This window comes from Rhizobium sp. CRRU65 (assembly GCF_048551595.1).
GTDB classification, from domain to species: Bacteria; Pseudomonadota; Alphaproteobacteria; order Rhizobiales; family Rhizobiaceae; genus Rhizobium; species Rhizobium leguminosarum_J.
The window spans coordinates 1-57185 of the sequence record NZ_JBLYZH010000017.1 but is presented as its reverse complement, the minus strand read 5'-3'; the positions used below and the strand labels follow the sequence as shown (position 1 = coordinate 57185).

Annotated in this window: 48 protein-coding genes and 2 pseudogenes; 27 read left to right on the top strand and 23 right to left on the bottom strand. The window is 61.5% G+C overall.

All coding sequences use genetic code 11. The features are described 5' to 3' along the window. Positions 1–374 precede the first annotated feature (374 nt). Positions 375–1265 (bottom strand): DMT family transporter, encoded by an 891-nt coding sequence (locus tag ACM5SV_RS28430; protein WP_222014206.1) that lies wholly within the window; start codon positions 1263–1265, stop codon positions 375–377. Between the two features lie 97 nt (positions 1266–1362). Here ACM5SV_RS28430 and ACM5SV_RS28425 point away from each other — a divergent pair, with 97 nt between their 5' ends. Beyond that, on the top strand, positions 1363–1833 hold the full coding sequence (locus ACM5SV_RS28425; protein ID WP_222014205.1) for a DUF3052 domain-containing protein: 471 nt from the start codon (positions 1363–1365) through the stop codon (positions 1831–1833). Positions 1834–1837: 4 nt separating this feature from the next. Here the strand turns inward: ACM5SV_RS28425 and ACM5SV_RS28420 are convergent, their stop codons facing one another. The 3 genes from ACM5SV_RS28420 to ACM5SV_RS28410 are packed head-to-tail and all read right to left on the bottom strand — an operon-like array spanning position 1838 to position 6178. Next, positions 1838–2980 (bottom strand): PQQ-dependent sugar dehydrogenase, encoded by a 1143-nt coding sequence (locus ACM5SV_RS28420; RefSeq protein ID WP_222014204.1) that lies wholly within the window; start codon positions 2978–2980, stop codon positions 1838–1840. A 59-nt stretch (positions 2981–3039) separates the two neighbouring features. After that, entirely contained in the window at positions 3040–3813 is a 774-nt protein-coding gene (locus ACM5SV_RS28415; RefSeq protein ID WP_222014203.1) for a class GN sortase, read from the bottom strand. Next, the gene (locus ACM5SV_RS28410; RefSeq protein ID WP_419425461.1) at positions 3803–6178 is read right to left on the bottom strand and encodes a marine proteobacterial sortase target protein; all 2376 of its coding nucleotides are present in this window, start codon (positions 6176–6178) and stop codon (positions 3803–3805) included. Before ACM5SV_RS28410 ends, ACM5SV_RS28415 begins: the two co-directional genes overlap by 11 nt. A gap of 384 nt (positions 6179–6562) precedes the next feature. On the opposite strand from ACM5SV_RS28410, the gene ACM5SV_RS28405 reads away from it, so the two are divergent. The 5 genes from ACM5SV_RS28405 to ACM5SV_RS28385 all read left to right on the top strand — a co-directional run bounded on the left by ACM5SV_RS28405 (position 6563) and on the right by ACM5SV_RS28385 (position 10516). Further along, entirely contained in the window at positions 6563–7765 is a 1203-nt protein-coding gene (locus ACM5SV_RS28405; RefSeq protein WP_012758419.1) for a pyridoxal phosphate-dependent aminotransferase, read from the top strand. Positions 7766–7865: 100 nt separating this feature from the next. Beyond that, a complete protein-coding gene (locus ACM5SV_RS28400) occupies positions 7866–8126 on the top strand; it encodes a type II toxin-antitoxin system Phd/YefM family antitoxin (RefSeq protein ID WP_011652922.1) in 261 nt (86 codons plus the stop codon). 2 nt (positions 8127–8128) lie between these two features. Next, on the top strand, positions 8129–8515 hold the full coding sequence (locus ACM5SV_RS28395; RefSeq protein ID WP_113545279.1) for a type II toxin-antitoxin system VapC family toxin: 387 nt from the start codon (positions 8129–8131) through the stop codon (positions 8513–8515). A gap of 182 nt (positions 8516–8697) precedes the next feature. Next, positions 8698–9600 carry a glycosyltransferase family 8 protein gene (locus ACM5SV_RS28390; RefSeq protein ID WP_017994792.1) on the top strand — a complete coding sequence of 301 codons (903 nt, stop codon included), beginning with the start codon at positions 8698–8700 and terminating at the stop codon, positions 9598–9600. Positions 9601–9646: 46 nt separating this feature from the next. After that, positions 9647–10516 carry a hypothetical protein gene (locus tag ACM5SV_RS28385; RefSeq protein WP_017994791.1) on the top strand — a complete coding sequence of 290 codons (870 nt, stop codon included), beginning with the start codon at positions 9647–9649 and terminating at the stop codon, positions 10514–10516. Positions 10517–10620: 104 nt separating this feature from the next. Here the strand turns inward: ACM5SV_RS28385 and ACM5SV_RS28380 are convergent, their stop codons facing one another. Beyond that, positions 10621–11718 (bottom strand): calcium:proton antiporter, encoded by a 1098-nt coding sequence (locus ACM5SV_RS28380; protein ID WP_222014201.1) that lies wholly within the window; start codon positions 11716–11718, stop codon positions 10621–10623. Positions 11719–11949: 231 nt separating this feature from the next. Between ACM5SV_RS28380 and ACM5SV_RS28375 the strand changes: the two genes are divergently transcribed. After that, a complete protein-coding gene (locus ACM5SV_RS28375; RefSeq protein WP_012758413.1) occupies positions 11950–12237 on the top strand; it encodes a DUF2188 domain-containing protein in 288 nt (95 codons plus the stop codon). Here ACM5SV_RS28375 and ACM5SV_RS28370 read toward each other — a convergent pair. Together ACM5SV_RS28370 and ACM5SV_RS28365 are read right to left on the bottom strand one after the other, a co-directional pair. Next, a complete protein-coding gene (locus ACM5SV_RS28370; protein ID WP_012758412.1) occupies positions 12234–12749 on the bottom strand; it encodes a GrpB family protein in 516 nt (171 codons plus the stop codon). The genes ACM5SV_RS28375 and ACM5SV_RS28370 overlap by 4 nt on opposite strands. Positions 12750–12857: 108 nt before the next feature. Beyond that, positions 12858–13757 carry a LysR family transcriptional regulator gene (locus tag ACM5SV_RS28365; protein WP_222014200.1) on the bottom strand — a complete coding sequence of 300 codons (900 nt, stop codon included), beginning with the start codon at positions 13755–13757 and terminating at the stop codon, positions 12858–12860. Positions 13758–13851: 94 nt separating this feature from the next. Between ACM5SV_RS28365 and ACM5SV_RS28360 the strand changes: the two genes are divergently transcribed. Then, positions 13852–14874 carry an NAD(P)H-binding protein gene (locus tag ACM5SV_RS28360; protein ID WP_012758410.1) on the top strand — a complete coding sequence of 341 codons (1023 nt, stop codon included), beginning with the start codon at positions 13852–13854 and terminating at the stop codon, positions 14872–14874. Here the strand turns inward: ACM5SV_RS28360 and ACM5SV_RS28355 are convergent. The 6 genes from ACM5SV_RS28355 to trxB form a co-directional block, all read right to left on the bottom strand. Beyond that, positions 14871–15671: an aminoglycoside phosphotransferase family protein gene (locus ACM5SV_RS28355; protein WP_113545274.1), complete on the bottom strand. Its 801-nt coding sequence runs from the start codon at positions 15669–15671 to the stop codon at positions 14871–14873. The genes ACM5SV_RS28360 and ACM5SV_RS28355 overlap by 4 nt on opposite strands. 71 nt (positions 15672–15742) lie before the next feature. Beyond that, positions 15743–16867 (bottom strand): alkene reductase, encoded by a 1125-nt coding sequence (locus tag ACM5SV_RS28350; protein WP_017994789.1) that lies wholly within the window; start codon positions 16865–16867, stop codon positions 15743–15745. Positions 16868–16892: 25 nt separating this feature from the next. Continuing rightward, a complete protein-coding gene (locus tag ACM5SV_RS28345) occupies positions 16893–18059 on the bottom strand; it encodes an MFS transporter (RefSeq protein ID WP_012758407.1) in 1167 nt (388 codons plus the stop codon). Position 18060: 1 nt separating this feature from the next. Continuing rightward, the gene (locus ACM5SV_RS28340) at positions 18061–18354 is read right to left on the bottom strand and encodes an ArsR/SmtB family transcription factor (protein WP_017994788.1); all 294 of its coding nucleotides are present in this window, start codon (positions 18352–18354) and stop codon (positions 18061–18063) included. A gap of 553 nt (positions 18355–18907) precedes the next feature. Then, positions 18908–19804, bottom strand: a complete 897-nt coding sequence (locus ACM5SV_RS28335) for a LysR family transcriptional regulator VtlR (protein WP_003561253.1) — start codon at positions 19802–19804, stop codon at positions 18908–18910. Between the two features lie 22 nt (positions 19805–19826). Then, positions 19827–20801: a thioredoxin-disulfide reductase gene (gene trxB / locus ACM5SV_RS28330; protein ID WP_017994787.1), complete on the bottom strand. Its 975-nt coding sequence runs from the start codon at positions 20799–20801 to the stop codon at positions 19827–19829. 230 nt (positions 20802–21031) lie between these two features. Between trxB and ACM5SV_RS28325 the strand changes: the two genes are divergently transcribed. Continuing rightward, a complete protein-coding gene (locus ACM5SV_RS28325) occupies positions 21032–21499 on the top strand; it encodes an Lrp/AsnC family transcriptional regulator (RefSeq protein ID WP_017994786.1) in 468 nt (155 codons plus the stop codon). Between the two features lie 32 nt (positions 21500–21531). On the opposite strand, the gene ACM5SV_RS28320 is transcribed toward ACM5SV_RS28325, so the two are convergent. Both ACM5SV_RS28320 and ACM5SV_RS28315 read right to left on the bottom strand, forming a co-directional pair. Then, positions 21532–22878: a sigma-54-dependent transcriptional regulator gene (locus ACM5SV_RS28320; RefSeq protein WP_017994785.1), complete on the bottom strand. Its 1347-nt coding sequence runs from the start codon at positions 22876–22878 to the stop codon at positions 21532–21534. Positions 22879–22882: 4 nt separating this feature from the next. Beyond that, complete coding sequence (locus tag ACM5SV_RS28315; RefSeq protein WP_017994784.1) at positions 22883–24751, bottom strand: sensor histidine kinase; 1869 nt, start codon at positions 24749–24751, stop codon at positions 22883–22885. Between the two features lie 224 nt (positions 24752–24975). On the opposite strand from ACM5SV_RS28315, the gene ACM5SV_RS28310 reads away from it, so the two are divergent. Further along, positions 24976–26310, top strand: coding sequence for a dicarboxylate/amino acid:cation symporter (locus tag ACM5SV_RS28310; protein ID WP_012758400.1), 1335 nt, complete (start codon positions 24976–24978; stop codon positions 26308–26310). Between the two features lie 73 nt (positions 26311–26383). Here ACM5SV_RS28310 and ACM5SV_RS28305 read toward each other — a convergent pair whose 3' ends face one another. Then, positions 26384–27442 carry a glycosyltransferase family 4 protein gene (locus tag ACM5SV_RS28305; RefSeq protein WP_222014199.1) on the bottom strand — a complete coding sequence of 353 codons (1059 nt, stop codon included), beginning with the start codon at positions 27440–27442 and terminating at the stop codon, positions 26384–26386. 27 nt (positions 27443–27469) lie between these two features. Continuing rightward, positions 27470–27946: a transcription elongation factor GreA gene (gene greA / locus ACM5SV_RS28300; RefSeq protein WP_012758398.1), complete on the bottom strand. Its 477-nt coding sequence runs from the start codon at positions 27944–27946 to the stop codon at positions 27470–27472. Positions 27947–28199: 253 nt separating this feature from the next. Between greA and ACM5SV_RS28295 the strand changes: the two genes are divergently transcribed. Together ACM5SV_RS28295 and ACM5SV_RS28290 are read left to right on the top strand one after the other, a co-directional pair. Beyond that, a complete protein-coding gene (locus ACM5SV_RS28295; protein WP_113545268.1) occupies positions 28200–29432 on the top strand; it encodes a putative DNA modification/repair radical SAM protein in 1233 nt (410 codons plus the stop codon). After that, positions 29432–30886: a UdgX family uracil-DNA binding protein gene (locus tag ACM5SV_RS28290; RefSeq protein ID WP_222004360.1), complete on the top strand. Its 1455-nt coding sequence runs from the start codon at positions 29432–29434 to the stop codon at positions 30884–30886. Before ACM5SV_RS28295 ends, ACM5SV_RS28290 begins: the two co-directional genes overlap by 1 nt. Positions 30887–30962: 76 nt before the next feature. On the opposite strand, the gene carB is transcribed toward ACM5SV_RS28290, so the two are convergent. Together carB and ACM5SV_RS28280 are read right to left on the bottom strand one after the other, a co-directional pair. Next, positions 30963–34451: a carbamoyl-phosphate synthase large subunit gene (gene carB / locus ACM5SV_RS28285; protein ID WP_012758395.1), complete on the bottom strand. Its 3489-nt coding sequence runs from the start codon at positions 34449–34451 to the stop codon at positions 30963–30965. Positions 34452–34720: 269 nt separating this feature from the next. Continuing rightward, positions 34721–35497 (bottom strand): LytTR family DNA-binding domain-containing protein, encoded by a 777-nt coding sequence (locus ACM5SV_RS28280; RefSeq protein WP_012758394.1) that lies wholly within the window; start codon positions 35495–35497, stop codon positions 34721–34723. Positions 35498–35544: 47 nt separating this feature from the next. On the opposite strand from ACM5SV_RS28280, the gene ACM5SV_RS28275 reads away from it, so the two are divergent. After that, entirely contained in the window at positions 35545–36075 is a 531-nt protein-coding gene (locus ACM5SV_RS28275) for a DUF2306 domain-containing protein (RefSeq protein ID WP_017994780.1), read from the top strand. Between the two features lie 76 nt (positions 36076–36151). Beyond that, positions 36152–37072: a neutral zinc metallopeptidase gene (locus tag ACM5SV_RS28270; protein ID WP_017994779.1), complete on the top strand. Its 921-nt coding sequence runs from the start codon at positions 36152–36154 to the stop codon at positions 37070–37072. A 57-nt stretch (positions 37073–37129) separates the two neighbouring features. On the opposite strand, the gene ACM5SV_RS28265 is transcribed toward ACM5SV_RS28270, so the two are convergent. Continuing rightward, complete coding sequence (locus ACM5SV_RS28265; RefSeq protein ID WP_026157431.1) at positions 37130–38125, bottom strand: aldo/keto reductase; 996 nt, start codon at positions 38123–38125, stop codon at positions 37130–37132. Positions 38126–38524: 399 nt separating this feature from the next. On the opposite strand from ACM5SV_RS28265, the gene ACM5SV_RS28260 reads away from it, so the two are divergent. Both ACM5SV_RS28260 and ACM5SV_RS28255 read left to right on the top strand, forming a co-directional pair. After that, entirely contained in the window at positions 38525–39769 is a 1245-nt protein-coding gene (locus tag ACM5SV_RS28260; protein WP_012758390.1) for a TCR/Tet family MFS transporter, read from the top strand. Between the two features lie 142 nt (positions 39770–39911). Then, positions 39912–41315 (top strand): MATE family efflux transporter, encoded by a 1404-nt coding sequence (locus ACM5SV_RS28255; protein ID WP_012758389.1) that lies wholly within the window; start codon positions 39912–39914, stop codon positions 41313–41315. A 17-nt stretch (positions 41316–41332) separates the two neighbouring features. Here the strand turns inward: ACM5SV_RS28255 and ACM5SV_RS28250 are convergent, their stop codons facing one another. Beyond that, the gene (locus tag ACM5SV_RS28250; RefSeq protein WP_012758388.1) at positions 41333–41653 is read right to left on the bottom strand and encodes an antibiotic biosynthesis monooxygenase family protein; all 321 of its coding nucleotides are present in this window, start codon (positions 41651–41653) and stop codon (positions 41333–41335) included. Between the two features lie 273 nt (positions 41654–41926). After that, positions 41927–43132, bottom strand: coding sequence for a glutamine-hydrolyzing carbamoyl-phosphate synthase small subunit (gene carA / locus ACM5SV_RS28245; RefSeq protein ID WP_032996682.1), 1206 nt, complete (start codon positions 43130–43132; stop codon positions 41927–41929). Between the two features lie 269 nt (positions 43133–43401). Between carA and ACM5SV_RS28240 the strand changes: the two genes are divergently transcribed. Further along, positions 43402–43857, top strand: coding sequence for a GatB/YqeY domain-containing protein (locus ACM5SV_RS28240; RefSeq protein WP_012758386.1), 456 nt, complete (start codon positions 43402–43404; stop codon positions 43855–43857). A gap of 3 nt (positions 43858–43860) precedes the next feature. On the opposite strand, the gene ACM5SV_RS28235 is transcribed toward ACM5SV_RS28240, so the two are convergent. After that, a complete protein-coding gene (locus ACM5SV_RS28235) occupies positions 43861–44751 on the bottom strand; it encodes a hypothetical protein (RefSeq protein ID WP_012758385.1) in 891 nt (296 codons plus the stop codon). Between the two features lie 670 nt (positions 44752–45421). Between ACM5SV_RS28235 and dnaG the strand changes: the two genes are divergently transcribed. The 10 genes and pseudogenes from dnaG to ACM5SV_RS28185 form a co-directional block, all read left to right on the top strand. After that, on the top strand, positions 45422–47431 hold the full coding sequence (gene dnaG, locus ACM5SV_RS28230) for a DNA primase (protein ID WP_012758384.1): 2010 nt from the start codon (positions 45422–45424) through the stop codon (positions 47429–47431). Then, on the top strand, positions 47431–49299 hold the full coding sequence (recQ, locus tag ACM5SV_RS28225) for a DNA helicase RecQ (RefSeq protein WP_012758383.1): 1869 nt from the start codon (positions 47431–47433) through the stop codon (positions 49297–49299). Before dnaG ends, recQ begins: the two co-directional genes overlap by 1 nt. Positions 49300–49370: 71 nt before the next feature. Further along, positions 49371–50099: a class I SAM-dependent methyltransferase gene (locus ACM5SV_RS28220; protein ID WP_221961813.1), complete on the top strand. Its 729-nt coding sequence runs from the start codon at positions 49371–49373 to the stop codon at positions 50097–50099. Between the two features lie 165 nt (positions 50100–50264). Further along, a complete protein-coding gene (locus ACM5SV_RS28215) occupies positions 50265–51452 on the top strand; it encodes a glycine C-acetyltransferase (protein WP_012758381.1) in 1188 nt (395 codons plus the stop codon). Positions 51453–51562: 110 nt separating this feature from the next. Continuing rightward, on the top strand, positions 51563–52600 hold the full coding sequence (tdh, locus tag ACM5SV_RS28210) for an L-threonine 3-dehydrogenase (protein ID WP_012758380.1): 1038 nt from the start codon (positions 51563–51565) through the stop codon (positions 52598–52600). 42 nt (positions 52601–52642) lie between these two features. After that, positions 52643–52780 (top strand): annotated as a pseudogene (locus ACM5SV_RS28205) (GFA family protein); the annotation flags it as partial. Positions 52781–53247: 467 nt separating this feature from the next. After that, positions 53248–55305 carry an RNA polymerase sigma factor RpoD gene (gene rpoD / locus ACM5SV_RS28200; protein ID WP_003561200.1) on the top strand — a complete coding sequence of 686 codons (2058 nt, stop codon included), beginning with the start codon at positions 53248–53250 and terminating at the stop codon, positions 55303–55305. Positions 55306–55627: 322 nt separating this feature from the next. Continuing rightward, on the top strand, positions 55628–55921 hold the full coding sequence (locus tag ACM5SV_RS28195) for a GYD domain-containing protein (RefSeq protein ID WP_012758379.1): 294 nt from the start codon (positions 55628–55630) through the stop codon (positions 55919–55921). Positions 55922–56096: 175 nt separating this feature from the next. After that, a complete protein-coding gene (locus tag ACM5SV_RS28190) occupies positions 56097–56834 on the top strand; it encodes a DUF930 domain-containing protein (protein ID WP_012758378.1) in 738 nt (245 codons plus the stop codon). A gap of 35 nt (positions 56835–56869) precedes the next feature. Then, positions 56870–57185 (top strand): annotated as a pseudogene (locus ACM5SV_RS28185) (hypothetical protein); the annotation flags it as partial.

The following is a 57185-nucleotide window of genomic DNA, read 5'->3' as shown; positions in this document are numbered from 1 at the left end:
CTACCTCGACCTGTTCCAGGCAGGACTTTCGCCCGCCATTTTCGGAACCGGCTGACCGGGATATTAGCGTTCCCGGCGCGCAAATACTTAAGGACTTCCCATGCTCGCAAAATGCCCGAACACGCTGAGAGTGCTGCGTTTAAAGGACTTTGGCAAGCAAAAGTTTTTTAACGTGTCGTTCCTGGCACATCCCTGCCGATATCCAATTTGCGCAAAAACGCAAAATTTCCTTCGCCGATAGGGAATGATTAACGTTTTATATTGTCTGCAATATAAATTCCGAGCAGATTTTCCCAAAAATGCAACGTGAACGCGTCTCCCGCATCCGATAATTTTTTTTCCGATGTGTGACTCACCCATATTTGGACGCGTGTTCACGTGGCTGGCAGGCGTCGGCGGGTCAATCCGGGCACGAGCTCGACCACAAGCATAGCGATAAACATTAGTGCGCAACCTGCATAACCTGTTACCGGCATCGTCTCGCCGAGCAGAAGTGCGGCAAGCGAGGCACCGAAGAGTGCTTCGGAAGAAAGAAAGATCGCGGCCTGCGAGGGCGTGGTGTAGCGCTGGGCGATCACCTGCAGCACGAAAGCCACGCCCGAGGAGAAGATGCCGACATAAAGGATCTCCGGCGCAGCGGCCCGTATCGCCGAAAGGCTAACAGGTTCGACGGCTGCGGCAACGGCCAGCGCACAGACTGCGGTGACGGCAAATTGCGTGGCGGAGAGCGCAAGCGGCCTTCCTGTCTCCGAAACGGTGGTGCCGGCAAGGGTGATCTGGATCGCCCAGAAGACGGCACAGACGACGGTCAGCAGATCGCCAGGTGTCAGCGCCGAGAGATGGCCGCCGGACAGGAGATAGATGCCGGTGACCGCCATCAGCGCGCCCGGCCAGATGATCCAATGCGGGGCGCGGCGCAGGAAGAGCACGGCGATAACAGGTACGAAGACGACATAGAGGCCGGTGATGAAGCTGGAATTCGTCACCGTCGTCGTCTGCAGGCCGACCTGTTGCGTGGCTGCGCCGCCGAAAAGGGCTAGGCCGATCAGGATATAGAGCTTGGCATGGCGTGCGCTGGTCTTTTCCTTTGCCTTGCGCGCTTCAAAAAGGACGAAGGGCAGTACTGCCAGCGTGGCAACGGCAAACCGCAGGCCGATGAACCAGAAGGGGCCGATCGCCTTCATCGCCGTCGACTGCGCGACGAAGCCGCCGCCCCAGATGGCGGCTGCAAGCAATAGGAGGAGGTTCGCCTGAACGCGCGTCATGTCGTCCTCGAGGGGAAGGGAGATGTGCCCAAGCGGTTAGCAGTTGCGTTTCCTTTCGGCAAGGGTGAAGACTTCGTGCCGGTTGACGGAGGTGAGCATGCGAGGCGAAGAGCGGAGGCCGCGCGGCGATGTGGTGGCGCCTAGGACGGCAGGCTATTCCGGCACGCCGCTCGCGAGGAAACTCGGCCTTGCAGAGGGGCAGGCAGCCGCACTTCTCGGCATTCCCGAAACGATCGGCGAGATCAATGGTTTCGACGGTTTTGCTTCGGTCGTCCACACGCTTCCCGAGACGCCTCAACCTGCATTCGACTATGTGCATCTGTTCACGATAGAACGGGCGGCGCTGGAGGCCATCGCGCCCGCGCTTTTTCTCGTGCTGAGACCGGACGGGATGGTCTGGATCTCCTGGCCGAAGAAGAGTTCACGGGTTTCGACCGATATCACCGAGGATGTGCTGCGGGAGGTTCTGCTTCCAACCGGTCTCGTCGACGTCAAGGTCTGCGCCGTCGACGAGGTGTGGTCCGGGTTGAAATTCGTCATTCGCAAGGAACTGCGCGGCTCGTTATGACCTCTCAGCCGTTGCGCGCTTGCGCTCTGGATATCCTGAGCAGCGCGCCGTTGTCCTCATCCGTCACCAGCAGCAGGGCGCCGTCGGGTGCGACGACGACGTCGCGGGTGCGGCCGTATTCGCCCTCGAACAGGCGCTCTTCGGTGACGAAGGCGCCGCCGTCGTCGCGCTGCATGCGCGAGAGCAGCTGGAACTTCAGTGCCGCGACGAGGAAATTGCCGTCCCACTCCGGAAACATGGCACCGCGATAGACGACGAGGGCGCCGGGCGCGATCGAAGGATCCCAATAATGCAGCGGCTGTTCCAGCCCTTCCTTGGCGGTGCCTTCGCCGATCTCGGCGCCCGAATAGTCTCGGCCATAGGTGATGATCGGCCAGCCGTAATTCTTGCCGGCCTCGGGCTGGTTGATCTCGTCGCCGCCGCGCGCACCGTGTTCGACGGTATAGAGCTTGCCATCCTTGGCGTCGAAGGTGATGCCCTGCGGGTTGCGGTGACCTTTCGACCAGATTTCCGGCAGCGCCTTGCCGCCTTCCTTGAATGGATTGTCGGCAGGAATGCTGCCATCGGCGTTGATGTGGATGATCGAGCCGGCATCGTCCTGCCAGTCTTGCGAGCGGTCGCGGTTGCCGCGGTCGCCGACGCTGATGAACAGCGAGCCGTCGGGAGCAATCGCAATGCGCGAGCCGTACTGGATATTGCCTGACGTGAAGCGCCGCATGCTGAAGATAGGCGTCACGGCGTCGAGTGTCTTCTCGTCAGTGGAAAGCGTGGCGCTGAAGGCTTCGGTGCCGGAGCCCTGGCTGTTGGCGATGGCGGCGGTGAAATAGAGCTTGCGAGATTTCGCAAAGTCCGGCGCGAGCGCCACGTCCATCAGGCCGCCCTGACCACGAGCGCTGACCTTGGGTACGCCGCCGATCGGCTCGGAAACCTTGCCGTCGCGGACGACGCGCATGCGGCCCGGCCGCTCGGTGACGAGATAGGCCCCGTCGGGCAACACTTCGACCGCCCAGGGATGTTGGAGGCCGTCGGCGAGCTTGTCGACACGGACCGCGAGATCCTGCGTGTTGACGATGTCGGCCGCATCCGCGGACATGGCGCCGAACAGGACCAGCGCTGAGGCGAAATGGAAGGCGGATATTCTCTTCATCTTGCTCCCCGTCGTTTCTCCATGTGGAACGTGGAGCGTGCAGGGAAGGGCTTCAACCCTCATTCGACCTGCAATAACGGCTTTGTGTTTACCGGTTGAACCGAGCCCGTCGCCTGGTCGTCGACCAATTCTGCCTCAAGGATGTAGCGTAGCGGCCCGCGTTCGGTGGCATTGAAGGGCCAGCAGGTGGTCAGCACCAGGCGGTGGCCATCGGAGGAGGGATCGATGCCGTTGGCATCCCACGGGGCGATGCGGCCCTCGCCGGCCTTGAAGGTCAATAGTTTGCCGTCGCGGCGGGTGACCTCGATCGTATCGCCGGGCTTTATGTATTGCAGCCAGCGGAAATGCGTGTCGCGATGGGCGGCAATGACGGAGGTGCCTTCCTCGCCGGGCTGCGGGGTGTTGACGAGCCAGGCCGGACCGAAGGCCAGAGCCTCGCCAGAGGCGCCGGAGAGCACGATCGCCTCCTTGCCGAGGCGCGGCGCGCGCACCTTGGCCTCCGTGGTGAAATCCGCCCAGGGCCAGGGTTTTGTCTCCTTCCCCTGCAACTCCGCGGCGAAGGCGCGTTTCAGTAGGATCTGGGAGAGCTCCGCTTTCGCCTTCAGCAGGAAACCGTCGCCGATCAGTGCCAAGCCATAAAAGGCAAGGCCGGCGATGGCAAAGGCGATCGCCTTTTCGATCGAGGAAAGACGCCAGAGGAAGAACCCCTTCCGCTTGCGAGGCTTCGGCCTGTCATAGGCCGTGGCGGCGGCCATGGCGAGTTCCAGATAGGTCGGAAGCGGCTCGAATTCGGCCGCCTCCTCGTTCTGGCTTGCAGAGAGCCTAGAGACCATCGCGCTTGGCTCCGACCGTGATAATGCGCTTGAGGCGCCGCCGCCAGACGGCCAGCCCGCTTGCCGCCGTCAGCGCCAGGAGCAGCATGGTAAGCCCGCGGATGATCTGCTCGTCGGCGCGCGTCGCCGTCTGCGGCAGGGTCACGGTCGAGCTCTTCTGCGCGATCATGGTGGCCGCCTTGGCAGTCGGGGCTGCGGCCATCATGTTTGCGATCTCAGGCGAGGCGACAAGTGCCTGTGTTTCGGCCTGCTCCGGTCCGGCGTTTCCTGCCGGCGTAGCCGAGCCATGGCGCTCCGCGCCGCCAAGAGGGGCAGGGTTTTCGCCGGAGACTTTATCGAAGTCCCAACCATCCGGCAGGTTGAGCGGCAGCTTGGCCGAGCCGAGCGGCTGATCGGCCGGGCGCGACGGAGTGACATCGACGGCGACCAGGCTGGTGACGCGGGAGACGAGGTGATGGGCGAGCGCCACCGTCTCGATATCCTTGTCGAGCGCGGCCGGATCCTGACGCTCATAGGCGCGGGCCTCGAAATCGTCGATCTTGCGGCGCGCCCAGAGCTTGGAAGTGCCGCTGCCGTCGGCGGCGTTGGCGATATCCATCTCGACGCGCCAGGGCTGGTCGCCTGTCTTGCCGATGATCTGCAGCTTGCCGGCATTGTTCTCGGGCAACTGCGCGGTCAGCACGACGGGCTCACCGCTATAGAGGTCCGGCATCGGGTTCGGCGTGATATCTTCGGCTTTGATGCCTTCGAAGGTGGCAGCGATATCGGTCATGGCTGGGTTCTGCAGCTTGGCGAAAAGCTCGCCCATGCGGCTTGCCACCTGATCGGTCGAGCCGATCGCCGTGAAGGTGCCGCGGCCCATCTCGGCGGCCTTGGTCATGAAATAGGTGTTCGGCGCCGAACCGATGCCGACGGTGAAGACCCGGGCATCGCCGCGATTTGCGGTGATTTCCTGGAAAAGCTGCTGTTCGTTGCCGATCGCGCCATCCGTCAGGAACACGACCTGGCGCAGCGCTCCGCTTGCGACCGGTCCCTGGTTGCGCAGCGCAGCCTGCAAGGCAGGCAGCATTTCCGTGCCGCCGTCGGCGGTCAGGCCTCTGACATAGCCGATCGCCTTTTCGCGATTGTCAGGGGTGGCAGTGACGAGACCCTTGAAATAGTCAGTCATCGTATCGTCGAAACGGATGACGTTGAAGCGGTCGTCGGGGTTCAGCTTGGAGATGGCAAGCGCCAGGCTCTGGCGGGCCTGCTCGATCGACGGGCCGGACATGGAGCCGGAATTGTCGATGACAAAGACCACCTCGCGTTTTGCCGGCGGCACTGCCGTGTCCGGGGCCGTGGGCGGGGTGACGAAGGCAAGCAGATAGGTCTTACCATCAATCACTTCGCGGAAGAGGCCGGCACTCGGCATCTTGCCGGCGGCGGCCTTCCAGGTGAGCTCGAAATCCTTGTCGGCGGGAACGGTGTCCGCCTTCAGGCTGATCGTCCTCGCCTGGTCGCCATCCTGGCTGATATCGACCGCATGGAAGGACGATTTGACATCGCCGAGCGGGAAACCAGCCCGGAGGTCGACGGTCAGCGAAACCGGATTGATCCTGGCGTTCTCACGCGGATCAAGCACGGGGGCAGCGATCTTGTCGCGGTTTTCCACCGGGTCGCGCGGCGTGGCAAAACCGGCGCCGTTGTTGAACTCGACAGTCTGGACGATCGGCGCCGGATTGTAGCGCGGGGCGACGACCATCGGGAAGCGCAGCGAGAACTCGCCACCCGACTGGTGGATGGTCTGCTGGTATTCGATCTGGACGACGATGGTTTCGCCGGGACCGATATTGGCGACCTGGTTGGTGAAGATGTTCGGCCGCTGCTGTTCGAGCAACGCCGTCTTCTTGCCCTCGGCCTTGGCCTGCTCGTAGATCTCGCGGGCCTCCTGGCGCGGCTTGATCTGGCCTTCGATGAAGCGTTCGCCGATCTGCATTTTCAGCGCGTCGACGGCGGAATTTTCGGGCAGCGGGAAGACGTAGGTGCCTTCGACCCAACCCTGGCTCGGATTCTGGAAGCGCTGCGTCACCTTCACCCTGGCGATCGGGCCGGAGACATCGATGGCGACATCACTCTTCAGCCGCGGCGCTTCGACATAGAAGCCAGGCTCCTTCGACGGAAAGAGCAGCGAGCCGCTATTGACGTCGTTCGGCCGGACAAGCGCTGCGAGCTGTGCGGATGCCTGCGGCTCGGCGGCGCGGGCGGCGGAGGCAAGCGCCAGCATCGCGGCGATGCAGGCTGCAAAGGCGGTGACGGCAACAAGGACTGAAACGGAAATTCGGCGCGCACGAATGCGCCCTATGATAAACTCATCTTCCAGAAACATTGGCATACCCTCAATAACCAATTTCGGATGCCGGATGATGCGGCTTCGATCTCGGCGCGCTCGCGACCGAATTGCGGCGTGGCGCGGCATTTGTTGCGGCTTATTCGTGGCAATGGCCGAATTCGACGATGCCACTGATTTCAGGGTATAAATCCGGATGGCTTCAGAGTTTGATTCAAGATCTTCGCATGGCGTTTCGACCGCGTGACGCAAGCCTCTCCGAAGCGGACGGCATGCCAGGCTGGTGGCGCGGCGAACCGATCAATAAGAATCATGCCATCATGACGCCTTTCCGCTTGAAATGCCGTCATACATTGGACATAGAGCTAACCGCAGAACTCCGGTCCCGGCTTTCTGCCCGTTTCAACCATTAGGACCGTTATCATGGCTTTCCTTGCCGATGCTCTTTCCCGTGTGAAGCCTTCAGCCACCATCGCCGTCTCCCAGAAAGCGCGCGAGCTGAAAGCAAAAGGACGTGACGTCATCGGCCTCGGCGCGGGTGAGCCGGATTTCGATACGCCGGATAATATCAAGACGGCCGCCATCGACGCGATCAACCGCGGCGAAACGAAGTATACCCCGGTTTCCGGCATTCCCGAGCTGCGCAAGGCGATCGCCGCCAAGTTCAAGCGCGAGAACGGCCTCGACTATTCCTGGGAGCAGACGATCGTCGGCACCGGCGGCAAGCAGATCCTTTTCAACGCCTTCATGGCAACGCTGAACCCCGGCGACGAAGTCGTCATCCCGGCGCCTTACTGGGTTTCCTATCCTGAGATGGTGGCGCTGTGCGGCGGCACGCCGGTTTTCGTTTCGGCCACCCAGGAGCATAACTTCAAGCTCCAGGCGGCCGATCTCGAAAAGGCGATCACGCCGAAGACCAAGTGGTTCATCTTCAACTCGCCGTCCAACCCGACGGGGGCGGCCTATACGCAGGCCGAGCTGAAAGCGCTGACGGACGTGCTGATGAAGCATCCGCAGGTCTGGGTGTTAACCGACGACATGTACGAGCACCTGACCTATGGCGACTTCAAGTTCGTCACGCCTGTGGAAGTCGAGCCGAAGCTCTACGACCGCACGCTGACGATGAATGGCGTCTCCAAGGCCTATGCGATGACCGGTTGGCGTATCGGCTATGCGGCCGGCCCGATCCAGCTCATCAAGGCCATGGACATGATCCAGGGGCAGCAGACCTCGGGTGCGACGTCGATCGCCCAGTGGGCGGCTGTCGAAGCGCTGAACGGCACGCAGGACTTCATACCTGCGAACAAGAAGATCTTCGAAGGCCGTCGCGATCTCGTCGTTTCGATGCTGAACCAGGCCAAGGGCATTGTCTGCCCGGTGCCGGAAGGCGCCTTCTATGTCTATCCGTCCTGCGCCGGCCTGATCGGCAAGACGGCTCCGTCGGGCAAGGTCATCGAGACGGACGAGGATTTCGTTTCCGAGCTTCTGGAAACGGAAGGCGTTGCCGTCGTTCACGGTTCGGCCTTCGGTCTCGGCCCGAATTTCCGCATCTCCTACGCGACTTCGGAAGAGCAGCTCGAGGAAGCCTGCCGCCGCATCCAGCGCTTCTGCGGCGCCTGCAAGTAAGCGGGTTTTCAAAAACACCAATCGAAGGCCTGCCGGCGACGGCGGGCCTTTTTTGTTGGCGGCGTTGACGATGTGGCTGCATGTAGCTACATTTTCCGTCATGAAGACCGTTTCGATCCGTGATGCGAAGAACCGCCTGACCGAACTCGCCCGTGAGGTCGAGGAAGGTGAAACCATTGTCGTGACACGCAACGGTCGGCCGGTGTTCGATCTCGTGCCGCATCAAAAACGCGGCGGTTTGAACCTGGAGGCCGGCGAAGCCTATCTTCGTTCCAAGGGTATCACGCGGACGGAGATGTATATCGCCGACGACTTCGACGATCCTTTGCCGGAAGATTTTCTTCTCAAACCGCTGCCGTGATCATGCGTGTGCTACTCGACACGCATATGATCATCGCAATCGTCCAACGAAAGTTGACCGACCGTTTTCCTGATGTCCAACGCGTGCTTTTGCACGCTACGACCAAAGGTTTCGTCAGCGTCGCGAGCCTTTGGGAAATCGCGATCAAGACACGACTTGGCAAGTTGCAGCCGGGACTAACCCTGGACGTTATTCCAGCCTACCTGCAGGGCACGGGGCTGACGATCCTGCCCATCGATATCGCGCACGTCATCACCGCCGCCGACCCCGAACCGGAGACGCGCGATCCCTTCGATCGCTTGCTGCTCGCTCAGTGCAAGGTCGAGGGACTGCAGCTTGCGACAGTCGACCGACTGCTCGTCGATCATCCATTGGCGCTGCGGCTCTAAGTTCACGTTCCGATTCAATATGCTCCTCATCTGAATCCGCTTTGCCTCGCAAGTCGTTGAATTCCGATTCAAAACGTGACGCAGAGTGACGGTCCGGCGGGTGATCTGCGGTTGCGGGTTGGCATCAAACCAACTAGATATCCGGCATTAAGTCTAAGTTGCCGCTTCGGGAGGCCGGGATTTTGCAGCAGAGTGCCGTCATCGTCTGTTCGGATGTCAACATGCTGCCGGCCGCCTGCTGCACCCTGCTTTCCGTCAAGCGCAATCTCTCAGGTCCTGCGGTGGAATTTCTGCTTCTCGGCATCGACCTCAAGCCGAACGAGATCGCCGAGGTCGGAAATTTCGCGCGCCTGCACGGCATGACAATCAAGGTGCTGCCCTACAATACGCCGGATACGCTGCAGGCGCGGGGCCGCTGGTCGGGCGCGACGCTGGCGCGGCTCTACATGGATCTGTACATTCCCGATCATGTCGAGCGGCTGCTCTATCTCGATGCCGATGTGCTTGCGGTTGCGCCGGTCGACGACCTCTTCGCCATGGATTTGCAGGGCAAGGCGCTTGCCGCCATAGACGATTATGTCATGGCCTTTCCCGAGAAGGCCGGTGCACGGCAGCGGAAGATCGGCATGCGCGAGGGTGGTCGTTATTTCAATGCCGGCGTGCTGCTGTTCGACTGGTCAGCCTGCCGGGCGAGGGGGCTTTTTGCCAGGACACGGGAGATTTTCGAGGAGCGGTCGTATCTTTTCGAGAATAACGACCAGGATGCGCTGAACGTCACTTTCGATGGCGACTGGCTGGTGCTCGACCCGCGCTGGAACACGCAGACCGGCCTCCTGCCTTTCGTCGGCCAGCCGGCGATCATCCATTTCACCGGCCGGAAAAAACCGTGGCAGGCGACTGTGCCGTGGGTGCATCGCCGGATGGCCAAGCGTTATGTCGAGGATCTCGCCAATACGCCGTGGGCTTCCTTCTGCAGGCAGCCGTCGATGACGGGCCGGATGGCGGGGTTCCTTTCGCATTTGGGAAAGCGGATCGGCGGGCTGGCGCGGCTGGCACGAACACGCGCTTATTTCAGCAACAGCTAGTCGGGCGGCAGAGCGCATCGTCCTTGGAAAGTGCATGTGAGCCGATATGGAAGCAATCCCCAGCGACACGCAGACCATGGCCGCCTCGGATAGCGGCTTCAATTCTCCGACGCCGGAGGCGTGGAAAGCGCTGTTGTCGCACTATTCCCACATTGTGCTGGTGGCCAACAGCGAGGCCGTCGATTTCAAACGGCTGCGAAGCGAATTGCCGGAGACGGCGCTCTACGTCTTCTTCAACAATGTCTATAAGGTGCTCGACGAGCCCTTCGCCGGCCATGCGGTGCTGTTTGCCCGCAGCGGCGTGATGGGCGCCAATATCGTCCACCGGCGCGAGGCGGCGGAAGTCCTACGCTTTTTTGCCGGCGACGATTTTTTGGGCGTCGTCAACATTCGAGTCTCTCCGGAGGAAAACTTCAGCGAGGAGGGCCGCTTCGAAGGCGCTGAAACCCGTCACCTTGATCTGACGAAAATGCTCGTCGATCTCTATCCGGTGGGCAAGATCGCGACGAGTGGTTTTGCGGTAGCGCTGTGGCTCGCCGAGTTGCAACTGCCGGGCAAGGTCCTGCTTGCCGGTTTTTCGGCGAAGAGGAGCGAGAAGTGGAAGGTCTTCGACGTGCACGACTGGACGTTCGAGCAGATCTTCCTGCGTCTCTTTGCACGGATGGGCACGATCTCGATGATGGGCGGCGTGGATGCCAGCCCCTATGCGGCAATTGCCAGACGGTTTCCACAGGTGCCGCCAATCGAGATCGCGATGACGGCGGCCGAAGTCCTGTCGGAGCGGCTCCACAACGCAAATAGCCAGATCGACAGGCTCATGTCCGTCACCAAATCCATCCGCGCCATCGAGGGTTTCTTCCGGCGCTTCAAGCCGAAAACCCGCAAGCAGCGTTTCCTCGAAAAGTCGAAGGAATGACTGTCGAAAGCTCTCCTCAAAAGGTGGGCTGTCAGGCTGCTCTGTGAGTTGACGTTACGCGTGCGGATAACTGCTCTCCGTCCCCTGTCGGGAAGACGAAGCCTTCAAAGCCCCAGCGCGGTCAGCATGACGAAGGTGGCGAAGAGGATGAAATGCGTCATGCCCTCGATGGCGTTGGTCTCGCCGTCGTTGAGGTTGATCGCCGCGGCAATCAGCGTGATAGCCACCATCACCGTCTGTACCGGGGTCATCGCCATGATGAAGGGCTGGCCGGTATAGAGCGCGATCACCTCCATGACGGGCACCGTCAGGATGACCGTCGACAGCGAGGCGCCCATGGCGATATTGACCGTCGCCTGCATGCGGTTCCTGAGTGCCGCCCTCAACGCGGTCAGGATTTCGGGGGCGGCCGAAATCGCTGCGACGACCACGGCGGTGACGGCGCTCGGCGCACCGCTGTCGCGCAGGCCTTCGGTCATGAAGGCGGCCATGAACTCTGCGAGCAGGCCGATGATGACGACGCCGACGAGAATGGTGGCGATCGAGATCGCGGCCGACTCGTCGGGGCCATGCTCGTCCGGACTTTCTTTCTTCCGTTCGGAGCGCGGATAGCTGTAACTGAAGAAATAGCTGTGCTGGCCGACCTGCATGCGCAGAAAGAGGCCATAAAGCGCGATCATTGCGACGATGGTGAAGGCGGAATAATAGTGCCATTTGTCGCTGGGCACGAATTCCGGCACGATCATCGAAATGCCCATGGCGGTGAGGATCATCACGCCATAGGTCTTGCCGGAATTGTCGTTATAGGGCTGTTCGCCGTGCTTGAGACCGCCGAGCAGGGCGGCCAGGCCGAGAATGCCGTTGATATCCAGCATCAAGGCCGAATAGATCGTGTCGCGCACCAGCGTCGGCGAGCTTTCGCCGCTCATCATGATGGCGAGGATGATGACTTCGACGGCGACGGCCGAGAGCGTCAGGATCATCGTGCCATAGGGATCGCCGACCTTGACGGCGATCAGCTCGGCATGATGGGCAACGCGGATCGAGGCGAGCACGATCGTGCCGACCAGGCCAGCGGCGGCAATCAGCGCGACGCCGCGCCCCATCCCGATCACCGCGTGTTCCAAGAGATAGGCGATCGCTGCAACGACAAGTGCGGCGACCAGAAACTTTTCCTCTTTAAAGCGTGACGCGATCCTCAAGCCTTAGCTCCTGTCCCGATTCATGCGTTCTATCTAAGTCACTGATTTCGCCTATCAAGCAAGTGCTGGTCGAGTGCCATTTGCAGTCTTCGGCGTTTAATGGAATACTGAACCTCATCGGGGCCGGAAAGCAGATCGCGGCGTCCTCGAATTCTCGTCAAGCGGCCGCGATGATCCGGATCTTTTCCGGAAGCGTGCGAATGCGCAACAAGAAGATGAGGAGACGGATGCATGATCAAGGTGGTCTACGAAGTCGTGCCGCATGACGGCGGCTGGGCCTACAGGCTGGGAGGTGTCTATTCCGAGGCATTCCCGACCCATGCCGACGCGCTTGAAGCTGCGCGCATCGTCGCGGCCGAACAGCAGGTCGGCGGCGATTCCGCCGAGATCAGTTGGCAGGACGAGAACGGCAAGTGGCATGAGGAATATGCCGAAGGCGGCGACAGGCCGGAAACCGAGGTGGTGGACGGCCAGTGGAAGGATCGCCCGGCCGAGGCCTCGCAAGGCATCGGCAGCTAACCATCTCCCGCCAATGCCCGTGCGACGATCGCATCGACGAATTCGCGCTTATGCGCAGTATAGCCGTCGCCGTCCATCCGGAATTCGGCCGCCAGCCTGCGTTTGAGAGCGGCATAATCGGCCGCCGCCAGTGGATGTGCGATGAGATAATCCCGGAAAGCCAGCCTGTTTCGATGCGTGCCGTTGCCGGAAGGGCAAAGGTAGACCCGTTCTGCCGGCACCGAACCTTTCGATAGAAACGCCCAGACCTCGTCGTCATAGCGATTGCCGCGTGGCTCGTAGCCTTCGGCCAGAAGCACGCCTGTGGCGTCCTCGATGTGCTCGAGGCCGGGAAGAACGATGTCGATATCGATGAGCGGCTTGGCGATCATGCCCGGTATGGATGTGCTGCCGATGTGATCGATGAAAAGCGCCTGCGGCAGCAAGGCCAGCAACCTGTTGCGGATTCGCCGGAAGGATTGCGGCCATTGCGGATCGTTGGGTACGAGTTCAACCGGATTGTGTATTCTCATTTCCCGTCCCGCTCGAGCGCCGCCCGTCCGATAGGATGCGCTCAGAACGCTCCGCTATTCTGTAGTTTGCGCATGATTCTTTCCGAAAATCGATTTCGATTTTCGCGGTCACGCACTGGTCGAATATCGATGATAGTCCTGCAGGCCCTTGACCAGCGCGTCGAAAGTGGCGCGGCAGCGCGGCGAAGTCTTCAAGCTCTCATGCATCGCCACCCACGTGCCGAGCGGAATGGCGAAGGCATCGGGCAGGACGTGCACCAGGTCAGGGTTCCCCCGGGCAAGTCCGATCTGGCAGAGACCGATGCCGACGCCGGCGCGGATCGCCGAGAGTTGGGCAAGATTGCTGTCGGTCCGGTAAGAGAATTTGATGTCAGGCACTGCATAGCGTTTCATCGCCATGCGGACATAGGCCGTCTGCCGGTCGAAGCCGATGAGCCGGTGGTTTGTGAGGTCAGCCAGGGTTTGCGGAATGCCGTGTCGTTCGAGATAGCGGCGATGAGCATGAAAGCCGAGGGGGATATCGCCGATGCGGCGCACGACGAGTGCAGCCTGCCGCGGTTCGGCCATGCGCACGGCAATATCGGCCTCGCGATTCATCAGGTCCTCGATCATATCGGATGCCGAGAGCTCGATCTGCAGTTCGGGATAGGTCTCCTGTAGCGGTCCGAGAATCGCCGGCAGCATTTCGACGGCGATGACCTCGCTGGCGCTGACCCTGACCGTTCCTGCCACGTGCTCGCGCTGGCCGGATGCGGTACGCAAAAGCGCGGCCGCGGTTGCAGCCAGCGTCTCGGCATAGGGCTTCAGCGCCAGTGCGGCGTCGGTCGGCAGCAGGCCGTTCGGTGAGCGGGTGAAGAGTTCGGCGCCGATCGCCAGTTCCAGTGCATCGACATGGCGGCCTATGGTCGGCTGCGTCAGCCCCAGTTCGCGGGCGGCGGCCGAAAGCGACCCCTGCTGAAGCACGGTCAGAAAACTGCGGTAGAAATCCCAGCTCGGTTCCACGCTCATATATTTTTGTATAGTAGATACATTTCTTTCGTCAATTTCGTTTATGCCATTCTGATGGCATGATCCTCTCATCCGATCGAAGGAGATGATTATCATGAGCAGCGAAATGAAGACGACCGCCCTCGTTCTCGGCGCGACCGGCGGTATCGGCAGCGCGGTTGCCCGCAAGCTGCTTGCGCGCGGCTGGAGCATCCGGGCGCTCAACCGTGACGTCGCCAAGGCGTCGAGGAGCGAGCCGGCGTTCGAATGGGTGCAGGGCGATGCGATGAATGCCGGTGACGTCCTGAGGGCGGCCGAAGGCGTCAGCCTGATCGTCCATGCCGTCAATCCGCCCGGCTACCGCGACTGGGAAACACTGGTGCTGCCGATGCTCGACAATACCATCGCGGCTGCTCGCGCTGTCGGCGTGCGCATCGTGCTGCCGGGCAACGTCTATAATTTCGGTCCCGACGCCCTGCCGGCGCCGACGGAAGAAAGCCCGCAGCATCCGGTAACGAAGAAGGGGGCGATCCGGGTCGAAATGGAGAAGCGGCTGAAGGCGGCGTCACAGTCCGGTGCCGGCGTCATCATTGTCAGGGCGGGGGATTTCTTCGGCCCAGGCACGACGGCCAATAGCTGGTTTTCGTCTGGCCTCGTGACCCCAGGCAAGCCGGTCGGCACGATCAGGAACCCAGGTCGGCGCGGTGTCGGTCATCAATGGACCTACCTGCCAGACATGGCGGAAACCATCGCCCAGCTCATCGAGCGGGCCGATCTGCTGCCGGACTTCGCCGTCTATCACATGGAGGGCTTCTGGGATGCGGATGGCATGCAGATGGCCGAAGCGATCAAGCGCATTGCCGGCGGCAAGGCGAAGATCGGTGGCTTTCCCTGGTGGATCGTGCCGTTTGCCGCTCCTTTCGTTCCTGTGATGCGGGAGATCAAGGAGATGCGCTATCTCTGGAAGGTGCCGCTGCGGATGCGGAACGCCAGGCTTACGGCTGAACTCGGCAGGGAACCGCAGACACCGATCGACGAGGCGGTTCGGGCCTCGCTCGTGGCGCTTGGCTGCCTGCCCGAACTGCATCGCGAGACGACCGCTGCCTTGATCAGGCAGTTGCCTGAGAGCGCGGGTTAGGTCTGAAGTTCGGCCAGGGCGATCCGGGCGACCGTCAACGCCGTCTCGGCCTGCTGAATGTTCGGATCGCCGAGGAACCAGGCAGCGGAAAGGCCAGAATAGGCGGCGATCCATTGCAAAAGCCGCTTCGGCTCCAGCTTCGCCTCCGCCGAGACGACGGCGAGCTGGCGGCGGAAACGGGCGGGATCGGTGATGGTCGGCAGTTCCTCGTTGGCGAAGATATTGGCGAAATCGAAGCCTCGCTCGCCGTGGAGCCGCTTGGGATCGATCGCCAGCCAGCCGCGCGCCTCGAAATCGAGGATATTGTCGTGGTGGATGTCGCCGTGGAGGATGGTGAGATCACGCTGATCGGCAAGGAGGACGTTGGCTATCGCCGAGCAATCGGCAAGCGTGCCGCCATGCTTGCCTGCTGCCGGCTCCAGATCACGGAACCAACGGGTAAGGGAGATGGGATCGGGAAGCGGTTTTTCTCGCGGCGCATGCAGCCGGGCCGCGGTGCGGCAGAGGATGCGGCTTGCCTCATCGTCCGCGCCGTTCATCGCCATGGCAAGCAGCGAGCGTTTTCCCGTCGCCCTTTCGAGCAGCACGGCATCGCCTTCATGGGCATAGACATAGGCTGCGCCGTCACCGTCCCACCACTGCATCAGAAGCGCGCCGTATCGTTCGTCGATATCGGCCGCCACTTTCAGCATGGCAGGTCTGTCCTGCCAGAGGACCGGCAGCAGGCGGCTGGAATGGGTGATGATGGGCTCGCCGTCTGATATCAGCGACCAGCGATCAAGATAGGGAGCAAACATGGCGGCACCCTACAAAAACGCGTCGAAGATGGAAATCCCGCCTTTCGGCGGGATTTGCGTTCGCGTGAAGGTCAGGCGACCTTTTCGAGAATGGGATAGTCGATATAGCCCTTGCCGGTGCCGCCATAGAAGGTCGACTGGTCGGGCGTGTTGAGCGGCAGATTGTGTACCAGGCGCTCGACGAGATCGGGATTGGCGATGAAGGGCTTGCCGAAGGCGACGAGATCGGCGCGACCGCTTTCGACGGCGTCGATCGCCAGATTGCGATCGTAGCCGTTGTTGACCATCCAGTCGGCCTTACCGCCGGCCTTTTCATAGGTCTGGCGCAGCGCTTTGTAATCGAAGGCGGGATTGTCGCCCTGCTTGTAGTCGCGGTCGCCGCCGGTCTGGCCTTCGATGACATGGATATAGGCGAGATCGTATTTGGCCAGTCCTTCGACGACATTTGCGAAGGTCGCTTGCGGATTGGAATCGTAGCTTTCGCCTGATGGCGTCACCGGCGAGATGCGGATTGCAGTGCGGCCGGCGCCGATTTCCTTGACCACGGCATCGACGACTTCGAAGGTCAGACGGGTACGATTTTCGATCGAGCCGCCATATTGGTCTGTGCGGTCGTTGATACCGTCGCGGATGAACTGGTCGAGCAGATAGCCGTTGGCGCCGTGGATCTCGACACCGTCGAAGCCGGCGTCGATCGCCGCCCGGGCAGCCTTGCGGTAATCCTCGATGATGCCGGGGATTTCGGCGGTTTCGAGCGCGCGCGGCTCGGAGGTGTCGGCAAAGCTGCCGGTGCCGTCGGCATTGACCAGATAGGTCTTGGCCTTGGCGATGCGGTTGGTCGAGGAAACCGGCTTGCCGTCGTTCGGCTGCAGCGTCGTGTGCGAGATACGGCCGACATGCCACATCTGGACGACGATCTTGCCGCCGGCTGCGTGAACGGCGTCGGTCACGCGCTTCCAGCCGTCGAGAGCCTCTTTGCTGTAGAGACCAGGCACGTTAGCATAACCCTGGCCCTGATGCGTGATCGCGGTTGCTTCGGTGATGATCAGGCCTGATGTGGCGCGCTGGCGGTAATATTCGACGTTGAGGTCGCTGGGGATTGCGCCCGGCGAGCGGTTACGGGTGAGTGGCGCCATGACGATGCGGTTCTTGACGGATATGTCGCCGACTTTCGTGGGTTCGAAAAGCTTGGCCATGATGGTCCTTTCTTTTGCGGGAGGATCACTCGGCAGGGGCGAGGGCAGCCCGGCCCCTGGCGGAGAGATAGGTGAGCGCCGTCGCCCCGAGGCCGATCAGGGCCATCAAGGCCGCGGCGAGCGGAACGCGGGTCAGATCGAAGCCGGCGTCGATGACCAAGCCACCCACCCATGCGCCGAGCGCATTGCCGGTGTTGAAGGCGCCGATGTTGATCGTCGAGACGAGGTTCGGGGCGTCCTTGCCGAAGCCGACGACGCCGACTTGCAGCGCCGGTACGGCGGCAAAGCTTGCCATCGCCCAGAGGAAGAGGGTGATTTCAGCCGGGATGAAGAAGCGGCTCGTATAGCTGAAGGCGATCGAAGTGATGGCGATCGCGGCAAAGACCCCGGCTAGCGTCGCGCCGAGCCGCCAATCGGCAAGCTTGCCGCCGACGAGGTTGCCGATGGTCAGCCCGAGGCCGATCAGGAACAGCGTCCAGGTGACGCCTTCCGGCGAAACGCCGGTGACGTCGCGCAGCAGCGGCGCGATATAGGTGAAGAGGGTGAACATAGAGGCGGCGAAGAAGACGGTGGTGGAGAGTGCTAGCCACAGACCGCCATTCCTGAGTGCCGCAATCTCGCGCAGGATGCTGCCGTTTTCTTGCTGCTTGTCCCTGGGCAGGATGGCGATCAGGCCTGATATGGTGAAGATACCGATGACGGTGACGACGCCGAAGGTGGCGCGCCAGCCATAGGCCTGACCGATCGCGGTGCCGAGCGGCACGCCGAGAACGTTGGCGAGCGTCAGGCCAGTGAACATCAGCGCGACGGCTCGGGCCTTGCGGTCTTCGGCGACGAGGCCGGCGGCGACCACCGAGCCGATGCCGAAGAAGGCGCCGTGGCAGAGTGCTGTCACGACACGGGCGATCATCAGCACCCAGTAGTCGCTCGCCAGAGCGCACAGCAGGTTGCCGGCGATGAAGAAGGCCATCAGCGCAATCAGGGCGGTACGGCGCTTCAACTTCGCGGTCGAAATCGCCATCACAGGGGCGCCGATCGCGACCGCCAGGGCATAACCGGTCACCAGCCATCCGGCCTGCGGGATGCTGACCGAGAGATCGGCGGCGACCTCCGGCAACAGACCCATGATGACGAATTCAGTGGTGCCTATCGCAAATGAGCTCAAGGCAAGAACGAGGAGGGCGAGGGGCATTCTAAAGATCCTGCGTCAGTTGCTTGAGGAAGGCGGCGATGGTTTCCTCGTTGCGCCTGTAAAAGATCCACTGGCCGACGCGTTTGGTGGTGACGAGGCCGGCGCGATGCAGCGTGCCGAGATGGGCCGAGACAGTCGACTGCGACAGGCCGCAGCGCTCGAACTGGCTGGCGCAGACGCCCATTTCGAAAGGATGCTCCTGCGAGGGGAAATGCTCCTCGGGATTTTTCAGCCAGTTGAGAATGTCCATCCGGGCGGGATGGGCGAGCGCCTTAATAATTTCGTCTTTGTCCATCGTCGTTCGCCGAACTATAAATCGTGTCTGACCGATATATCGATCGTCAGCCTTCGATATGCAAATCACGGAGGCGTGAGGCTGCGGTGTTTAGTGAGTGCGCAAATTTTAGGCAAAAAAAGAGGGCCACCGGAAAACCAGGGCCCTTGTAATTGTGAAGGTCAAAAACCTCCAGAGGGGAACAGCTAATGCGGTGGTACTGGGAGAGAAACCACAAGATGCATCAGCTGAGAGAGATATGGTGCTTCCTTGAGCAGGTTTCAATGCTTTTTTGTGCATGTCTGCTATGCGTCGCACAATTTTTTTGCGGTGCGGCATTTATCGAGGGAGCAAGGGCAAAAAAAGAGGGCCACTGGAAAACCAGGGCCCTTATAAGTGTGAAGGTCAAAAACCTCCAGAGGGGAACAGCTAATGCGGTGGAACTGGGAGGAAAAGCCACCATGTGCATCAGCTATGTGCGATATGGTGGTTTAATGGGCAAACGGCAACCCTCATTTGTGCATGCCAGTCATGCGTGTTCTGCATAGTCGGCAATTCATCAATAAAACCAGGCTTAAAAGTTCCAGTTTCTGGCCTTGCTGACGATAAAATCGCGGAAGGCTTTCAGCTTGGCGGCGTTCTTGATCTCGTCGGGATAGCAGAAATAGGTGTCGAAGGAGGGTACGTCGGCATTGATCGCCAGCTGAATCAGGCCGGGGTCGCGGCCGACGATGTAATCCGGCAGGCAGGCGACGCCGATGCCGAGCAGGGCGGCGCGCTTGATCGAGGTCTGGCTGTTGATCTGCAGATGCGGAATACGCTTGTTGTCGGACGAGCGGCCGGCGACCTCAAGCCAGTTGACATCGAGCAGGTAACTCGGCGCCGGCTCACCGAAAGTGATGATGCGGTGATTGTCGAGATCCTCGACCTTCTGCGGCTCGCCGTGGCGGTTGATGTAGGACGGGGCCGCATAGACATGCATGTGCACGGTGAAGAGCTTGCGCTGGATGAGGTCGGATTGCTGCGGCTGGCGCAGGCGGATCGCGCAGTCGGCATGACGCATGTTCACATCCACTTCCTCATTGTCGAGGATCAGCTGGATCTGCACATCGGGATAAAGCTGCAGGAATTCCTGGATCTTGTCGGTCAGCCAGCCCTGGCCGAGACCAACCGTCGTGGTGACGCGCAGTTTGCCAGACGGGGTTTCCGTCGTTTCGGTAAGCTGCATCTTTACGGTTTCGAGCTTCAGCAGCACGTCATGGGCGGTGCGGTAGAGCAACTCGCCCTGTTCCGTCAGAATCAGGCCGCGCGCATGGCGGTGAAACAGCTTGGTGCCGACATCGTGCTCCAGCGCGCTGACCTGGCGGCTGATGGCGGATTGGGACAGATGCAGTTTATCCGCCGCATGCGTGAACGAACCCGCCTCGGCAGCTGCGTGAAAAATACGCAGCTTGTCCCAATCCAATGGCATTCCCCCACCCCTCATGCCGATCTTACTCCGCGGCCACGGCGACGGGCATGTGGCCCGTCAGATATCGCTCGGCTTCAAGCGCTGCCATGCACCCCAGGCCGGCGGCAGTGATCGCCTGGCGGAACGTATCATCCGTCACGTCGCCCGCGGCATAGACACCGTCCAGGCTGGTTGCAGTCGAATCCGGCGCGGTCCAGAGATAACCATTGTCCTTCAGCTTCAGCTTGTCTTTGAAGAGCTCGGTTGCCGGCGCATGGCCGATGGCGACGAAGACGCCATCGATCACCATGTCGGTGATCGTGCCGGTTCTGACGTCGCGCAGGCGCGCGCCGGATACGGATTGCGGCATCGGCGGCTTGGCCGGCGTTCCTGTTATTTCGGCCACTTCGGTATTCCACAGAACCTTGACATTGTCCTTGGAGAACAGGCGCTCCTGCAGGATCTTCTCGGCTCGGAAGAAGTCGCGGCGGTGCACTAATGTGACCGACTTGGCGATGTTGGAGAGATAGAGCGCCTCTTCGACGGCGCTGTTGCCGCCGCCAACCACGATCACATCCTTGTTGCGATAGAAGAAGCCGTCGCAAGTGGCGCAGGCCGAAACGCCGAAGCCCTGGAAATGCTGCTCGCTCTCGATGCCGAGCCACTTGGCCTTGGCGCCGGTGGCGATGATCAGCGTATCGGTGGTCCAGACCTGGCCGCTGTCGGTGCGGGCGACGAAAGGACGCTGATTCATGTCGACTTCGGTCACGAGATCGTTGACGATCTCGGCGCCGACATGTTTTGCCTGCTGCAGCATCTGTTCCATCAACCAGGGACCCTGGATCGGATCGGCAAAGCCCGGATAGTTCTCGACATCGGTGGTGATCATCAACTGGCCGCCCTGTTCGAGACCGGCGATCAAAACCGGTTTCAGCATGGCGCGCGCGGCATAGACCGCGGCAGTATAGCCTGCAGGTCCGGAACCGATGATGAGCACCTTGGTGTGGCGGGCAGGCATGTCATTTCCTTTCGACTGGCAGAAGGGCGGCGGCTAAGTAGCGATTGCGGCCGTTTCGCGTCCCTGCGCCATTTATGAACGTCCAATGCTTTTATTCAAGGGCAGCCTTGCGTTACCAACAAGGCAAATCGCCCGGATATGCAAGAATCCGTCATCGGCGTGAAACTTTCTTGCGTATTCCGCGGCTTTATATAGAAGCTCCCCGCGGAGAATTAAAGAAAGGCAATGATGTGGGTCGCGCGGAACTCGACGTCATCGATATAAAGATCCTCCGGGAGCTGCAGGCCGATGGCCGCATGACCAATGTGGAGCTTGCCGATCGCGTCGGCATCTCGGCGCCGCCTTGCCTGCGCCGGGTGCGCAAGCTCGAGGAAGCCGGCATTATCGAGGGCTACCACGCGATGCTGAACAGCCCGAAGCTCGGCTTCGACCTCGTCGCTTTTTGTATGGTCGGCCTCAAGCACCAGTCGGAAGGCAATCTCAAGGCCTTCGCCGCCGCCACCACCGAATGGCCGCTGGTGCGGCAGGCCTGGATGGTCTCCGGCGACAGCGATTTCCTGTTGCATTGCGTGGCGGAGAACCTTACCCGCTTTCAGGATTTCGTCATCGAGGTGCTGACGGCGAACGAACATGTCGATACCGTGCGCACCATGCTGACGATCAGGCAGGTGAAGAAGCTGGGACTGGTAGAAGTCTAAGACCACTTCGACAGAGTAAACGTCATCGCCAACTACTTGCGCGAAATATAGCCGCCCCGATTGATGCCGTGGCGCTGGAGCTTGTCGTAAAACGTCTTTCTCGGAATGCCGAGCGCCTCGATGGTGCGGCGGACGTCGCCGTCGTTGGCCGACAGCGCGTCGCGAATGATTTCCGCCTCGTAGCGTTCCAGCCGTTCCGGAAGTGTCTCGCCTGTCGGCTGCGGAGGGGCCGCTGCCGCTCCTCCGCCTTCTACGCCAAGCACCACGCGCTCGGCATAATGTGAGAGCTCGCGGACATTGCCCGGCCATGTGTGCGAGGCGAGATGCCGCCGCACATCAGGTGAAAGCGGCGGGGCATCGCGACGGAAGCGCTCCGCGGCGCGAGCGGCGAAGTGGGAAAACAGCAGCGGAATATCGTCGCGGCGTTCTCTCAGCGGCGGAATGGAGATCGTCACGACATTCAGCCTGTAATAGAGATCCTCGCGAAAATCGCCGCGCACCGAGGGATCCCCGAGATCGATCTTGGCAGCCGCGACGACGCGAAGGTCGACAGGACGCACCTCATTGGTGCCGAGCGGCGTGATCTCGCGCATCTCCAGCACCCTCAGCATCTTGACCTGCGTGGCAGCCGGCATGCTTTCGATTTCGTCGAGGAACAGCGTGCCGCCGCTTGCATGTTCGATGCGTCCCGTGCGGCGCTTCTGGGCACCGGTGAAGGCGCCGGCCTCGTGGCCGAACAGTTCGCTTTCGATGACGGTTTCGGGCAGGGCGCCACAGTTCAGCGCCACGAAATTGCCCTTCCGGCGGTGGCTCCACTGATGCAGGAGCTGGGCAACCACTTCCTTGCCACTGCCCGTTTCGCCGGCGACGAGCACGTCCACATCGGTATCGGCGATGTGGCGAAGAATGTTTCTGAGGTTTTCCATGACAGGCGTCTGGCCGATCAGGGGCAAATTCTCCTGCGCATCTTCGGCTGCCTTCCGCAGCATGCGGTTTTCCAGAACAAGCCGCCGCTTCTCGCTTGCGCGACGCACGCTCTGCACGAGCCGATCGGCTGCGAAGGGCTTGGCGATGAAATCATAGGCGCCGTCCTGGATCGCCTGAACTGCCATGGGAATATCGCCGTGGCCGGTCATCAATATCACCGGCAGGTCGACATCCATGCCCTGCAGCGTGGCGAAGAGCTGCAGTCCGTCGATCTCCGGCATGCGGATATCGGTGACGACGGGGCCGGCAAAGTCCGCCGGCAGGTCCGCCAGCGCAGCTTTCGCACCGTCATAGGCGGAAACGGAAAATCCGGCGAGTTCGAGCGTCTGGGCGGTGGCGCGGCGAAGGTCCTTGTCGTCGTCGATCAGCGCAACGGGCATCAGTGCGTCCATGACCTCAAGCCTTCCTCAGCTGAACGATGAACCGGGTTCCGCCGCTGTCGCTTGCAACCTCCATCCGGCCGCCGTAGTCGCCGACGATATCCTTGGAGATCACCAAGCCGAGGCCGAGACCGCTTTCCTTCGAGGTATTGAACGGCGTGAACAAGCCTTTGCGAATATCAGGCGGAATGCCGGGGCCGTTGTCGGCGACCGTCACCGTTACCATCCCCGCATCGGTTGATGTTCTGATCTCGACGCGACCCTCTCCGGCCTTCGGTGCCACCGCCTCCAGGGCATTCTGAAGCAGGTTGATGAGCACCTGCTCGAGGCGGATCCGGTTTCCCATCACCTGCAGTTCGTCGGGCGGCAGGTCGATGTCGAGCGTATCCATGCGGCCGGCAAACCGGCTGCGCAACAACATCACCGCCCCCTCGATGACGTCCTTCAATCCGGTTGGTTCGGCGCTGCCCCGGCCTTTGCGGGCAAAGGTCTTCAGCTCCTCGGTGATCGAACCTATGCGCTCCGTGAGCGCCGCGATGCTTTCGAGATTTTCGCCGGCAGGAGCCGTCTGGCCGCGATCGAGGAAGGTGCGGGCATTATCGGCATAGGCACGGATGGTCGCCACCGGCTGGTTGATCTCATGGGCAACGCCGGCGGCCACCTGACCCAGGATGGCCAACCGGTTGGCCTGCACCAGATCCTGTTGCACCGCCTGCAATTTCTGCTCCGTGCTCTTGTGGCCGATGATTTCAGCCTGCAGCCGATCCCGCGCCTGGCTGAGATCCAGTGTGCGCTCGCTCACACGCCGTTCCAGTTCCTCCCGCGCTTGCTGTTCTCGAGAGATCCGCAGGGTGATCGCATGGCGGCGGCGCAACAGGAAGGCTGCTCCGGCCAGCAGGGGCAGGAGTATGAGCAATGCCAGCATGCGGGATTCGCGAATTCCCGCATCGACGGATGGCCCGAGCGCCACGAGATGCTGTAACTGCCATCCAGTTGCGGGAACCGGCATCCCGACATCGAGAAACCTGGTTTTCCCTGCATCGCCGGGCATGACGATCTCAACGACATCAAGGCTGTCGCCGAGGTTCCTGATGGGGTCGAGCGGTAGAGGCTGAAGCGGCGCAGCGCCGAATTGAAGGCTTTCGCGGATCGCTGTCAGCCGGTCTTCGGCGATCCGGCCGATCGTCATGAACCGCCATGACGGAAGACTGGTTATGAGGACAATGCCGCGCTCGTCAACGACGTAGGACGGGGTCCCCGAGGCGTTCCAATCCGCCTCGACATCGTCGAATTCGACCTTGACTACAACGACACCCAGCAAGCCGTTGCTGCCCGAAATCCGCTGGGAGATATAGAGACCCGGTTTCTTGCTGACCGTGCCGAGCGCAAAGTGCTCGGCCTGTCCTCGTTCGACGGCCCCCTGAAAATACTCCCGGAAGCGGTAGTCATTGCCGACGAAGCTCGTCGGTTCGCGCCAGTTGCTGGCCGAAACCGCCATGCCGTCCTTGTCGATGACATAGATGACGGCGGCCTTGGTGCCCGCTGCCAGCATTTCCAGCTTCTGACTGAGTCGGTCGAACGTGCCGACATCGCTACCTGCCAGTGCCGCGGCGATTGCGGTATCTTGCGACAGCACGAAGGGAAGCGCCCGGTATTTTTCAAGAACCGTGCGCAGCAACGCCGCATTCAGCCTCGCATCCATGCGGGCCTGTTCCTCGAGGGCAGCCTCCGCCCGGTGCCGGCCGATCTCGCCGCTGGTCCACAGGCTTGCGACGACAGCGACGAGGGCGAGCGCGGCATAGGCCCACCACATCCGGCGGATGCGGTGTTGCACGGGTAGGGAAGGCCACAATTTCTGCGACACGGACATGGCGGATCTGTGCATTTTTCTGCACGAAACGCAAATGGATTTGTGCGGATTTCCGCATTTCTTAATTAGTTATCAGCAGTCCTGTAAATTTTTCCTTAATAAATTCAACATGTTGGGTGGTGGCGTAAAACTGGCACGCCGATTGCGAAGGAGGTGGCAACAACGGCTGAGCTGTTGGACTTGAAGCGAACGGCTCGGGAGGCCGGAGTGTGTTCCGGACGAGCCATTAGGAGGACATCATGATCGCAGCACCACTCGATGCAGTCGCAGACAGCAAGGGCAAGAAGCCCTTTTATAGCCATCTTTACGTTCAGGTTCTCGCGGCTATCGCCGCGGGTATCCTTCTCGGCCATTTCTATCCTGAATTCGGCACCCAGCTGAAGCCGCTCGGCGATGCCTTTATCAAGCTCGTCAAGATGATCATCGCCCCCGTCATCTTCCTGACGGTTGCGACCGGCATTGCCGGCATGAGCGACCTGCAGAAGGTCGGCCGCGTCGCCGGTAAGGCGATGCTCTACTTCCTGACATTCTCGACATTGGCGCTCATCATTGGCCTGATCGTCGCCAATGTCGTCCAGCCCGGCGCCGGCATGAACATCGATCCTGCCTCGCTGGATCCGGCCGCCGTCGCCGGCTACGCTGCAAAGGCGCATGAGCAGAGCATCGTCGGTTTCCTGACCAACATCATCCCGACGACGATCGTCGGCGCCTTTGCCGATGGCGATATTCTGCAGGTGCTGTTCTTCTCGGTGCTCTTCGGCATCGCGCTCGCCATGGTCGGCGAAAAGAGCGAACCGGTCGTCAATTTCCTCAATGCCCTGACGGCGCCCGTGTTCAAGCTCGTCGCCATCCTGATGAAGGCTGCCCCGATCGGTGCCTTCGGCGCCATGGCATTCACCATCGGCAAGTACGGCGTCGGATCGATTGCCAACCTCGCCATGCTGATCGGCACCTTCTACCTCACATCTCTGCTCTTCGTCCTCGTTGTTCTCGGTGCTGTCGCCCGCTACAACGGCTTCTCGATCGTGGCGCTGCTGCGCTACATCAAGGAAGAACTGTTGCTGGTCCTCGGCACCTCGTCTTCGGAGGCCGCCCTTCCGGGGCTGATGAACAAGATGGAAAAGGCCGGCTGCAAGCGCTCGGTCGTCGGCCTCGTCATTCCGACAGGCTATTCCTTTAACCTCGACGGCACCAACATCTACATGACGCTGGCGGCCCTGTTCATTGCCCAGGCAACCGGCATCCATCTCTCCTGGGGTGACCAGATCCTGCTGCTCTTGGTGGCGATGCTGAGCTCCAAGGGTGCCGCAGGCATCACCGGCGCCGGCTTCATCACGCTTGCCGCGACGCTCTCCGTCGTTCCCTCCGTGCCGGTCGCCGGCATGGCGCTCATCCTCGGCATCGACCGATTCATGTCGGAATGCCGGGCGCTGACCAACCTCGTCGGCAATGCCGTGGCGACGATCGTCGTGGCACGTTGGGAAAATGAGCTGGATACGGCGCAGCTTGCTGCGGCGCTGGGCGGCCAGACTGGCGAGAGTGCTCCCGCTGCCGGGCTTCAGCCGGCTGAATAACTGACCGAACTGTCCGCAGTCCTAAAATTCTTGCAACGGCCCGTCATCCAACGGGCCGTTTCTCTTTTCTACCTCAGCTGCGATTGTCGCCGAGAAGGCTGTTGTAAATGGCGCCGATCGCGCTCGCTTCTTTCTCCAGCGCGAAATTCGCTCTGACATGCCGCAGCGCATTCTCGCCATGGCCGATCGCCAGCGCGGGATCGGCGATATAGGGTGCGATTGCCCGCGTCAGCGCCTCGCCATCGCCGGCGGCGACGACCGAGCCCGTCTCGCCCGTGACGATGAGTTCGGCATAGGCGCCGGCGTCCGATGCCACCACCGCGGTGCGCGAGGCCATCGCTTCGAGCGGCGTCAGGCCGAAACCCTCGTTGCGAGAAGGGGCGACGTAAAGCGTCAGGCGGCGATACCAGACCTTGATGTCAGGCACTTCGCCGAGGAAGAGGATACGGTCGCTGAGCCCGGCGGCCGCGACATCCGCCTTAAGTTTGTCGCCAAATGCTGTGTGTTCGGCCGTCACCCGGCCGGAGACGATCGCCGTCCACTCAGTATGCTGCGGCAGCAGATCGATCATCGCCCTGACGAAAAGATCGGTGCCTTTCTGATGGCGCACACGGCCGAAGCAGCCGACGAGATGGCGGCCGGGCAGGCCGGTGGCGGCGATGCCGTCCTCTGCAGTTTCCGGCGGATGGAACAGGGCAAGGTCGACTCCGTGCTGGATCACCGTGTGCGGCACCTCGAGGAACGAGCCGGATCGATCGCTGGTCGCGATGACAGCGTCCATGCGACGGATCAGCCATTTCGTATAGGCGGTGTGCCGGCGTTGCGCGGCCGAGGTGAAGAGGAGCTTCAGCGGCATGCGCAACAGATGGCGCAGCAGGATGCCGACAGCCATCTCGTTGTTGCGGCGAGCGTGCCAGACACGCTGGCGCCGGCGCGCCGGTGGGCGCCAGAGGCCGAGGAGCTGCCGTCCCTTAAGTTTCGGCAGGCCGTCCGGCAGGCCGGGGCCGAGTGTCGCGATCTTGATACCGAGCCGGATCTGGCATGGGATGAGCTGAACGATAGTTGACGTGACGCCGGAGAGCCGGCGCTTGAAATTGGGCGCAATGATCTCGACGTCACGGATGTCAGGCAAGGGAGGGGTCTCGCGGCTGGCGGGCGATCAGCCCCAGGAAACCTGGAGGATTTCGTAGGCCTTGGAGCCACCCGGCGCATTGACCTCGATGGAATCGCCGACTTCCTTTCCGATCAGCGCGCGGGCGATCGGCGAGGAGATGGAGATGCGGCCGGCCTTGACGTCGGCTTCCTGGTCGCCGACGATCTGATAGGTCTTTTCTTCGTCGGTGTCCTCGTCGATGAGCTTCACCTTGGCGCCGAACTTGATCTTGTCGCCCGACATCTTGGTGAGGTCGATGACCTCGGCGCGCGCCGTCAAGTCTTCCAGCTCACTGATGCGGCCTTCATTATGGCTCTGGGCTTCCTTGGCGGCGTGGTATTCGGCGTTTTCGGAAAGGTCGCCATGGGCACGGGCTTCGGCGATCGCCTCGATGATTCGGGGACGCTCCTCCTGCTGACGCCAGCGCAGCTCTTCCTGCAGCTTGACGAAACCGCCCGGTGTCATCGGTACCTTTTCAACCATTTTTCTGTCCTTCAATCCTTGTATCCGCATAATCAGCGGCGAACACAAAAGAAAACAGGTCCCGAAGGGGAGCTTCGGAACCGTGCCACAATCTTAGTCGGACGCTTATAGCAGATCGCCAAGCCCGATTTCCAGAAAATTCGCATGAAAGAAACGCGGCCTGCTCCAACAGCCGGTGATGCAGCTTGAAAATGGGCAGAAATCGGATCGCTCCGATTGACTTCAGGCGCAGGAACATATAGTGAACATACTAATGAAGAAGTCGCTAACAGAACGCTTGGCCATCCTTTCCGATGCCGCGAAATATGACGCTTCCTGCGCTTCCAGCGGCACGGTGAAACGTGATTCCCGCGCAAGTGGCGGGCTCGGTTCGACCGAGGGATCCGGCATCTGTCATGCCTATGCCCCGGACGGGCGGTGCATTTCGCTTTTGAAAATACTGCTGACCAATTTCTGCATCTACGACTGCGCCTATTGCGTCAATCGCTCGTCGAGCAATGTCGAACGGGCGCGCTTTACGCCCGAGGAGGTCATCTGGCTGACGCTGGAATTCTATCGCCGCAACTATATCGAGGGCCTGTTCCTTTCTTCCGGCATCATTCGTTCGTCCGATTACACAATGGAAGAGATGGTTCGCATCGTCCGCGAACTGCGTGTGACGCATAACTTCCGCGGCTATATCCATCTGAAGTCGATCCCTGAAGCATCGCCGCGTCTGATCGAGGAAGCGGGGCTTCATGCCGACAGGCTGTCGCTCAATATCGAGCTGCCGACCGATCACGGCATCACCCGTTTCGCGCCGGAAAAGAAGCCTGCCAATATCCGGCGATCGATGGGGGATCTTAGGCTGAAGATCGAGGCCGCCGGCGAACCGACGCTGCAGACGAAGAAGCGTCAGCGTTTCGTGCCGGCCGGCCAGAGCACACAGATGATCGTCGGCGCCGATGGCGCGAACGATGCGACGATCCTTGCGACCAGTGGCCGGCTTTACAGCAGCTACGGGCTGAGGCGCGTCTACTATTCCGCCTTCAGCCCGATCCCGGACTCGTCGAAAAACCTGCCGCTGATCAAGCCGCCGCTGATGCGGGAACACCGGCTCTACCAGGCTGACTGGCTCTATCGATTCTACGGTTTCGGCATCGACGAGATCACCGCGAACCAGGCGGATGGCATGCTCGATCTCACCCTCGACCCCAAACTTGCCTGGGCGCTCGCCAACCGGGCCGAGTTCCCCGTCGATATCAACAAGGCCGAGCGTGAACGGTTGCTGCGTGTGCCCGGCCTCGGCACCAAGACAGTCAAAGCGATCGTTTCGGCCCGTCGTTTTCGCCGCCTTCGGTTGGACGATCTTTCGCGGCTCGGCATTTCGATCAAGAAAGTCCAATCCTTCATATCGGCGGAAGGCTGGTCGCCGCGCCGATTGATCGAGCGCCCCGACCTTCGCGCCATGTTCGAACCGAAACCCGAACAATTGTCGTTGCTGTGATGCGCCGGGTCGTGCTTTCAGGACGCGGGGAGCTTGCCGAATGGCGTGACGCCGCGCGCGCTTTCGCGGCTGCCGGCATCCTGCCGGAAGAGATCGAGTGGCGCGAAAAACGCGCTGAGCCGGGTTTTGCGTTTCAACACGACGCCATGCCGCCTCCGTCTGCCGCAGCACGCAAGCCGATGACGGTGCCGCCCGCCTTCATCGAGCTCGCGGAGACAGTTCTCTGCCATTCCGACCTGGCGCGCTTTTCCCTGCTTTACCGGCTGCTCTGGCGGCTGCAGCTGGACCGGCAACTGCTTGAAGTGGCCTCCGACGAGGACGTCGCCCGCGCCAGGCTGATGGCGAAAAACGTTCGACGCGACGCGCACAAGATGACGGCCTTCGTCCGCTTCAAGGAGGTTGGTGCGGTGTCGGCGGGCCGTCGAAAATTCCTCGCCTGGTTCGAGCCGGATCACCATATCGTCAGGCGCACAGCGCCCTTCTTCCAACGGCGCTTCACCGACATGGACTGGCTGATCGCGACGCCCAAGGGATCGGCCGCGTGGGACGGCGAGCGGCTGACGATGAGCGACGAACCGTGTGAAAAACCCAATCTCACAGATGCTACCGATGACCTCTGGCGCACTTACTACGCCAGCATTTTCAATCCGGCGCGGTTGAAGTTGAAGGCGATGCAGGCGGAGATGCCGAAAAAATACTGGAAGAACCTGCCGGAAGCCGATCTCATCCCTGGGCTGATTGCATCGGCGGAGAGCAAGGTGCGGGCCATGGCCGCCCGGGAGGCGACCCAATCGTTGCCCTTTCACGATCGCCTGCAGGAAGCCGCGCGCAGCATTCCAGCTGAACCCGAAGCGCCGGCGGGCACGCTGGAAGCACTGGGCGCGGAAGCTGCCGCCTGCACCCGCTGTCCGCTTCATGCGAAGGCGACGCAAACCGTATTCGGGGAGGGGCCGCGCGATGCCGAGGTGATGTTCGTCGGCGAACAGCCGGGCGACCAGGAGGATATATCAGGGCGCCCCTTCGTCGGTCCCGCCGGCAGGCTTCTCGATCAAGTGATCAGTGAAGCGGGCATCGACCGCTCAACGCTTTACGTCACTAATGCCGTCAAGCATTTCAAATATGAGCCGCGCGGCAAACGTCGCATCCATCAGAAGCCCAATATGGGTGAGGTGAAGCACTGCCGCTGGTGGCTCAATCTGGAGATGGCGCTGATCAAGCCGAAGCTGGTGGTTGCGATGGGGGCGACGGCGCTTTCGGCGCTGACCGACACGAAACAGCGGCTGCAGGACGTCAGGGGGAAAGCGATCGCGATCGACGAGAGGCGAACGCTCTTCGTAACGGTGCATCCATCCTATCTGCTGCGTATTCCCGACGAGCGGCTGAAAGCGGAGGAACTGGCACGATTTCGCGAAGATATGCTGACAGTTCAGCGCCTTATGCTGGCAGTTGCATAAACTGATTCAGAAGCCTCCGGCGATGCCCAATGGCAAGGCAGGTGCCATCGCTGATCTAGCGATGGCGTTCCGTATCTCAGGCGAAGTAGCTCTGCAACGGCCGCACTTCCAGATTGCCGGCTTTCAGCGCCTTGATCGCCTGGGCGGCGGCCTCGGCGCCTGCCATCGTCGTGTAGTAAGGCACCTTCTGCATCAGCGTCGCACGGCGCAACGACTTGGAGTCCGAGATCGCCTTGTTGCCATCGGTGGTGTTGATGACGAGCTGGACCTGGCGGTTGCGGATTGCGTCCTCGATGTGCGGACGGCCTTCGAGCACCTTGTTGATCTTCGTGGCGGTGATGCCGTTTTCGCCGAGGAAGCGGGCGGTGCCGCCGGTTGCCAGCACTTTGAAGCCCTGCTCGACGAGGATGTGGATCGCCGGCAGCACGCGCGGCTTGTCCGCGTCGCGGACGGAGACAAAGACCGTCCCGTCACGCGGCAGCTCGACGCCGGCGCCGAGCTGCGACTTGGCGAAGGCCAGCGCAAAATCGGTATCGAGGCCGATGACTTCACCGGTCGAGCGCATTTCCGGGCCGAGCAGCGTGTCGACGCCGGGGAAGCGGGCGAAGGGGAAGACGGCTTCCTTGACGGCGATGTGCTTCAGCTTGCGCGGATCGGGCTTTTCGCCGTAGGCGGCGAAGGTGGCATCGAGTTTCTCGCCGGCCATGACGCGGGCGGCGATCTTGGCGATCGGCGCGCCGATGGTCTTTGCGACGAAGGGCACGGTGCGCGAGGCGCGCGGATTGACTTCGAGCACGTAGACGACATCGTCCTTGATGGCGAACTGGACGTTCATCAGGCCGCCGACATTGAGGGCTTTGGCCATCGCCTTGGCCTGGCGCTCCAGCTCGTCTAGCATCTCGTTGGAGAGCGTGCGCGGCGGCAGCGAGCAGGCGCTGTCGCCGGAATGGATGCCGGCTTCCTCGATATGCTCCATGATGCCGGCGACATAGACGTCGGTGCCGTCCGAGAGGCAGTCGACATCGACTTCGATGGCGTGGCTGAGGTAGCTGTCGAAGAGCAGCGGGTTCTTGCCGAGCAGGGTGTTGATCTGGCCGGTCTTGTCGTTGGGATAGCGCTGCTTGATATCCTCAGGTACCAGTTCAGGCACGGTATCGAGCAGGTAGCTCTGCAATTGTCCTTCCGAATGCAGGATCTGCATGGCGCGGCCGCCGAGCACGTAAGAGGGACGCACGACCAGCGGGAAGCCGATTTCGGTGGCGACCATGCGGGCCTGCTCAACCGAATAGGCGATGCCGTTGTTCGGCTGGTTGAGGTCGAGCTTCATCAACAGCTTCTGGAAGCGGTCGCGGTCCTCGGCAAGGTCGATCATGTCAGGCGCGGTACCGAGGATCGGGATGCCGTTCTTTTCCAGCGCCTCGGCAAGCTTCAGCGGCGTCTGGCCGCCGAACTGGACGATGACGCCGACGACTTCGCCCTTTTCCTGTTCTGCCCGCAGGATCTCGATCACGTCCTCGGCCGTCAGTGGCTCGAAATAGAGGCGGTCCGAGGTATCGTAGTCGGTCGAAACGGTTTCCGGGTTGCAGTTGATCATGATCGCTTCATAACCCGCATCCTTCAAGGCGAAGGCAGCGTGGCAGCAGCAATAATCGAACTCGATGCCCTGGCCGATGCGGTTCGGGCCACCGCCGAGGATGACAACCTTCTTGCGGTCGGAGACTTCAGCCTCGGAGCGGGCGGCGCCGACGAAAGGCGTCTCATAGGTCGAATACATGTAGGCGGTCGGCGAGGCGAATTCGGCCGCACAGGTGTCGATGCGCTTGAAGACGGGGCGGACATTCAGCTTGTTACGGAATTCGGCGACTTCCTTCGGGCGCTTGCCGGTCAGCGTCGCCAGGCGCGCGTCGGAGAAGCCCATGGCCTTCAGCATGCGCAGGTTTGTGGCATCCTGCGGCAGGCCGTGCTCGCGGATGCGGGCCTCCATCTCGACGATCGCCTTCAGTTCAGCGATGAACCAGGGATCGATCTTGCAGCCTTCGTGGACTTCAGCTTCGCTCATGCCCTGGCGTAGCGCCTGGGCGACCATGCGCAGGCGATCGGGCGTCGGTGTGCCGATTGCGGCGCGGATAGCGTTCTGGCTGGATTCGCCCTCTTCGAAGCCGGGGATCTCGATCTCGTCGAGGCCCGTCAGGCCGGTTTCCAAGCCACGCAGTGCCTTCTGCAGCGATTCGGCAAAGGTGCGGCCGATCGCCATGACTTCACCGACCGATTTCATCGCGGTCGTCAGCACCGGCGAGGCGCCGGGGAATTTCTCGAAGGCGAAACGCGGGATCTTGGTGACGACGTAGTCGATCGACGGTTCGAAGGAGGCAGGCGTTGCGCCGCCGGTGATGTCGTTATCCAGTTCGTCGAGCGTATAGCCGATCGCCAGCTTGGCGGCGATCTTGGCGATCGGGAAACCGGTGGCCTTGGAGGCGAGCGCCGACGAGCGCGAAACACGCGGGTTCATTTCGATGACGACGAGACGGCCGTCCTTCGGATTGACGGCGAACTGGACGTTCGAGCCGCCGGTCTCGACCCCAATCTCGCGCAGCACCGCGATCGAGGCGTTGCGCATGATCTGGTATTCCTTGTCCGTCAGCGTCAGCGCCGGCGCGACGGTGATCGAATCGCCAGTATGGACGCCCATCGGGTCGATGTTCTCGATCGAGCAGATGATGATGCAGTTGTCCGCCTTGTCGCGGACGACCTCCATTTCATATTCCTTCCAACCTAGCACCGATTCTTCGACCAGCACTTCGGTGGTCGGCGAGGCATCGAGGCCGCCGCCGACGATCTCGAAGAATTCCGAGCGGTTGTAGGCGATGCCGCCGCCAGTGCCGCCGAGCGTGAAGGAGGGACGGATGATGGCGGGCAGACCGACATGGTCGATCGCCTGGGCGGCAATTGCCATGGCATGGCTCATGTAACGCTGCTTGCGGTCGCTCTCGCCGAGGTTCCACTGGTTTTCCAGCTCGTCCAGCGCCTTGTCGAGGTCGGATCCGGAGAGGCTTTCGCGCAGCTTGATGCGCTCGGCCTCGTGCGTCTTGCGGTCGAGGTCCTTGATGTCGGTGGCGTTCGCCAGCATCGAGCGCGGGGTTTCGAGGCCGATACGGGCCATCGCCTCGCGAAACAGCGCGCGGTCCTCGGCCATGTCGATGGCGGCGGGCTTGGCGCCGATCATCTCGACATTGTAGCGGTCGAGCACGCCCATGCGCTTCAGCGAAAGCGCCGTGTTCAGCGCCGTCTGGCCGCCCATGGTCGGCAGCAGCGCATCCGGGCGCTCCTTGGCGATGATCTTGGCGACGACTTCGGGGGTAATCGGCTCGACATAGGTGGCGTCGGCAAGACCCGGATCGGTCATGATCGTCGCCGGGTTGGAGTTGACGAGGATGACGCGGTAGCCTTCCTCCTTCAGCGCCTTGCAGGCTTGGGTGCCGGAATAGTCGAACTCGCAAGCCTGGCCGATGACGATCGGTCCCGCGCCGATGATAAGGATCGATTTGATGTCTTGGCGCTTCGGCATGGGTGCTTCCGTTTTCTGGCTGCGCAGAAAACCGGCCAGGGTGGGAGATCACCGGGTCGGGTCGCGCATGCTGGGTCTTTTCAGGCTAGAAGCGGCTTATAGGCAAATGTATTTGCAAACGGAACCCCATAAATCGCGGAATCGACAGGAATCCAACACGGCGCGAAGGGCTATTTCCCGTCAGACACGACCGCCACCCGGATTTCGCCGCCGCCCTGCTTCCGGAAGAGCGTAAACGGGAGTCCTGTCAAGCGCTTGGCGCGCCTTCTTTACGTGAAGCGGCGGCGCACTTCCCCGGCATAGCTACGGCTGACCGGGATTGCCTTGCCGTCGCGGGTGAGGATCAGCAGCCTGCCATTGTCGCGCTTCAAGCTTTCGACATGGGCGTCGGCCACCCAGTGCGAGCGATGGACGCGAAGGCCCGGCGTCGCGGCGGTTTCCCTAAGCGCATCGGCGAAACGTAAGAGCACCAGTTCGCGCCCGCGGCTGGTCACCACCTCGGTATAGTGGTCCTGAACGGAAAGGCGCAGCAGCGAGCCACGATTCTCAGGCTTCAGCCGGTCAAGGATCGAGGCGCCGGGGCTGGTTTCCTGAGGCGCTGCGGCTTCGGCGATTTTCTGGCTCATCGCCATGTAGGTCAAAAGGCAGAAGAGGGCGCAGAGCGGCACCGCAAAAAGCGCGCGCTGCAGGCCGCTTTCGAGCGTGGTCGCTTCGCCGGTGAAGACATAGTCGACGAGGCCGATGGCAAAACCGATCGGCAGGGCGGCTATGAGCGAACCCGCCATCATCCGGGCGAACATGGAAACGATCAATCCCCGCAGCAGTCTTTCGGCCGCAACCGCGCAGAGGATGGCGATCACCCAGGCAAGGGCATGCAGGCTCAGCCAATAGGCGAGGCGTTCGCCGAAGGCCATGTTTTCCATCGTGCCGTAGGGGCCGGTGACGGCAAAGAGCAGGACGATCGCGGCAAAGGTTCCCCAGAAACGCCGGGAGTGGAGAAAGACCTGCAATTCGCGAAGCGTGGATTGCAAGAAGAGGTGAATCACGAAGTTTTCCTGCCGTTCGCGCGGTTCGGATTGAGGCAGATGCAGTCTTGGCGGAAAGAGCGATCGAATTCAACCGGATGCCGCTGATGACCCTCGAACCGCTCCTCGATGCCCCGTTCGCCGTTCAGATCCATGTCGCCGCTGTTACACCGGCGGCACTTCTCGGCGCCTATATCCTGCTGCGCCCCAAGGGCACGCCGCTGCACCGGCTGCTCGGCAGGATCTGGATGGCGCTGATGGTCATGACGGCGATATCGAGCTTTTTCATTCATGAGCTCGATCTCTTCTACGGGTTCAGTCCGATCCATCTTCTGTCGATCGCAACGCTGGTCGGCAGCTGGAACGCGATCGCGGCGGCCCGCCGCGGCGATATCCGTCTGCACAAGCGCATCGTCGCCGGCCTTTATTTCGGCGGCATCGTCCTTGCCGGCCTGTTCACTTTCGTGCCTGGCCGGATCATGCATGCGGTCATCTTCACCGGCGCGGAATGGCCGGCTGTCCTTGCTGCGGCGGTGATCGGCTCGATGCTCATCGCAATCGCGCTGCGTCGCCGACGCGGGCGCCTGATTGCCCGATGAAGTCGCTGGAATTCCGGCGGCCGACGGATATATAACTCCTTGAGCGCAAGCACAGGCATTGCCGGGGAGAGCGAAGATGGAATGGAAAGGCCGGCGTCAGTCCGACAATATCGAGGATCGCCGCAGCGATCCGACCGGCGGCGGTTTCGGCCGCGGCGGCGGCTTCAACTTTCCTTCCGGCGGCGGTGTTCGCCGCGCCGGTGGCGGCCTCAGCATCGGCACGATCGTCTTCCTCATCGTCATCTATTTCATCTTCAAGATGATGGGCATTGATCTGCTGCAGATGCTCGATACCGGCGGCACGACAAGCGGTCCTGGCTACGAGCAGAGCCAGTCAGGCGGAACACGCACGCCCGCCAACGACGAGATGACCGCATTCATGCGCACCGTCCTTGCCGAGACCGAGGATACCTGGAAGGGCATCTTCCAGGCGCAGGGCCAAAATTACGAAGAGCCGCGTCTCGTGCTGTTCTCGGGCTCGACGGCATCGGCCTGCGGCTCCGCATCATCTGCAACAGGCCCGTTCTACTGCCCGAGCGACCACAAGGTCTATCTCGATACCGAATTCTTCCAGGAGCTTTCCGACCGCTTCGGCGCGTCGGGTGATTTCGCCGAGGCCTATGTCGTAGCTCATGAGGTCGGCCATCACGTGCAGAACCTGCTCGGCATCCTGCCGAAGTTCAACCAGGCCCGCCAGCGCATGAGCGAGGCCGACGCCAACAAGATGTCGGTGCGCGTCGAGCTGCAGGCCGATTGCTTTGCCGGCATCTGGGGCAAATATACCCAGCAGAAGGGCCTACTTGAGTCAGGCGATCTGGAGGAAGCGCTGAACGCAGCCCAGCAGATTGGTGACGATTCGCTGCAGAAGCGGTCACAGGGTTACGTCGTCCCGGAAAGCTTCAACCACGGTACCTCGGAGCAGCGGGTCAGATGGTTCAAGCGCGGTTTCGACAGCGGCCAGCTGTCGGCCTGCGATACGTTCTCCGGCCCAATTTGAGGAGAGAGGAGGGGCGCGCACGGCACAAAGCACATCGCCGCCCCTTCCATCCCTTGCTTACTTCTCGCTGTCCATATGCTGCAGCATATGCTCGGGATAACGCCCACCCACGGCCGCGTCTTTCGGCACGGCGTGTTCGATGATGGCGAAATCTTCTGGCGACAGGTCGATGGCGCGTGAGCCGAGCGCCTCGGTCAACCGGTCGCGGCGGCGGGCGCCGATGATCGGGACGATGTCCTTGCCCTTGGCGGCGACCCAGGCGATGGCGATCTGGGCGACCGAGACGCTCTTTGCCTGGGCGATCTCGCGCAGCTTCTCCACCAGAGCGAGGTTCTGCTCGATATTGCCTTCCTGGAAGCGCGGGCTGTAGGCGCGAAAATCGCCGGCCGTCCCACCCTGGCCCTTTTGCCAGTGGCCGCTGATCAGGCCGCGCGAGAGCACGCCGTAGGCGGTGATCGAAATGCCGAGTTCGCGTGTCGTCGGCAGGATCTTCTCCTCAATGCCGCGCGAGATCAGCGAATATTCGATCTGCAGGTCGACGATCGGGGCGACAGTGGCGGCGCGGCGGATCGTGTCGGCGCCGACTTCCGACAGGCCGATATGCCTGACATAACCTGCCTTGACCATGTCGGCGATGGCGCCGACCGTGTCCTCGATCGGCACGTTCGGATCGAGGCGAGCGGGGCGGTAGATGTCGATATAGTCGACGCCGAGGCGCTGCAGCGTATAGCTGAGGAAGTTCTTCACCGCGACCGGGCGGGCGTCGATGCCGCTCCAGCCGCCGACGGGATCGCGCAGGCCGCCGAATTTGACGCTGATGACGGCGTTTTCGCGCCTGCGACCCTTCAATGCCTCGCCGATCAGCATTTCGTTATGGCCCATCCCGTAGAAATCGCCGGTGTCGAGCAGGTTGATGCCGGCATCGAGCGCGGCATGGATCGTCGCGATGCTTTCTGCGCGATCGGAGGGGCCGTACATGCCCGACATGCCCATGCAGCCGAGGCCGATGGCCGAGACATCGGGTCCGGTCTTTCCCAAACGATAGGTCTGCATTGTCTTCTCCTTCATTTGCGCCGCGCGGCCGGATCGGGCATCCGCGCCGAGTGGCGTTGCCGGACGCCGTTCTACCGCTTTCGCATTCGGGCGATAATTGGACAGCATCGAACAGGCTGTGCGGGGAAATGCACAATGACCGGTCTTGTCTTCTGATCTGGATGCCGTCGCGGCGATTGCAAGGGAACGCATCCCCCGGCGATCCGCTGGGCGGCTGGCGATTTTCGGAAGCTGGAACAACAGCGTGCGCCCACCGGTTGAGGCCTCCCATAAATTTCCCGTTGAACATTATCAAAAACTTTGAAATGTTCACGGATTGTTTCGGTTTCTTTTCTGAGCTATGTCACTTTCTCGGCGACGAGATCGTCTTTTCAGAACCAACCGCTGTAGAGATGCCTCATGCTTGACCCCAAATTCGTTCGCCGCGGCCTTTTCCTGGTCTTCATCATCCTTTTCCTCGACATTATCGGCATCGCCATCATCATGCCGGTGCTGCCCGCCTATCTGGAGCAGCTGACCGGTGGCAGCGTCAGCGATGCGGCGATCGACGGCGGCTGGCTGATGCTGGTCTATGCCGGCATGCAATTCCTGTTCGCGCCGCTGCTCGGAAACCTGTCCGACCGTTTCGGCCGCCGGCCGATCCTTTTGCTTTCGGTGCTAACCTTTGCGATCGATAATTTCATCTGCGGCATCGCCACCAGCTTCTGGATGCTGTTCGTCGGCCGTGTGCTTGCCGGCATCAGCGGCGGCAGTTTCGCCACCTGCTCAGCCTATATTGCCGATATCAGCACGGAGGAGAACCGGGCGAAGAATTTCGGGCTGATCGGTATCGCCTTCGGCGTCGGTTTCACCATCGGCCCTGTCGTCGGCGGTGTCCTCGGCGAATTCGGCCCGCGTGTGCCATTCCTCGGCGCGGCCGCGCTATCGCTTGTCAATTTCATCGCCGCCTGCTTCCTGCTGCCGGAGACGCTGGAGGCGAAGAACCGCCGCCGGTTCGAGTGGAAACGCGCCAACCCGCTCGGCGCTTTGCGCCAGATGCGCCATTATCCCGGCATCGGCTGGGTCAGCCTCGTTATGTTTCTGTTCTTCCTGGCGCATGCCGTCTATCCCTCGGTCTGGGCGTTCGTCTCGACCTATCGCTACGGCTGGAGCGAGGGGCAGATTGGCCTGTCGCTCGGCATTTATGGCATCGGCGCCGCGCTCGTCATGGGGCTGGTCCTGCCGCGGATCGTGCCGGTGCTCGGCGAGTGGAAAACCGCTCTTCTCGGTCTCTGCTTTTCAGCTGCAGGATTGACCGGCTATGCCTTCGCCTGGGAGGGCTGGGTGGTTTACGTCGTCATCGTCGCGACCGTCATCGAAAACGTCGCCGACCCGCCGCTGCGCAGCATCGCCGCCGGCATGGTGCCGCCTTCGGCGCAGGGTGAGCTGCAGGGCGCGCTTACCAGCCTCAGCAGCATCACCACCATTGTCGGGCCGCTGATCTTCACCCAGATGTTTTCCTATTTCACGCGGCCTGAGGCGCCTGTCACTTTTGCCGGCGCACCCTATCTTGCCGCCGCGCTGTTCATCCTGGTGGCCGCCGGTGTGTTCCTGCTGCGGGTCCGGGCCCGTGAGCCGGCCGAGGCGCTGGAAGCGGCCGGTTGATCGATCAGAAACGCTGATGCGATGATGAATTTTTCATCATCTGCCTCATTTGGGGTAGTTCTTTGCAGGGCTTTGATCTAAGCCCGGATGATATTTCGCCGCAAGCTGCGGCGACGCATATTTCAATCACAGGACTGGTGTCATGGACACGCCGATCGACGCGCGCAGGCTTGCGCCGACAAACGATAATCGTTGGGGCGCACATTTCCGTGCCACGCTGGCGCTCGGCATTCCGCTGATCGGCGCGCAGCTTGCCCAGCTCGGCATCAACACCACCGATGTGATGATCGTCGGCCGCCTCGGCGCCGAGCATCTTGCGGCAATGGTGCTTGCGGCGCAGTTCCTGTTCACGATCCTGATCTTCGGCTCGGGCTTTGCCATCGCCGTCATTCCGATGGTGGCGCAGGCCTATGGCCGCGGCGACCTCGTCTCGGTGCGACGGTCGCTGCGCATGGGCCTGTGGGTGGTGATCGCATACTGGGTCATCATGCAGCCGGCCTTCTTCAATTCGGAGCAGGTCCTCCTCTTCGCACAGCAGAAGCCCGAGGTGGCCAAGCTCGCCCACGGCTACATCATGATCGGCCAGTTCGGCGTGCTGCCGGCGCTGCTCTTCAACGTCATGCGCTCGCTCGTCAGCGCCATCGGCAAGGCTGGCATCATCCTCAACGTCACCATCGCCACGCTGGTGATGAACGCGATCTTCGCCTATATCCTCGTGCTCGGCCATTTCGGCTTTCCGGCGATGGGGCTCGAGGGCGCGGCGATCGTTTCGGTCGCCGTGCAGACGGCCGGCTTCCTCTTCATCCTGGCTTTCGTGCAGCGGCGCGAAGAGACGCGGCGCTACGAGATCTTCGTGCGGTTCTGGAAACCCGACTGGCACGCGCTGCTGGAGGTCATCCGGCTCGGTTTCCCGATCAGCGTCACCATCCTTGCCGAGGTCAGCCTGTTCACGGTGGCTTCGCTGCTGATGGGCTATATCGGCACCATCGAGCTTGCGGCTCATGGCATTGCCCTGCAATGGGCCTCGATCGCATTCATGATTCCGCTCGGCCTCAGCCAGGCGGCAACGGTGCGCGTCGGTGTCGCCCACGGGCAGGGCGATTATCAGGGGCTGGTGCGCGCTTCGATCACCGTGCTCATCCTCGCCTGCGCCATTTCGGCGGTGGGCAGCGTGCTCTTTGCCTCCATGCCGCAATTCCTCGGCAGCTGGTTCCTCGACGTCAACTCGCCCGAGGCGCCTGAGGTACTTGCCTATGCCGGGCCGTTGATCGTCGTTGCCGGGCTTTTCCAGCTTGTCGACGGGCTGCAGGTGATCGCCAATGGATTGCTGCGTGGCCTCAAGGACGCACGCGTGCCGATGATCATGGCGTTGATCGCCTATTGGCCGATCGGCTTCTTCCTCGCCTGGGCCTTTGCCTTCCCGCTGGGTTTCGGTGGCATCGGCATCTGGTTCGGCTTTCTCGTCGGGCTGGCGGCCGCCGCCGTCATGCTCTGCGCGCGCTTCTACCTTCTCCTTCGCCGGGAGGCGGAACTGGCCCACGCCTGAGCCGGCCGCCTCCGCCTTCAGGCCGCGACAGGCTTGTAGCCGGCGATATCGGCGTGAATGCCGAGACGCGCAAACATTTCCTGCGGATCGAAATTGGCGGCCCTGTGGGCCGCAGCGACGGCGGCCCGCGCGCGCTCGACGACTTCGGTATTTTCCCATTCGGCAATCGTGACGAAATTGAATTCGCCCGGACCGGCGACCTGCTCCAGCACCCTGTGATCGATGAAACCGTCCTGCGCCTCCAACACCTTGTGGGTCATCATCACTTTGACGAGAAATTCCTCGCGTGCCGCCGCCGGCACGATGAACTTGTCTACACGAAAGAAAGCTCCGCTCATCCAGTTTTCTCCTGCATCAGATGTCTGCAGGCAGATCTGTAATTCCTCAAGTTAAGCTGAGGTCAATAGGCGGATAAAGAAAAAGGCCCGCCTGGGCGAACCTTTGGGCTACTGACAAAGCGGCCAACTCCTCTTTCGTCATGCTCGGGCTTGTCCCGAGCATCTGCCTTCGGTCGATATGTGGCAGATCCTCGGCACAGGGCCGAGGATGACGAAGAGTGAGGTTTGTCAACAAGTCAAAGGCCAACCTTGGCGGTCGGAAATCGCTAGAAATCAGCGTTCGGCGAGCGCCGGTTCGCCCTTCTTCTCGCGCACCATGTTGATGAAGCGGCGGAAGAGGTAGTGGCTGTCCTGCGGACCGGGAGAGGCTTCCGGATGGTGCTGGACGGAGAAGACCTGCTTGCCGAGGACGCGCAGGCCGCAATTGGTGCCGTCGAAAAGCGAAATATGAGTCTCTTCAACGCCATCCGGCAGCGACTTCGAGTCGACCGCGAAGCCGTGGTTCATCGAGACGATCTCGACCTTGCCGGTCGTATGGTCCTTGACGGGGTGGTTGGCGCCGTGATGGCCCTGATGCATCTTCTCGGTCTTCGCGCCGAGTGCCAGGCCCAGCATCTGGTGGCCGAGGCAGATGCCGAAGACCGGGATATCGGTCTTGATCAGTGTCTTGATCACAGGCACGGCATAGTCGCCGGTTGCCGCCGGATCGCCCGGGCCGTTCGACAGGAAGATGCCGTCCGGCTGCATGGCGAGCACGTCTTCGGCGCTCGTTGCGGCCGGCACGACAGTCACTTTGCAGTCGAGGCCGGCAAACAGGCGCAGGATGCCGCGCTTGACGCCGTAATCGAGGCAGACGACGTGGTATTTCGCGTCTGTCGCCTTGAGTTCACCGTAACCTTCATTCCACACCCACGGCGTTTCGGTCCATTGCGAGGACTGGCCCGACGAGGCGATCTTGGCGAGGTCGAGACCTTCAAGGCCGCTCCAGGCTTTAGCCTCGGCCTTCAGCGTCTCGATGTCGAAGACACCGTTCGGATCGTGGGCGATGACCGCGTTCGGAGCGCCGTTCTCACGGATCCAGGCGGTCAGCGCGCGCGTGTCGATGCCGCAGAGACCGATGACGCCGCGAGCCTTCAACCATTGGTCGAGGTGCTTGGCGGCGCGGTAGTTCGAGGGCTCAGTGATGTCGGCCTTGAAGATGACGCCGACGGCGCCGTGGCGGGCGGCAGGCGTCAGGTCCTCGATGTCTTCATCATTGGTGCCGATATTGCCGATATGCGGGAAGGTGAAGGTGACGATCTGGCCGAGATAGGAGGGGTCCGTCAGGATCTCCTCATAGCCGGTAAGCGCCGTGTTGAAGACCACCTCGGCCGGCACCTTGCCGGTGGCGCCGATGCCCTTGCCTTCGATGACCGTGCCGTCGGCAAGAACGAGCAGGGCGGTCGGCTTTTCGATTGTCCAGGGTGCTGTCGCGGTCATCTTCATCCCGTTTCCGGCAGGTGGGCGCGTTGTCGCGCTCGTCGCCATTTGATTTCGCAGGCGTGTGGACACGGCAATGCCGCGCGCTTCAGGCCTGATCACGAATTTTGGTGCAGGTGGCGGTAAATAGCCACGCAATCGCTTAGCGTCAATCTTTGTAGCCGAGATCGCGGCCGTTTTCCTGCGCTTTATCGCGCTGACCGCGCAATTTATTTGATCCGCCGCATCAGCGTGGTTTATGAAGCGGCATCAAAACAGGAGTGAAGACCATGCTGCGCGATCAACTCGCCACCCAGCTGAAAGAGGCGATGAAGGCCAAGAATGCGGAGCGGCTTTCCACCGTCCGGCTGATTCAGGCCGCGGTCAAGGACCGCGATATCGCCAACCGCGGCACCGGTAAGGAGCAGGCGAGCGACGACGAGATCCTGCAGATTCTCGCCAAAATGGTGAAGCAGCGTGACGAATCGGCAAAGATCTACGAGGAGAATTCCCGGCCGGAGCTTGCCGCCAAGGAGCGCGCCGAAATCATCGTCATCCAGGATTTCATGCCGAAGCAGCTTTCGGACGGCGAAGTGCGCGCCAATGTCTCGGCGATCATCGCCGAGACCGGTGCCGCGGGCGCCAAGGACATGGGCAAGGTAATGGCGGCGCTGAAGGAGCGTTATGCCGGCCAGATGGATTTCGCCAAGGCATCGGCGACCGTCAAGGAACTGTTGAACGGATAAGCCTCAGATAACCCGTCTTGCCTGCGGTTCGTCACGGACCGCAGGCCCGAGCACCGCTTCGGCGGCGGCATCGATGATGGCGAATTTCGCCGCCTGATAATTCCAATATTCGCGGATGAAATGGGCCGACAGCCAGAAGTCGCCCTTGCGGGAGGGTTCGGTCCAGCCGATACTCTCCATGGTCGCTGCCTGCATCAGAAGCCGCTTCAGATGGGTGTTGGAGATCATGAACTGTTCGCGGATTTCCCTGAGCGACAGAGGGCCAAGCACGACGCGGTCCGCCGTCCTTGGAAATTCGGGAAGGCGCGAGATCAGGTAGTCCATCACCAGCCCGCCGGAATTTGCCCAGTTGAAGAGGTTGAAGGTGGCGCCCGGATTACGCACCGCTTCACTTCCTATGATCGCCCTCGCAATCGGTGGCTGGATCGCTGCCATCATCGCCGAGGGGTTGGCGGTGATCTTATCGGCGCGCTCACCGCCGTCGAGGCTGTCGAGGATCATCATATGGGCGACGAGCCATCGGGTGAAATGCTGCTCGGCGATTTCGGTGGGCTCGAGGTAGCGTGTGCGCTTATCGGGGCCGGGAACCGGTCGCAGGAAGCGATAGGCCAGCATTTCCTGCATGAAGGCCGCGGCCGTGTTGCGGCTGGCGATGTTGTTCCTGACCGCAAAATCGATGAAGCGGCCGGAATAGAGGCCGCCGCTCTTCCCGTCGTCGGAATAACCGTAGTGAAGCGCAAAGCCGGCATGGGCCATCAGCCAGCGCTGCTGCGCGGCGAAGATCGAAGCGATGCGCGGGCTCTCGCGATAGATGGCGAGCATCTGATCGGCGCAATGGAGGATGGCAGCGAGAAAGCGATCGTCTGCTGCAAGATTATCCGCGGTAAAAGCCATTTGGAGAGGTCCAGGGAGTTCGGCGCATACATCTTTCATGCAAGCGCCGCCTGTCAACGATTTTATCGATAAGCGGTTAATTTTAAAGGGAGAGTTGTCGCAGGAGAGCCAAAAATTTAAGAAGGCAGGAGCTGGGGGCGCTCCTGCCTTCTTGCTCTTTGCGTCCACCGGCACGCAGGGCCGAAGCCCAAGCCGGAGGGTATTTGCAAAGGCACCCTTGCGAAGCGGCGCCGGGGGTAGGGATGGTGCTTCGCTCGGGGATCGCTTTGTTGAGATCGAACCTATTGCGGCGCGGCGGCTTATTCAAATTACAAAAAAATAATAATTGCCGGAATCGGCGGTTTGGGAGGTGTCGAAGCGGACCCTCGGGAGGTGGCGCTAGGGATGATGAGAAGCAATCATCTGAGGGGATAATCTTTTGTTTCCAAAAGATTTTCTCTCAACTCTGTTAGAGGTCGCCGCTCCTGCTCAAGCTTTTCTGACGGCAGAATTCCGGCTCCGAAGGGACAATAATGTCGCACCCTGTCGCAGGGGGCGATAACGCGTTGTTGATTGGATAACCGGAGGCGGCAATGATGGCCGCATAGCCTGTGAATAGCGGGTTTTCATGACAAGTTTCATGGCGTGGAGCGGCAAAGCAGCTTATATGAAGGCTGATCAAGAGGTATAAATGCGCTTTTCCAACACCTTTCTCGATGATATTCGCGACCGCGTTCCGATTTCGAACGTGATTGCGCGTCGCGTCAGCTGGGACAAGCGCAAGACAAACGTGTCGCGCGGCGATTACTGGGCCTGCTGCCCGTTCCACGGCGAGAAATCGCCGAGCTTCCATTGCGAGGACCGAAAGGGCCGCTATCACTGCTTCGGCTGCGGCGTCACCGGCGACCATTTCCGCTTTCTCACCGAGCTGGAGGGCCTGAGTTTCCCCGAGGCGGTGCAGCAGATCGCCGATATGGCCGGCGTGCCGATGCCACTGGCCGATCCTGTGATGGAGAAGCGCGAGAAAGAGCGCGGCTCGCTGATCGACGTCATGGAAATGGCGACGCAATTTTTCCAGGATCAGCTGCAGACGTCGAATGGGGCGAGGGCGCGCGCCTATCTGCGCGACCGCGGATTGACGGGGCGCACCATCGAGACCTTCCGTCTCGGCTATGCACCCGACAGCCGCAATGCGCTCAAGGAATTCCTCGCCGGCAAGGGTGTCTCCAAGGATCAGATCGAGGCCTGCGGTCTGGTTGTCCATGAAAACGTGCCGGTTTCCTACGATCGTTTCCGCGACCGCATCATGTTCCCGATCCTGTCGTCGCGGGAAAAGGTGATCGCTTTCGGCGGCCGCGCCATGTCGGCTGACGCGCCGGCGAAATATCTGAACTCCAACGAGACGGAGCTCTTCCACAAGGGCAATGTCCTTTACAATTTCGCCCGTGCGCGGCGCGCGATCCAGGGACCGGGCCGCGGCGACCCTCAGGACGATAATGCGACCGGCACCATTATTGCCGTCGAAGGCTATATGGACGTGATCGCGCTGCATCAGGCGGGCATCGAGAATGCCGTCGCGCCGCTCGGCACGGCGCTCACCGAAAACCAGCTCGAGTTGCTGTGGAAGATGGTGCCGCAGCCGATGCTCTGCTTCGACGGCGACGGCGCCGGCATCCGCGCGGCCAATCGCGCCGCCGAACTGGCGCTGCCGCATCTGAAGCCCGGGCGTTCTGTTCGCTTCGCGCTTCTGCCCGACGGCAAGGATCCCGACGATCTCGTGCGCGATGACGGGCGCGCGCCTTTCGACAAGGTAATGAGCCAGGCAAAGCCGCTCTCCGAGATGCTGTGGAGCCGGGAGGTCAACACCGGCAAGTTCGACACGCCGGAGGCGCGCGCCGAGCTCGAGGCGCGGCTGAAGCAACTGGTCGCCGTCATCGCAGACGAGAATGTGCGTCGCCACTACCAGCAGGATATTCGCGATCGGCTGAACGCCTTCTTCCAGCCGCAGTTCCAGAACCGCAACAATGGCGATCGCCGCGGCGGCTTCAACGGCAATGGCAATTACCGGACGGGCCGCGACAATGCGGGCAAGGCAGGGCCGAAAAGCCCCAGCGTCATTTCAGAAAGGCTCGCCCGCTCAGGCCCCGTGCGCGGCCACCAGAACAATACGGCGCTGCGCGAATGCGTGCTGGCGCTGACCGTCGTCAATCACCCTTCGCTGATGATCGACGATTATGACGAAATAGCCGCGATTGAATATGACAGCCGCGAGCTGCAGCGGCTCTGGTCGGCGATGCTGGGAGCAGCCGCGGCCGTCGCCGGCCCGCATCTGACGCGCGAATATCTGACCGAAAGACTGGAATTCGAAGGCTTCGGCCCGCTCATCAAGAGCCTCGACCAACAGGTGCGCAATGCCCGGCTGTGGATCGCGACCGAGGAGGCGGCGATGGAAGATGCGCGTGAGGGATACCGCCAGGCGCTGGCCTCCCACAAGCGAGCGAAGGCGCTACGCCGGCAGAAGATCGAGCTCGAGCGCGAGATCGCGCTGGCAACCGAAGCCGGCGACGGCGAGGCGATCGTTCAACTGATGCGCGCGCAGCAGGAAGTGCATTTTGAAGGGGTGCGCCTTGAGAACCAGGAGGCCATCATCGATGGCTTCGGCGTGCTTTCCGGCCGCGTCAAAGGAGCGGCGAACCACTGATGTCGCTGACCGAACGAAACGAACCGGGCTTTTCGGCTTCCGGCGCGCTGTTTTCTTCCGGCCGCTCGCCGCTCGATATCCTCAAGCAAGTCTACGGCTATTCCTCCTTCCGCGGCAAGCAGCAGCAGGTGGTCGAGCATATGGTCTCCGGCGGCGATGCGGTCGTGCTCTTTCCCACGGGCGCCGGCAAATCCCTGTGTTTCCAGATCCCGGCACTCTGCCGCGACGGCGTCGGCATCGTCGTTTCGCCGCTGATTGCGCTGATGCGCGATCAGGTGGAGGCGATGAAGCAGCTCGGCATCCGCGCCGCAGCACTTAATTCCTCGCTGTCGCGCGAGGAGTTCGTCGAGGTTCGCCGCGCGCTTTCGGCAGGCCAGCTCGACCTTCTCTACGTGACGCCCGAGCGCATTTTGACCGATGGTTTCCGCGAGCTGATCGCCAACGAGAAGATCGCGCTGTTTGCCATCGACGAGGCCCATTGCGTCTCGCAATGGGGCCATGATTTCCGACCGGAATATCGCGAACTCGGCCGGCTCGGCGAGCAATATCCCGGTGTGCCCAGGGTGGCGCTGACGGCGACGGCCGATCCGCATACGCGTGACGACATGATCGAGCGGCTGGGTTTGGATACAGCCCGGATCTTCACCACCAGCTTTGACCGACCGAATATTGCCTACGAGATCGTCGAGCGTGACCAGCCGCGCCAACAGCTGTTGCGGTTCCTGTCCGGCCACAAGGGCGACAGTGGCATCGTCTATTGCCTGTCGCGCGCCAAGGTCGAGGATACCGCCGAATGGCTGAACGGGCAGGGCATCCGCGCGCGCGCCTATCATGCCGGCATGGACAGGGCGGTTCGTGACGCCAATCAGGATGCCTTCCTGAAAGAAGAGAACCTTTGCCTGGTCGCCACCGTCGCCTTCGGCATGGGCATCGACAAACCGAACGTGCGTTATGTCGCCCATCTCGACCTGCCGGGTTCGGTGGAAGCCTATTATCAGGAGACAGGCCGCGCCGGACGCGACGGCCTGCCGTCTGAGGTCTGGATGGCCTATGGCATGGCCGACGTCATCCAGCGCGGCCGGATGATCGACGAGGGCAGTGCCGCCGCCGAGATCAAGCGGGTCGAGCGCGCCAAGCTCAACGCATTGCTGGCGATCTGCGAGACCGCCTCCTGCCGCCGCCAGGCAATCCTTGCCCATTTCGGCGAGGCGCATGCCGGACAATGCGGCAATTGCGACACCTGCCTGAAGCCGGTCGAGACCTGGGAGGGCACGGAGGCGGCGATCAAGGCGCTGGCGGCGGTCTACCGCACCGGCGAGCGTTTCGGCGCTGGCCATGTCGTCGATGTCCTCCTCGGCAACGTCAACGAAAAGACCGAACGTTTCGGCCATGCCGAAATGCCGGTCTTTGGCGCCGGCAAGGATATTCCAGCGCGCGTCTGGCAGTCGGTCTTCCGCCAGTTGCTCGCCATGGGATTGATCCGCGTCGACCACGAGGCCTTCGGGGCGCTGAAGCTCGAGCCGGAGGCGCGCTCCGTCTTCAAGCACGAGCGGCAGGTGTTCTTCCGCAAGGACCGGCCGGCCTCGGAACGGCGCACGAAGAAGGCGGAGCGCAGCGAGCGCAAATCGGGATTATCGGGCGCCGACGGCAGTCTCTTCGAGGCGCTCAGGGCCGAGCGCATGGCGATTGCGAAATCGCTCGGCGTGCCGCCCTATGTCGTCTTTCCCGATACGACGCTGATCGCCTTTGCCACGGAGAAGCCACGCAGCCGCAAGGAATTGCTCGCCATATCAGGCGTCGGGCAGGCGAAGCTCGAACGCTACGGCGATGCCTTTTTGGAGATCATCCTGGCGCAGGACAACGGCTGAGCGGACTGGTCTGATCCTTGAGATCGGGCGAGGGGGCATGGTAGATGCTTGCCTCTAAAGGAGGAGCGCCGATGGCCCAGAATATCTACGACCGACCGGAATTCTTCGCCGGATATAGCGGCATGAGACGATCCGTTCACGGGCTCGACGGAGCATCCGAATGGCCGGCGGTGCGCGCCTTGCTGCCCGATCTTTCCGGCAAGCGTGTTGTCGATCTCGGCTGCGGCTTCGGCTGGTTTTCGCGTTTTGCCGTGAGCCAGGGTGCTGCAAGCGTGCTGGCGCTCGACATCTCGGAAAAGATGATCGCCAGAGCGAGGGCAGATATGACTGAAGCAGCGATCACCTACGAGATCGCCGATCTCGAGCATCTCAGGCTTGCTCAAGCCTCCTTCGATTTCGCCTATAGCTCGCTGGCGCTGCATTATATCGAGGATTTCGCCGGTCTCGCCGCGACCGTCTATCGCGCGCTTTTGCCGGGATCGCAATTCGTCTTCACCATCGAACATCCGATCTTCATGGCGCCGACCAATCCCGCCTGGGCAACCGATGCCGAGGGGCGGCGTATCTGGCCGCTCGACCGCTATTCCGTCGAAGGTCCGCGCACCACCGACTGGCTCGCCAAGGGTGTCGTCAAACAGCATCGCAAGCTCGGCACGACGCTCAACACCTTGATCGCGGCCGGTTTTGCCATTCGCCATGTCGAGGAGTGGAGCCCGAACGAAGATGAGCTCCAAGACAATCCAGACTGGGCGGAGGAGATGGACCGGCCGATGTTCCTGCTGATCTCGGTCCAGCGCTGAGAAGACAAGCCGGCGGCAATATGCTAACCCGGCGGTAGCGCATCGGCCCGAAAATCGGAATCGATTTTTGGAAAGCACGATGCGCAGATTAAAAGTGTAACAGCGTCCTTTGCGCGTCTGATAAGACGCGCGGCGCTGTAGGGAAATCTCTGGGAAAGGCCGTCCATGACCTCGCAATTTCTCTCCCATCTCAGCAACGAGATTTCGGCGCTGAAGGATGCCGGTCTCTACAAATCCGAGCGCGTCATCAGCTCCAAGCAGGCGGGCGAGATCGCGATTTCCACCGGCGAGCGGGTGCTGAATTTCTGCGCCAACAACTATCTCGGCCTTGCCGACAACGAGGAACTGGCCGAGGCCGGCAAGCAGGCGCTCGACCGATACGGCTATGGCATGGCCTCGGTGCGTTTCATCTGCGGCACGCAGGAAGAGCATAAGCAGCTCGAGACGCGCATCTCCTCCTTCCTCGGCATGGAAGACACGATCCTCTATTCATCCTGCTTCGACGCCAATGGCGGCCTGTTCGAGACGCTGCTGTCGGAAGAGGACGCGATCATCTCCGACGCGCTGAACCACGCCTCGATCATCGACGGCGTCAGGCTTTCGAAGGCCAAGCGCTTCCGCTACGCCAACAACGATATGGCAGCGCTCGAAGAAGAGCTGAAGAAGGCCGAAGGCAGCCGCTTCAAGTTGGTCGCCACCGACGGTGTCTTCTCGATGGACGGGATCATCGCCAATCTCGGCGGCGTCTGCGATCTTGCCGAGAAATACGGCGCGATGGTCATGGTCGATGACAGCCATGCTGTCGGCTTCGTCGGCAAGAACGGCCGTGGGTCGCCGGAATATTGCGGCGTCGAGGGCCGGATCGACATCATCACCGGCACGCTCGGCAAAGCGCTCGGCGGCGCCTCGGGCGGTTATACTTCGGCGAAGGCCGAGGTTGTGGAGTGGCTGCGGCAGCGCTCGCGGCCCTATCTGTTCTCGAATACGCTGGCGCCCGTTATCGCCGCCGCCTCGCTCAAGGTGTTCGACCTCATCGAAGACGGCGATACCCTGCGCAAGCGGCTTTCGGACAATGCCGATCTCTTCCGCAGCGAAATGACCAAGCTCGGCTTCACGCTCGCCGGCGAAGGCCATCCGATCATCCCCGTCATGCTTGGCGATGCCAAACTCGCCCAGGATATGGCAAGCCTGATGCTGAAGAAGGGGATCTATGTGATCGGCTTTTCCTTCCCCGTCGTGCCGAAAGGCCAGGCCCGCATCCGCACGCAGATGTCGGCGGCGCATTCGCGAGTGGATGTGGAGCGGGCGATCGCGGCCTTTGCCGAGGCAGGGCGGGAACTGGGTGTGATCTGAGTTTGACGGCGTGCCGTGTCGCCCCCTCATCCGCCCTACGGGCACCTTCTCCCCGCTGGGGAGAAGAGGGGATAGCAAAGTCGGGCGCCAAGTAAGGGTGGATATTGTCGATGTCGAACATGATGAAGGCGCTGGTCAAAGCAAAACCCGAGGTCGGGCTTTGGATGGAGAATGTGCCGATGCCCGAGGTCGGGCCGAACGACGTGCTTATCCGGGTGAAGAAATCGGCGATCTGCGGCACTGACGTCCATATCTGGAACTGGGACCAGTGGGCGCAGAAGACCATTCCGGTGCCGATGGTGGTTGGCCATGAATTCTCCGGCGAGATCGCCGAGATCGGTTCGGCGGTCACCCGCTATCATATCGGCGAGCGGGTCTCCGGCGAGGGGCATATCGTCTGCGGCAAGTGCCGCAACTGCCGGGCGGGCAGGGGGCATCTCTGCCGCAACACGCTCGGTGTCGGCGTCAACCGCCCGGGTTCGTTCGGTGAGTTCGTCTGCATTCCGGAAAGCAATGTCGTGCCGATCCCGGATGATATTTCCGACGAGATCGCCGCGATCTTCGATCCGTTCGGCAATGCCGTGCACACCGCGCTTTCCTTCGATCTCGTCGGTGAGGACGTGCTCGTCACCGGCGCCGGGCCGATCGGCATCATGGGCGCGCTCGTCGCCAAACGATCCGGCGCCCGCAAGGTCGTCATCACCGATATCAATCCGCACCGGCTGGAGCTGGCGCGCAAGCTCGGCATCGACCACGTCGTCGACGCATCGAAGGAAAACCTCGCCGACGTGATGAAGGCGATCGGCATGACGGAGGGTTTCGACGTCGGGCTCGAAATGTCGGGGGCCGCACCTGCCTTCCGCGACATGATCGACAAGATGAACAATGGCGGCAAGATCGCCATCCTCGGCATCGCGCCGGCGGGCTTCGAAATCGACTGGAACAAGGTGATCTTCAAGATGCTCAATCTCAAGGGCATCTACGGCCGCGAGATGTTCGAGACCTGGTACAAGATGATCGCCTTCGTCCAAGGCGGCCTCGATCTCGCGCCCATCATCACCCACCGGATCGGCATCGACGATTTCCGCGACGGCTTCGAGGCGATGCGGTCGGGCAATTCCGGCAAGGTTGTGATGGACTGGATGTGAGGAGACGACATGCTCTATGAAGGAAGCTGCCATTGCGGCAACGCCAATTGCGGCATCGCACCGTTCGGCGAGGCCGTGGGTCCGAACGGCGCGGCAATGGCTTCTATCAATCTGCGCTGCATTCCCGCGGTCGATATCGGCGCGCTGACGGTGAAGGCGTATGACGGCGCGGCGCGTTAGCCGATATCCGTCAGGCAATGGAGAACAGATCCTCGGCGCAACTGCGAAAGTGGTGGAAACGACTGGTGCGGCGGGCAAAATATTTGCTGCCCTTGTCTTTTGTTCGCCGCATCTTAAATAAGGGTTCGCAATCGCTGCCGCGGTTCAAAGCCTGTGGATAAGGCTTTTTCCGTATTTTTGTGGGCTTTTTTTCCGGAAAAGCTTGACGAGAACAAAAAATGTGGGAATCACCGTTCGACTTGTTGAATGGTGAACTGGGTCAAGGCGGATCGCGCAACCATGGCCGGAAATCCAAGAGCAAGAAAGCTTTGCTGTCCGGTGCCGGTAATCGTGGTTAATCAGGCTTTAAATGTCATCCCGTTAGGTGGGCAAAGGTGATTCGAGGGCGGCGCGTGCGGCGCGTCAGGCCCTGAGACAGCCCGTTCACCGTAGCGAGATTGGATAGCGTCAGGAAGGCGACGATATAAATGGCAACCAAGGTCAAAGAGAACGAAGACGCGGAAGTCGAACGCGACGGCGCAAGCGACGGCCCTCTTCTCGATCTTTCCGACGACGCGGTCAAGAAGATGATCAAAGCCGCCAAGAAGCGCGGCTATGTGACCATGGACGAGCTCAACGCAGTCCTGCCGTCCGAAGAAGTGACGTCCGAGCAGATCGAAGACACGATGTCGATGCTGTCCGACATGGGCATCAACGTCATCGAGGACGAGGAAGCCGAGGAAGCCGGTGCTTCCGGCAGCAGCGATGACGATGACGCCGGCAGCGACGAGGAGAGCGAAGGCGGCGAACTCGCGCCTTCGAGCGGCACGGCGCTGGCGGCCGCCAAGAAGAAAGAACCGACCGACCGTACCGACGATCCGGTTCGCATGTACCTGCGCGAGATGGGCTCGGTCGAGCTTCTGTCCCGCGAGGGCGAAATCGCGATTGCCAAGCGCATCGAGGCCGGCCGCGAGACGATGATCGCGGGCCTCTGTGAGAGCCCGCTGACCTTCCAGGCGCTGATCATCTGGCGCGACGAACTCAACGAAGGCACGACGCTGCTGCGCGAGATCATCGATCTCGAAACGACCTATTCCGGCCCTGAAGCCAAGGCTGCGCCGCAGTTCCAGAGCCCGGAGAAGATCGAAGCCGATCGCAAGTTAGCAGAAGAGAAGGAAAAGACCCGCCGCGCCCGCTCCGGCGACGACGACATCACCGATGTCGGCGGCGAAGGCCTGCCTGCCGAGGAGGAGGAAGAGGACGAGGACGAATCCAACCTTTCGCTGGCGGCAATGGAAGCCGAGCTTCGCCCGCAGGTGATGGAGACACTGGATACGATCGCCGAGACCTACAAGAAGCTGCGCAAGCTGCAGGACCAGCAGGTCGAGCAGCGCCTGTCGGCTTCCGGCACGCTGTCCACCGCCCAGGAGCGCCGTTACAAGGAACTCAAAGATGAGCTGATCAAGGCCGTCAAATCTCTGTCCTTGAACCAGAACCGCATCGACGCCCTGGTCGAGCAGCTCTACGACATCAACAAGCGCCTCGTTTCCAACGAGGGCCGCCTGCTGCGTCTGGCCGAATCCTACGGCGTCAAGCGCGACTCTTTCCTGGAGCAGTATCAGGGCGCCGAACTTGATCCGAACTGGATGAAGTCGATCGGCAATCTGGCCGCCCGCGGCTGGAAGGAATTCGCCAGGGGCGAAAACACGACGATCCGCGACATCCGCCAGGAAATCCAGAATCTGGCGACCGAGACTGGTATCTCGATCTCGGAATTCCGCCGCATCGTGCATATGGTGCAGAAGGGCGAGCGCGAAGCGCGCATCGCCAAGAAGGAAATGGTCGAAGCGAACCTTCGCCTGGTCATCTCCATCGCCAAGAAGTATACGAACCGCGGCCTGCAGTTCCTCGACCTCATTCAGGAAGGCAATATCGGCCTGATGAAAGCGGTCGACAAGTTCGAATACCGCCGCGGCTACAAGTTCTCGACCTATGCGACATGGTGGATCCGTCAGGCGATCACCCGTTCGATCGCCGACCAGGCTCGCACGATCCGCATTCCGGTGCACATGATCGAGACGATCAACAAGATCGTCCGGACATCGCGCCAGATGCTGCACGAGATCGGCCGCGAGCCGACGCCGGAAGAACTGGCCGAAAAGCTGGCCATGCCGCTCGAAAAGGTCCGCAAGGTCCTGAAGATCGCCAAGGAGCCGATCTCGCTCGAAACCCCTGTTGGTGACGAAGAGGATTCGCATCTCGGCGACTTCATCGAGGACAAGAACGCGCTGCTGCCGATCGACGCCGCCATCCAGGCGAACCTGCGCGAAACGACGACCCGTGTTCTCGCCTCGCTGACGCCGCGCGAAGAGCGTGTGCTGCGCATGCGCTTCGGCATCGGCATGAACACGGATCACACACTCGAAGAAGTCGGCCAGCAGTTCTCGGTCACCCGCGAACGTATCCGCCAGATCGAGGCGAAGGCGCTGCGCAAGCTGAAGCATCCGAGCCGCTCCAGAAAGCTGAGAAGCTTCCTCGACAGCTAAGGCTTCGGCCACGTCGTTCTGATTGGAAAAGCCGGGCTTCGCGCCCGGCTTTTGCTTTTCGTGATTAATACCAATGATCCCCGGTGTCTTTCTTGTCCCTCTATGGTGACAAGCCTATAATCCGGCCACGGGGGAAGGCATCGATCGCAACGCGCGACCGAGGGTCGCCGTGTGACTGCGTGAACTAATCCTCCGCTAGATCCGGGTGATTTCAGGCCTGACGGGCCTAAAATCTGAATCCGGATCCACATCAAAGAAATAGAGCATGACGTCGTCCGAAAACCGCTGACACTTTTCGGCATCATGCTCTGGGAGGTGCGACATGACCACTTACATTCTTTTGATCAATTGGACGGATCAGGGCATCCGCAATGTGCGCGACTCGGCAAAACGGCTCGATGCGGCGAAGAAATTGCTCGCCAGCGTCGGCGGCTCCTTCAACCAGTTCTTTCTGACGATGGGCGGGCACGACATGGTCGCCGTCTGCGAGGCGCCAGATGACGCCGTCATGGCGCATTTTACCCTTTCGCTGGCGATGGGCGGCAATGTCCGCACGGAGACGCTGAAGGCATTCCCGGAGGCCGCCTACCGGGATCTCATCGGCTCGCTCGGGTAGCCGGAAACGGCGATTGTCGATCTTGAAGGTTGCGGAGCATTGGCTGCGCTGGCAGTGTCGCGGCGTGCTTCAATTTCCGCGGCAGGCTGCGGCCCGACTTTTCGGCAAGCTCATGATGAAAGCGCTCCTCAGTTTCATGATCGTCATCGATCGTCCGACCGCCGCTTGCTGACCGATGGAACTGGCGGCGGGCAAATGGGATGACGGGATCCAGCGGGGCGCTGCGGCGTCGTTCGCGCTGCATGCCATCGCGATCCTGCTCCTTCTGCTGCTGTTGCCGAAGGCCGAGCCGCCGTTGCCGTTGCCGGATGACGGTCTCTCGGTGGAGATCGTCCCGCAGGCCGCGGAATCGCTGAAAATGCCCGAGCCCGCCAAGACGCCTTCGCCGGAACAGGCAAAGCCTGAGGCGGCAAAACCCGAAGCCGAGCCGGCGGCGCCGGTTGCAAATAATCCGCCTGCTGCGGCAATGCCTTCAGTGGCACCGATCACTTTGCCGGTGCCAAAGCCGATGGAATTCGTCGAGGCAAGACAGCTGTTTTCCGACAAGGTCCTTGCCGATCCGCGCAGCCGCCGCGCCCGCGAGGCGCTGCGTGGTCTTGCCGGCAGTGAGCGCAATCTGCAGCTCTGTGACCTCGAGGCGCTGGAGCAGGTGCGCCGGGCGCAGCCGGCCATGGCGCCCGATACGCTTGCGCCCTATGCGATGGCGGCGGAGAAGGTCAGTGGCAATAGCGTCGAGGTGAAGGGCGGCGCCTTCCGCAGCAAACGCAAGTGGTACAACATCCAGTTCAAATGTGAGCTTGATGCCGGCTCCGGCAAGGTCGTGTCCTTCGCCTTTCTCGTCGGTGACGCCATTCCGCAAGATGAATGGCAGGAGCACAATCTGGTGGCCGACGATGGAGCGGCCGACCAATAACCCTCATCGCTGCTCGATCACGCGGTTTTTTTCTTTTGTGGCTTGATGCTGCCGGCTTTAGAGGCCACATCGCTGCTGTGACAGAAGAAGACGTAGAGCCGGCGGAAGCGCAGCACGAAACGGGAAAGCAGCGGCCTGAAATCCGCTGGGGCGTCGTCGCGTCCGTTGTTGCGCACATTCCTATCATTGCTCTTCTCATCTTTGGGCTGCCGAAGATCGAGCCGAAACCTGTCGAAGACGAGACTGTGAAGGTGGAGCTCGTCCCGCCGCCGGAGGAGAAGAAGCCGGAGCCCAAGGAAAAGCCACCGGAGCCGAAGCCGCCGGAAGAGGCGAAGAAGGAACCGCCTCCAC

Bases quoted from the DNA above. Each gene is read 5' to 3' on its own strand.
- ACM5SV_RS28430 (WP_222014206.1), bottom strand. From the start codon at position 1,265: ATGACGCGCGTTCAGGCGAACCTCCTCCTATTGCTTGCAGCCGCCATC.
- ACM5SV_RS28425 (WP_222014205.1), top strand. From the start codon at position 1,363: ATGCGAGGCGAAGAGCGGAGGCCGCGCGGCGATGTGGTGGCGCCTAGG.
- ACM5SV_RS28420 (WP_222014204.1), bottom strand. From the start codon at position 2,980: ATGAAGAGAATATCCGCCTTCCATTTCGCCTCAGCGCTGGTCCTGTTC.
- ACM5SV_RS28415 (WP_222014203.1), bottom strand. From the start codon at position 3,813: ATGGTCTCTAGGCTCTCTGCAAGCCAGAACGAGGAGGCGGCCGAATTC.
- ACM5SV_RS28410 (WP_419425461.1), bottom strand. From the start codon at position 6,178: ATGTTTCTGGAAGATGAGTTTATCATAGGGCGCATTCGTGCGCGCCGA.
- ACM5SV_RS28405 (WP_012758419.1), top strand. From the start codon at position 6,563: ATGGCTTTCCTTGCCGATGCTCTTTCCCGTGTGAAGCCTTCAGCCACC.
- ACM5SV_RS28400 (WP_011652922.1), top strand. From the start codon at position 7,866: ATGAAGACCGTTTCGATCCGTGATGCGAAGAACCGCCTGACCGAACTC.
- ACM5SV_RS28395 (WP_113545279.1), top strand. From the start codon at position 8,129: ATGCGTGTGCTACTCGACACGCATATGATCATCGCAATCGTCCAACGA.
- ACM5SV_RS28385 (WP_017994791.1), top strand. From the start codon at position 9,647: ATGGAAGCAATCCCCAGCGACACGCAGACCATGGCCGCCTCGGATAGC.
- ACM5SV_RS28375 (WP_012758413.1), top strand. From the start codon at position 11,950: ATGATCAAGGTGGTCTACGAAGTCGTGCCGCATGACGGCGGCTGGGCC.
- ACM5SV_RS28370 (WP_012758412.1), bottom strand. From the start codon at position 12,749: ATGAGAATACACAATCCGGTTGAACTCGTACCCAACGATCCGCAATGG.
- ACM5SV_RS28365 (WP_222014200.1), bottom strand. From the start codon at position 13,757: ATGAGCGTGGAACCGAGCTGGGATTTCTACCGCAGTTTTCTGACCGTG.
- ACM5SV_RS28360 (WP_012758410.1), top strand. From the start codon at position 13,852: ATGAGCAGCGAAATGAAGACGACCGCCCTCGTTCTCGGCGCGACCGGC.
- ACM5SV_RS28355 (WP_113545274.1), bottom strand. From the start codon at position 15,671: ATGTTTGCTCCCTATCTTGATCGCTGGTCGCTGATATCAGACGGCGAG.
- ACM5SV_RS28350 (WP_017994789.1), bottom strand. From the start codon at position 16,867: ATGGCCAAGCTTTTCGAACCCACGAAAGTCGGCGACATATCCGTCAAG.
- ACM5SV_RS28345 (WP_012758407.1), bottom strand. From the start codon at position 18,059: ATGCCCCTCGCCCTCCTCGTTCTTGCCTTGAGCTCATTTGCGATAGGC.
- ACM5SV_RS28340 (WP_017994788.1), bottom strand. From the start codon at position 18,354: ATGGACAAAGACGAAATTATTAAGGCGCTCGCCCATCCCGCCCGGATG.
- ACM5SV_RS28335 (WP_003561253.1), bottom strand. From the start codon at position 19,804: ATGCCATTGGATTGGGACAAGCTGCGTATTTTTCACGCAGCTGCCGAG.
- trxB (WP_017994787.1), bottom strand. From the start codon at position 20,801: ATGCCTGCCCGCCACACCAAGGTGCTCATCATCGGTTCCGGACCTGCA.
- ACM5SV_RS28320 (WP_017994785.1), bottom strand. From the start codon at position 22,878: ATGGACGCACTGATGCCCGTTGCGCTGATCGACGACGACAAGGACCTT.
- ACM5SV_RS28315 (WP_017994784.1), bottom strand. From the start codon at position 24,751: ATGCACAGATCCGCCATGTCCGTGTCGCAGAAATTGTGGCCTTCCCTA.
- ACM5SV_RS28310 (WP_012758400.1), top strand. From the start codon at position 24,976: ATGATCGCAGCACCACTCGATGCAGTCGCAGACAGCAAGGGCAAGAAG.
- greA (WP_012758398.1), bottom strand. From the start codon at position 27,946: ATGGTTGAAAAGGTACCGATGACACCGGGCGGTTTCGTCAAGCTGCAG.
- ACM5SV_RS28295 (WP_113545268.1), top strand. From the start codon at position 28,200: ATGAAGAAGTCGCTAACAGAACGCTTGGCCATCCTTTCCGATGCCGCG.
- ACM5SV_RS28290 (WP_222004360.1), top strand. From the start codon at position 29,432: ATGCGCCGGGTCGTGCTTTCAGGACGCGGGGAGCTTGCCGAATGGCGT.
- carB (WP_012758395.1), bottom strand. From the start codon at position 34,451: ATGCCGAAGCGCCAAGACATCAAATCGATCCTTATCATCGGCGCGGGA.
- ACM5SV_RS28270 (WP_017994779.1), top strand. From the start codon at position 36,152: ATGGAATGGAAAGGCCGGCGTCAGTCCGACAATATCGAGGATCGCCGC.
- ACM5SV_RS28265 (WP_026157431.1), bottom strand. From the start codon at position 38,125: ATGCAGACCTATCGTTTGGGAAAGACCGGACCCGATGTCTCGGCCATC.
- ACM5SV_RS28260 (WP_012758390.1), top strand. From the start codon at position 38,525: ATGCTTGACCCCAAATTCGTTCGCCGCGGCCTTTTCCTGGTCTTCATC.
- ACM5SV_RS28255 (WP_012758389.1), top strand. From the start codon at position 39,912: ATGGACACGCCGATCGACGCGCGCAGGCTTGCGCCGACAAACGATAAT.
- ACM5SV_RS28250 (WP_012758388.1), bottom strand. From the start codon at position 41,653: ATGAGCGGAGCTTTCTTTCGTGTAGACAAGTTCATCGTGCCGGCGGCG.
- carA (WP_032996682.1), bottom strand. From the start codon at position 43,132: ATGACCGCGACAGCACCCTGGACAATCGAAAAGCCGACCGCCCTGCTC.
- ACM5SV_RS28240 (WP_012758386.1), top strand. From the start codon at position 43,402: ATGCTGCGCGATCAACTCGCCACCCAGCTGAAAGAGGCGATGAAGGCC.
- ACM5SV_RS28235 (WP_012758385.1), bottom strand. From the start codon at position 44,751: ATGGCTTTTACCGCGGATAATCTTGCAGCAGACGATCGCTTTCTCGCT.
- dnaG (WP_012758384.1), top strand. From the start codon at position 45,422: ATGCGCTTTTCCAACACCTTTCTCGATGATATTCGCGACCGCGTTCCG.
- recQ (WP_012758383.1), top strand. From the start codon at position 47,431: ATGTCGCTGACCGAACGAAACGAACCGGGCTTTTCGGCTTCCGGCGCG.
- ACM5SV_RS28220 (WP_221961813.1), top strand. From the start codon at position 49,371: ATGGCCCAGAATATCTACGACCGACCGGAATTCTTCGCCGGATATAGC.
- ACM5SV_RS28215 (WP_012758381.1), top strand. From the start codon at position 50,265: ATGACCTCGCAATTTCTCTCCCATCTCAGCAACGAGATTTCGGCGCTG.
- tdh (WP_012758380.1), top strand. From the start codon at position 51,563: ATGTCGAACATGATGAAGGCGCTGGTCAAAGCAAAACCCGAGGTCGGG.
- rpoD (WP_003561200.1), top strand. From the start codon at position 53,248: ATGGCAACCAAGGTCAAAGAGAACGAAGACGCGGAAGTCGAACGCGAC.
- ACM5SV_RS28195 (WP_012758379.1), top strand. From the start codon at position 55,628: ATGACCACTTACATTCTTTTGATCAATTGGACGGATCAGGGCATCCGC.
- ACM5SV_RS28190 (WP_012758378.1), top strand. From the start codon at position 56,097: ATGGAACTGGCGGCGGGCAAATGGGATGACGGGATCCAGCGGGGCGCT.